We start from the raw sequence: 55,832 nt of genomic DNA, 5'->3' as shown, positions 1-55,832 counted from the left end.
GAAATCCCTGACGGCCGCCGTGCCGATCTCGCTGCGGGAGGAGGGCAACACCGAGGCCAACAACCAGGTGTTCGGCATGATCTGCGCGATCGCGACCAACATCGACGACCCCAAGGCGCGGCTGGAGGCCATCATCGCGCAGTCGACCAAGTCCAAGGAGATGTCGCACCCGCTGCGCGCGCTGATGCCCCAGGTCTCCAACATCTCGATGCTGGGCGCGCCGATCATGGTGCAGATCCTGGCGCTGCTTTACAGCCGCTCGAACCTGTCGGACGTGCTGCCGCCGGCCGCCAACATCACGGTGTCCAACGTGCCCGGGCCGCGGCAGACGCTTTACGCTGCCGGTGCCGAGCTGTTGCACATCTTCCCGGTGTCGATCTCGACGCACGGGCAGGCGCTCAACATCACCGTGCAGAGCTATCGCGACCAGCTCGATTTCGGCTTCATCGTCGGCGCCAACATCATCCCGCATGTGCAGGTGATGTGCGACATGCTGCCCGACGAGTTCGCCGCGTTGGAGGCGGCCTATGCGCCGCCAGCGGCGGACATCAAGGGCGCCGCTGAGTAGGAATGTTGCCAGGAAACTTGCGATGATTGAAATGCCGCCGCTCAAGTTCGCGCAGACGAACGGAATCCGCATGGGCTATTACGAGGCGGGCCCGACCGACGACAAGCCGCCGATCGTGCTGTGCCATGGCTGGCCCGAGCTCGCCTTTTCCTGGCGCCATCAGATCAAGGCGCTGAGCGAGGCGGGCATCCGGGTGATCGCCCCGGACCAGCGCGGCTATGGCGCGACCGACCGGCCGGAGCCGGTCGAGGCCTATGACATGGAGCATCTGACCGGCGATCTCGTCGGGCTGCTGGATCATCTCGGCATCGACAAGGCGATCTTCGTCGGTCATGACTGGGGCGGCTTCGTGGTCTGGCAGATGCCGCTGCGGCATCCCTCGCGCGTCGCCGGTGTTGTCGGCGTCAACACCCCGCATTGGGACCGCGCGCCGGTCGATCCGATCGCACTGTTCCGCCAGCGCTTCGGCGAGCAGATGTACATCGTCCAGTTCCAGGATCCCGCGCGCGAGCCGGACAGGATTTTCGGCAGCCGGGTCGAGCAGACCTTCGACGCCTTTATGCGCAAGCCGCTGGCGCGGCCGGCAGCGAAGCCGGAGGAGCCGCCGATCGCGGGGGTTGGCGCCTCGGCAAAGACCAATCTGGCCTTCCCGCAGATGATCGCGGCCTACGATGCCAAGGTCGATCCGCGCACGCCGATCCTGTCGGCCGACGAGAAGAAGGTGTTCGTCGACACGTTCACGAAGACCGGCTTCACCGGCGGCATCAATTGGTATCGCAATTTCACCCGCAATTGGGAGCGTGCGAAGGGGCTGGACCATAACATCCACGTGCCGTCGCTGATGATCATGGCGGAGAACGACGCCGTGCTGCCGCCCTCGGCGGCCGACGGCATGGAAAAGCTGATCGGCGATCTCGAGAAATACCTGGTGAAGGACAGCGGCCATTGGACGCAGCAGGAGAAGCCGGAAGAGGTCAGCGCCAAGCTGATCGAATGGCGTAGAAGGCGGTTTGGGTAGCACTCGTCATCGCGAGCGCAGCGAAGCAATCCAGCAAAGTATCCGCAGAGGCGGTCTGGATTGCTTCGTCGCTTCGCTCCTCGCAATGACGACGGTGGATATCGAGTCAGGGGGAAGTACTTTTCATGTCATCCAAGAACCGTCTGGACCCGATTCCGCAGCCGCCGGCCAAGCCCGTGGTCGGCAACATGCTGTCGCTGGACTCGGCCGCCCCCGTGCAGCATTTGACGCGGCTCGCCAAGGAGCTCGGTCCGATCTTCTGGCTCGACATGATGGGCTCGCCGATCGTCGTCGTCTCCGGCCACGATCTCGTCGAAGAGCTCTCCGACGAGAAGCGTTTCGACAAGACGGTGCGCGGCGCGCTGCGGCGTGTGCGTGCGGTCGGCGGCGATGGCCTGTTCACGGCCGATACCCGCGAGCCGAACTGGAGCAAGGCGCACAACATCCTGCTGCAGCCGTTCGGCAACCGCGCCATGCAATCCTATCATCCGAGCATGGTCGACATCGCCGAGCAGCTCGTCCAGAAATGGGAGCGGCTCAATGCCGACGACGAGATCGACGTCGTCCACGACATGACCGCGCTGACGCTGGACACGATCGGCCTGTGCGGTTTCGACTACCGCTTCAACTCCTTCTACCGGAGCGACTATCACCCCTACGTCGAGTCACTGGTGCGTTCGCTCGAAACCATCATGATGACGCGGGGCCTGCCGCTCGAGCAGCTCTGGATGCAGAAGCGCCGCAAGACGCTCACTGAAGACGTCGCCTTCATGAACAAGATGGTCGACGAGATCATCGCCGAGCGCCGCAAGAGCGCCGACGCGGTCGACGACAAGAAGGACATGCTCGCCGCGATGATGACCGGCGTTGACCGCTCGACCGGCGAGCAGCTCGACGACGTCAACATCCGTTACCAGATCAACACGTTCCTGATCGCGGGCCACGAGACCACGAGCGGCCTGTTGTCCTACACGCTCTATGCGCTGCTCAAGCATCCGGAGATCCTCAAGAAGGCCTATGACGAGGTCGATCGCGTCTTCGGTCCCGACGTCAATGCCAAGCCGACCTATCAGCAGGTGACGCAGCTCACCTACATCACGCAGATCCTGAAAGAGGCGCTGCGGCTGTGGCCGCCGGCGCCGGCCTACGGCATTTCGCCGCTGAACGACGAGACCATCGGCGGTGGCAAGTACAAGCTCCGGAAAGGTACGTTCGTCACCGTCCTGGTGACGGCGCTGCATCGGGATCCCTCGGTGTGGGGACCGAATCCGGATGCGTTCGACCCCGAGAATTTCAGCCGCGAGGCGGAGGCGAAGCGGCCGATCAATGCCTGGAAGCCGTTCGGCAACGGCCAGCGCGCCTGCATCGGCCGAGGCTTCGCCATGCACGAGGCCGCGCTCGCGCTCGGCATGATCCTGCAGCGCTTCAAGCTGATCGACCATCAGCGCTACCAGATGCATTTGAAGGAGACGCTGACGATGAAGCCGGAAGGCTTCAAGATCAGGGTGCGTCCGCGCGCTGATCGCGAGCGTGGTGCCTATGGCGGGCCGATTGCGGCTGCCGGCTCGGCGCCGAAAGCACCACGTCAACCGACCGCGCGCCCCGGCCACAACACGCCGATGCTGGTGCTGTACGGCTCGAACCTCGGCACCGCGGAAGAGCTGGCGACGCGCATGGCGGATCTTGCCGAGATCAACGGCTTTGCCGTGCATCTCGGCCCGCTCGACGATTACGTCGGCAAGCTGCCGCAGGACGGCGGCGTGCTGATCATCTGCGCCTCCTATAACGGCGCCCCGCCCGACAATGCGACGCAGTTCGTCAAATGGCTCGGCGGCGATTTGCCGAAGGATGCCTTTGCCGGCGTCCGCTATGCCGTGTTCGGTTGTGGCAACAGCGACTGGGCCGCGACCTATCAATCGGTGCCGCGCCTGATCGACGAGCAGTTGTCGGCGCATGGCGCGCGCGCGGTCTATCCGCGCGGCGAGGGCGATGCGCGCAGCGATCTCGACGGCCAGTTCCAGAAATGGTTTCCTGCCGCGGCGCAGGTTGCGACGAAGGAATTCGGCATCGACTGGAACTTCACCCGCACTGCCGAGGACGATCCGCTCTATGCGATCGAGCCTGTCGCGGTCACCGCCGTCAATACCATCGTCGCGCAGGGCGGCGCGGTTGCGATGAAGGTGCTCGCCAACGACGAGCTTCAGAACAAGGCGGGGCCCAATCCGTCGGAGCGCTCGACGCGCCACATCGAGGTGCAACTGCCGGCCAATGTCAGCTACCGCGTCGGCGACCACCTCAGCGTCGTCCCGCGCAACGATCCGACGCTGGTGGATTCGGTCGCCCGCCGCTTCGGCTTCCTGCCGGCCGACCAGATCAGGCTGCGGGTCACCGAGGGCCGCCGCGCGCAACTGCCGGTGGGTGATGCGGTGTCGGTCGGCCGTCTGCTCAGCGAGTTTGTCGAGTTGCAGCAGGTGGCGACACGCAAGCAGATCCAGATCATGGCCGAGCACACCCGCTGCCCCGTCACCAAGCCGAAGCTGCTGGCCTTCGTTGGGGAGGAGGCGGAGCCGCTCGAGAGGTACCGCAGCGAGATCCTGGCCAGGCGTAAATCGGTGTTCGATCTGCTGCTCGAATATCCCGCCTGCGAACTGCCGTTTCATGTCTACCTGGAAATGCTCTCGCTGCTGGCGCCGCGGTATTATTCGATCTCGTCCTCGCCGTCGGTGGATCCGGCGCGCTGCAGCATCACGGTCGGCGTGGTCGAAGGCCCGGCGGCGTCGGGGCGCGGCACCTACAAGGGCATCTGCTCGAACTATCTCGCCAATCGCCGCGCGGGCGATGCGGTCTACGCCACCGTGCGCGAGACCAAGGCCGGCTTTCGGCTTCCCGACGATCCGTCCGTGCCGATCATCATGATCGGCCCGGGTACGGGTCTGGCGCCGTTCCGCGGCTTCCTTCAGGAGCGGGCTGCGCGCAAAGCCGGGGGCGCCAGCCTTGGGCCGGCCATGCTGTTCTTCGGCTGCCGTCATCCCGATCAGGATTTTCTCTATGCGGAGGAGCTGAAGGCGCTCGCGGCAAGCGGCATCACCGAGCTGTTCACGGCGTTCTCGCGTGCCGATGGACCGAAGACCTATGTGCAGCACATGCTCGCCGCGCAAAAGGACAAGGTCTGGCCGCTGATCGAGCAGGGCGCGATCGTCTATGTCTGCGGCGACGGCGGCAAGATGGAGCCCGACGTCAAAGCGGCGCTGGTTGCGATCCACCGCGAGAAGAGCGGCAGCGACGCCGCCGCCAGCGCGCGCTGGATCGAGGAGATGGGCACGAAGAACCGGTATGTGCTCGACGTCTGGGCGGGGGGATAGGCTGAGGTGCGGGCTACGAAGTCGTGCTAAACGTCGCCCATGATTCCCTGGGAAAAGCTCGACACCGCCAAGATCCCCGGCTCGGACGAGGAGCTCCGCCTGATGCGTCGGGGCAAGGAGTTCTCCATCAAGCTCGGCACCAACGAGCTGATGAACAATCGCCTGTCCGGCTCGGAAGCTGCGCTTGCAACACTCGCGGCGAAGCAGATCGAGAGCGTCGCCAAGCCCGTTATCCTCATCGGTGGCCTCGGCATGGGCTTTACGCTGCGTGCCGCGCTCACGGTGCTCGGGCCCAAGGCAAGGATCGTGGTGTCCGAACTCGTGCCCGCGGTGGTCGCCTGGGCGCGCGGGCCGATGGCCGAGGTCTTCGGCGACAGCCTCGATGATGTCAGGGTGAAGATCCGGGAAATCGACGTCGGCGAAGTCATCCGTGCCAAGAGCTCGGCCTTCGATGCCATTCTCCTCGACGTTGACAATGGGCCGGAAGGGCTGACCCGCAAGGGCAATGACGCGCTCTACAGCGCGAGCGGGCTGGCGGCGGCCAAGACTGCGCTGCGGCCGGGTGGCGTGCTCGCCGTCTGGTCCTCAGGACCCAATCCGGCCTTCACCAAGCGCCTTAAGCGCGCTGGCTTCGATGTCAACGAAGTCGCGGTTCGCGCCACCGGACGAGGCGGCGGCGCGCGTCACGTGATCTGGATCGCGCGGAAGGGCTAGGCGACCGTTGGTAGCCCGGATGGAGCGCAGCGCAATCCGGGGCAGGCTTTCCTGACGAGAGCGGGTTCCCGGATTACGCTGCGCTCGATCCGCCGCTGCGCCTTCTAGAACATCGTGTTGCCGTTGGCCGGATTCTCCGGGATGTCCTGAACCACGTCCCAGTGCTCGACGATCTTGCCGTTCTCCAGCTTGAAGATGTCGACGATCGCGCGGCCGCGGGTGCCGGGTTCGCGGACGGAGTGAACGTGCAGGATGACGAAGTCGCCGTCGACGAACGAGCGCTTGATCTCGCTGTGCGAGTTCGGAAATTTTTCCCGGAGGAAGCCGATGAATTTTCGAAAGCCATCCGGGCCATCGGGGGCGTTCGGATTGTGCTGGACATAGCGGTTGCCGACATAGGCGAGGGCCGCGTCCGCGTCCTTCTGGTTGAGACCCTTCTCGTAGAAGGCCAGCACGGCCGTGCGGTTGGCTTCCTCCTGCGCGCTGGCGGCGATCGCCGCGCCGGCTGCAAGCGCGAGCGTGAGAGCCGAGATGGCGGCGACAGCGGCCGACCGGGTGATGGAATGCATGTGAGCTCCGAGATGTCGAAAGCCTGTTGCCAATGAGAGAGGCTTGTATAACTTTCGCACCGGCCTGCTGGAAGACAGTCACCGCAAGCTCACATGGTCACCGTGGAGAGACTGCCAGCGTCGGTCTATGCAGCCTGTGCCGCCGCGCCGTGCGCGTGCTTGTCGATGGCACCGATGATCTCCGGCCAGAAGCGCATCGGTAGTGCGTGGCCCATGCCGTCGATCATCAACAGCTTTGCATTCGGGATCGACGCCGCGGTGTCCTTGCCGCCCTCCGGCCGCACCAGCGGATCGACGGTGCCGTGAATGACCAGCGTCGGTGCCTTCACGGCATGCAGCCGCTCCTTGCGGCTGCCGGAGGCCAGCACGGCGCGGAGCTGGCGGCCGACGCCGGCGGGATTGAGGCCGCGCGCGAACACGCGCTCGGCGCGCTCGGGGTCGAGTGCTTCCTCTTCCGGAAAATGTCCGGCGCGCAGTACTTTCCAGGTCTGGCCGTAACGAACGATGTACTCTTCCTTGCTGCGCGGCGGCGGCGCCATCAGCATCGCGGCGGCCTCGCGCGTCGGCGGCGGCAGGCGCGGATTGCCTGTCGTCGACATGATCGAGGTCAGCGAACGGACGCGGTGCGGAAACGACAGCGTCACCTCCTGCGCGATCATGCCGCCCATGGACGCCCCGACAAGATGTGCCGATTTGATGCCGAGTGCATCCATCAGCCCGACCGTGTCTTTTGCCATGTCGATCAGCTTGTAGGTCGCAGCGACCGGGATCCGGAAGAAGCGCAGCTTCAAGAGCTCGAGCGGCGTCAGTCGCTTGCCGCCGGTGAGATGGCTGGACTTGCCGATGTCGCGGTTGTCGAAGCGGATCACGCGAAAGCCGCGCGCGGCAAGTTGCTCGCAGAACGCATCGTCCCAGTGGATCATCTGCGCGCCGAGCCCCATGATCAGCAGCAGCGGCTCGGCATTGTCGTTGCCGAAGATCTCGTAGCAGATGTCGATGCCGTTGGCGCGGACGGTCTGGGGCGGCTGATGGGTGGTCACGGGCGTTCCCTTCGCTCTTGATCAGTCGTGTATTGCACGGTTTCACGCCGCAAAGAAGCCATCGGCGCCGCGCTGGCCGACCTGCCGGTTGACCGGCACCGCGCAACGGTGTGGTATGGCGGAAAAGAAGGGCATCGCAGCTCTCGATTTCAGGAGGACGCCGATGACCGACAAGACCAATGACCCCGTTGCCATGTGGCAGAAGATGGTGGGCGAGATGGAGAAGGGGTTCAACTCCTTTGCCAACCAGGCCATGTCGTCGCCCGAATTTTCGCAGGCGATGAACCGCGCGGGCGGAGTTGCTGCAGGTGCTCAGAAGCAGCTCGGCGAGCTCATGGAGAAATATCTCGTCACGATGAACCTGCCGAGCCGGGAGCAGGTCACGGGTCTGGCGGAACGGTTGCAGTCGATCGAAGCCCAGATCGGCGAGATGAAGTCGATGCTGAGCCAGATGGCGGCCAATTCGGGCATCTCGCAAGGTTTCGACGGGATGCCGCGGCCGCCACGGACGAAGCGGCCGCCCTCCGAGAACGGAGGGCAATCATGAACGCGCCGGCTGGGCTCGATCTCGCATCCATCCCGGAGCGCATCCAGTCCGAGGTGCAGCGCGCCATCCAGCGCAGCATCAAGGGCGTCGAATATTTCTCGACCTCGGGTCCTTCGCTCGGCTCGACGCCCAAGGACGTGCTGCATTCGCGCGGCACGATGAGCCTCTATCACTACCGGCCGATGTCGGACGAGATCTACCGCATCCCGGTGCTGATCGTGATGGCGACCACCAATCGCGGCTACATCCTCGACCTCGTTCCCGGCCAGAGCTTCATCGAGTTCCTGCTCAAACGCGGCTACGACGTCTACATGCTCGATTGGAGCGCGCCGCGGCCGGAGGAGAAGAGCCTGCGGATGGAGGACTATGTCCTCGACTTCATCCCGGATTGCGTTCGCCGCGTGCAGGCCGATTCCGGCGAGCAGGACGTTTCCGTCATCGGCTATTGCTTCGGCGGCGTGCTGTCGCTGCTCTACGGCGCGATCCACGCGGACGGGCCGATGAAGAACCTGATCTGCTTCACCACGCCGATCGACTTCCGCGAGATGAAGCTGTTCTCGAACTTCTCCGACCGCCGCTATTTCGACGTCGATCGTCTCGTCGACAGCGTCGGCAACGTGCCGCCGGAGATGATCCTGTCCTCGTTCGAGATGCTGCGCCCCGCCTCGCGCACGGTGAGCCAGATCCAGCTCTGGGAAAACATCTGGAACGACGAGTTCGTCAAGTCCTACCGGATGTTCGATCGGTGGGCGACAGATACGCTGCCGCTGGCGGGCGAATATTTCCGCACCATCACCAAGGACCTGATGTGGGACAACAAGCTGTTCAACGACAGCATGTCGGTCGGCGGCCGGGCGGCGAAGCTCGAGAGCATCAAGGTGCCGATCCTGCATGCGGTGGCCGAGCACGACCACATCGTGCCGTATGAGGCCGCAAAACACCTGATCGCGAAGATCGGATCTACCGACAAGGAAGAGGTGATGCTGAAGGGCGGTCACGTCTCGCTTGTCGCGGGCGCCAACGCCGTGAAGCGGCTATGGCCCAAACTGGATTCCTGGCTGGGAAAGAGATCGACATGAGCGAGCAACGTTCCTATCCACGTCACGTCAAGACCGATGCCGGTGATGTCGAGATCCGCCTGATGGCGCCTGCGGACGAAGCCGCGGTGCTCGCCTTCGGCAAGGGGCTGCCGACCCACGATCTACTGTTCCTGCCGCGCAATATCAGCCAGCCGAAAGTGCTGTCGGCCTGGGTCAAGGAGATCGAGCGCGGCGCCATCACGAGCCTGCTCGCGATCAGTGACGGCAAGGTCGTCGGTTGTGGCACGCTGGTGCGCGATCCCCATTCCTGGTCGCCCCATGTCGGCGAGATCCGGATGGTGGTCTCGCTCGATGTCCGCGGGAAGGGAGTGGGGCGGGCGCTGTCGCAGGAAACTTTCGCGCTGGCGCTCGGCGCGGGCCTGGAAAAGCTGTCAGTCCAGATGACGGTCGACCAGCAGTCGGCGATCGCCCTGTTCGAGAGCCTCGGCTTCAAGGCCGAAGCGCTGCTACGGGACCACGTCCGCGACGTCGATGGCAAGACCCACGACATCGTCGTGCTCGGCCACAACATCGCACAGGTCCAGGCCCAGATGGAGGCTTATGGGCTGCCGGGCGCCGTCCAGCACTGAAAGGGTCAGGCCGGGACGCCCTGCCGGGAACCCAATGGCTAGGGAGGCATCGGGATGCCTTTCTTGAAGCCAGTTCACGGTTTCGTGATATCGCAGTGCAATATGAATATTGCATCGCACAATTAACTATGCCATATAAGACGTGCCCCGGGCCATCGAGGACGGGGTGAGCCCATAGCTCAAAACCATTGAGGATGGAGAGAACCCCATGACCACCGAAACCAACACCGCTTTCGAGGGCTTCAAAGACGCTTTCAAGAACATCCAGAATCTGGAAGTTCCCGAGGCCGCCCGCGAATTCGTCAAGAAGACCGCCAACACCGCCAAGGACCGCGCTGCCGAGGCTTTCGCTGGCTCCGAGCGGGTGACCGCCGCCGTCGAGAACGCGGTAACCGAATCCGTCGCCGAGGCCGGCAAGATCAGCCGCAACATCCAGCAGGCGATCTATGACGATGCTCAGGCGTTCTTCGCCGGCATCGACAAGCTCGCTTCCGCCAAGTCGGTCAGCGAAGCCGTCGAGATCCAGTCGAGCTTGCTCCGCGCCCGCGGCGAAGTGTTCGTCTCGCGTGCCAAGGCGACCGCCGACTATTTCGGCAAGCTCGCCGCCAACGGTGCAAAGTCCGCTCAGGACAATTTTGCCAAGGTCTACAACAAGACCGCCTGATCCGGGCCTGAGACCAAACTGAATTTGAGGCCCGCTTCGGCGGGCCTTTTGTTTGGTCCGGGGCCATCGGCTTGCTCTATCCCGGCTCTGCGGCGCACCGCTCCGCGTTGCGCCTTGTCCGGGACACGAGGAGACCGACGCGCTAAGAAACCGTCATGGATTCACCTGCCAGCTTCTCCTTCGAGACACCTGCCGATGCCGAGCGCGCGGCCGAGCTGCGCCGCGTGAAAGCGCTGGCGACGCTGGTGCTGGCCTCGACGCTTCTGCTGTTCATCGTCGCGAAATGGCTGCTGCCGGTGCATCCATTGTTCGGCTTCGTCGCCGCCTTCGCGGAAGCGGCGACCATCGGAGGCCTCGCTGACTGGTATGCGGTGGTGGCGCTATTCAAGCGGCCGCTTGGCCTGCCGATCCCGCATACCGCGATCATCCAGAGCAACCAGGCCCGCATCGCCGACAAGCTCGGCGAGTTCATCCAGGTGCATTTCCTCGAGGCCGGTCCCGTCGAGGCCAAGTTGAAGGAGATCGATTTCGGCTCCTTCGTCGCCGACTGGCTGCGCGACCGCAAGCGCAGCGACGATCTTGCGCGCTTCGCGCTGCGCCTGCTGCCGGAGGCCGTATCCGCGACCGAGAGCTCGGGCTTGATGACCTTCATCATCCGCCGCATGTCCTCGCAGCTCCAGGCGATCGACCTCGCTCCGCTCGCGGCCGGTACGCTGCGCGGCTTCGTGGCGGAGGGGCGTCACCAGATCCTGTTCGACGATCTCCTGCGCGTGATGCACGAGACGCTGAACCAGCAAGAGACGATGGGGATGATCCGTGAGAAGGTGCGCGCGGAATTGCCGACCCTGCTGCGGCTCTACCGTGCCGACAAGTTTCTGGTGAACAAGATCGTGGCGTCCGCGACCGCCTTCTTCAACGAGGTGCGCAGCGATCCCAAGCATCCCTTCCGCGGCGAGTTCGACCGCATGGTGCTGAGCTTCGTCGACCGGCTCGGCACTGACCAGGCCTATATCGACCGCATCGCCGGCTTGAAGCGCGACCTCCTCGCGCGGCCCGAGCTTGCCGATCTCGCCCGCACCGTCTGGGCCAACACGCGCTCCTTCATCGAGCGCAGCGCGAGCGGCGAGACGCAGGTGCTGCAGCATCATCTCGCCGGCATGTTCGTCTCGGCGGGCGATGCGCTCGCCGGCGATGCCGAGCTGCGCGACGAGATCAACAAGGGGTTGGTGACGGTGCTGCGCAGCTTCGTCGCCGACCAGAAGAGCGGCGTTTCGATCTTCATCTCCGACCAGGTCAAGGCGTGGGACATGGCGCAGTTGATTTCGCTGATCGAAATCAACATCGGCCGAGACCTGCAATACATCCGTTTCAACGGCTCGCTGATCGGCGGGCTCGCCGGGCTCGCGCTCTACTCCGTAGAATTCCTGCTCCGATTGCTGTGACTTTTGCGTCACGGCCGTTAGCTTTAACGCGCGGGCCTATTGTGGCCCCGCATCTCTCCCGCTTGAATGTCGGGAACCGGCCGCCTAGCTGATTCATGTTGCGCTGCGGAACGATCAAGAAGCCTGCGTATTGGAATTCATGCCCATTGCCGGCCTCGCAGCCGGCGTCTGCTTCCCAGGGGAAACATTGATGACCGCTACTGCCCAGACGCTGCGTCCGCCGTCCCGTACCCTGATGTTTCTGGAAGGGCGCGCGATCCACGAGTTCGGTGCCTTCCTCGGCGCGCTGCCGCTGCTGAGCCTCGCGCCGCGCGGCGATGGGCATCCGGTGCTGGTGCTGCCGGGCCTCGTGGCCTCCGATGCGTCCACGCGCGCGCTGCGCACGTTTCTGACAAGCAAGGGCTACGCCGTGAGTGGCTGGCGCCAGGGCCGCAACTACGGCCTGCGCGACGGCGTGCAGCACGCGATGGTCGACCTGGTCCAGGAGCTCAGCGACACCCACGGGCGCAAGATCAGCCTGGTGGGCTGGAGCCTGGGTGGCCTCTACGCCCGGCAGCTCGCCAAGATGATGCCCGAGCGCGTGCGACAGGTGATCACGCTCGGGAGCCCCTTTGCCGGCGATCCCCGTTCGACCAACGCCTGGCGTGTCTATGAATGGGCCAGCGGACGGAAGTCGGACGAGGTCGATCCGCGGTTCGGCGGCGATCTCGCCGCTCCGCTCCCGGTGCCGACCACCGCCATCTTCAGCCGCACCGACGGCGTCTGCGCCTGGCAGGGCTGCATGGAAAAGACGGGCGCGCAGACCGAGAGCATCGAGGTCGAGAGCAGCCATTGCGGCATGGGGCATCATCCCGCCGTGGTCTATGCCGTCGCCGACCGTCTTGCGCAGAAGGAAGGCCAGTGGCGGCCGTTCGACCGCAGCGGCTGGCGCAGCCTGGCGTATCCCGATCCGCACAGGTGATTTCTTCGCCTCTTTCAGGGAGGCGATCGCATATGGCAACGATGTCGCTTGCGGCCATCCTTCGAGACGCCCGCCGTCGGCGGGCCCTCAGGATGAGGGACCGTGTGGGCGGCTGCAGATTCAACGAGAACCGGTGCCGCCTAGCCTTATCCTGAGGAGACCGCGAAGCGGTCGTCTCGAAGGACGAGGCGTGCGCTCAACTCTCGCCCGCGGTCATATGCGATCTGGGATACTAACAGCGTCGTTCCCGTCCATTGTCGCGCCCGCACCAAACGCGCTAAGCCTGCCGCATGGCGCATCCGCTCTCCCGCATCATCGACCAGCTCAAGCGCGAGCCCTCGCGCACCGGCTCCATCGTCATCACCGTGTTCGGCGACGCCATCGTGCCGCGCGGCGGTGTGGTGTGGCTCGGCACGCTGCTGGAATTCTTCGAAAGCCTTGATATCGACAGCGGCGTCGTGCGCACCGCGATGTCGCGCCTTGCCGCCGATGGTTGGTTGACGCGCGAGAAGGTGGGACGCAACAGCTTCTATCGGCTGGCCGACAAGGGCCGGCAGACCTTCGAGGCCGCGACGCGTCACATCTACGATCCGCCGCCGTCCGACTGGACCGGGCGCTTCGAGCTGCTCCTGATCGGCAATGGCGAGGACCGCGACGCTTCGCGCGAAGCGCTGCGCAACGCCGGCTTCGGCAGTCCGCTGCCGGGCGTCTGGGTCGCGCCGTCGGGTGTGCCGGTGCCGGATGAAGCCACGGGCGCGATCCGTCTCGAGGTCTCGGCCGAAGACGATAGCGGCCGACGTCTGCTCAGCGCGAGTTGGCCGCTGCAGCGCACCGCGGATGCCTATCTCAAGTTCATGAAGACGTTCGAGCCGTTGCGCGCCGCGATCGGGCGCGGCACGGATTTGTCCTCGGCCGACGCCTTCACCGCACGCATCCTCCTGATCCACCACTACCGCCGGGTCGTGCTGCGCGATCCGCTGCTGCCCGAAAGCCTGTTGCCGGCGGACTGGCCGGGCAGGGCGGCGCGTGAGCTCTGCGGCGAAATCTACCGCGCGCTGCTCGCGCCGTCCGAGCAATGGCTCGACGACCATGCAAGCAACGAAAAGGGGCCGCTGCCGCCCGCGCGAAAGCTGCTGGAACGGAGGTTCGGCGCCTGATCTTTATGTTACAGAAATATCTTGCATGAAGTTATTTTTGTTATATATTGCCTCCCAATAAATCGGGAGGATGCGCATGTATACCCAGGCGCTGAACACGGCCGAGGCCGACGACCGCGGTCTTGAGGATGCGGCCAAGGCTGCGCAGTTCCAGGCCCGCATCGATGCCGAGGAGCGCATCGAGCCGAACGACTGGATGCCGGGGGCCTATCGCAAGACGCTCACCCGCCAGATCTCGCAGCATGCCCATTCCGAAATCGTCGGCATGCTGCCCGAAGGCAACTGGATCACGCGGGCGCCGACGCTGCGCCGCAAGGCCGCGCTGCTCGCCAAGGTGCAGGACGAGTGCGGCCATGGTCTTTATCTCTATGCCGCGGCCGAGACGCTCGGCTCCTCGCGCGAGGAGCTGGTCGATGCCATGCTCGCGGGCAAGGCCAAGTACTCTTCGATCTTCAACTATCCGACGCTGACCTGGGCCGACATCGGCACGATCGGCTGGCTGGTCGACGGTGCGGCGATCATGAACCAGATTCCGCTGTGCCGCTGCTCTTATGGTCCCTATGCGCGCGCGATGATCCGCGTCTGCAAGGAGGAGTCCTTCCACCAGCGTCAGGGCTACGAGATCATGCTGACGCTATGCCGCGGCTCGGACGAGCAGAAGGCGATGGCGCAGGATGCGCTGAACAGATGGTGGTGGCCGGTGCTGATGATGTTCGGCCCGCCGGATGCGACCAGCCAGCACAGCGACACTTCGACGAAGTGGAAGATCAAGCGCTTCTCCAATGACGAGCTGCGCCAGAAGTTCGTCGACGCCACCGTGCCGCAGGCGCAATATCTCGGCCTCACCATCCCCGATCCCGGCATGACACAGGATGCCGACGGGCATTGGCGCTACAGCGAAATTGACTGGACCGAATTCAAGCAGGTGCTCGCCGGCAACGGCCCGTGCAACCGCGACCGCATGGCCGCGCGCCGCAAGGCCCATGCGGAGGGTGCCTGGGTGCGCGAGGCGGCCGCAGCCTATGCGGCGAAGCGCGCGCAGCGCCAGACCGCGCAAGCCGCCGAATAGGGAGATCGACATGTCCACGCCGAATACGCCGCTGTGGGAAGTCTTCATTCGCAGCCGCAACGGGCTCGCGCACAAGCACGTGGGATCGCTGCATGCGAGCGACGCCACCATGGCCCTGCAGGCCGCCCGCGACATCTACACCCGCCGCGGCGAAGGCCTGTCGATCTGGGTAGTGCCGTCCAGCGCGATCACCGCGAGCGATCCTGCCGAGAAGGCCATGATGTTCGAGCCGGCGGAATCGAAGATCTACCGGCATCCGACCTTCTACGAGGTGCCCGAGGAAGTGGGGCACATGTGATGGTGGTCGCCAACATCGAGGTCTCCGAAACGCCGCTGATGCTCTACGCGCTGCGCCGCGCCGACGATGCGCTGATCCTCGGCCACCGGCTGTCGGAATGGTGCGGGCATGCGCCGATGCTGGAAGAGGACATGGCGCTCTCCAACATCGCGCTCGACCTGATCGGCCAGGCGCGCGAGCTCTACAGCTACGCCGCCCGGGCTGAAGGCGGGGATAACGACGAGGACAAGCTCGCTTATCTGCGCGACGTCAGGCAGTACCGCAATCTGCTGCTGGTCGAGCAGCCCAACGGCGATTTCGCCCAGACCCTGGTGCGGCAGTTCTTCTATTCGGCGTTCGCCGACCTCTACTGGCGCGCGATGATGAGCTCGCGCGATGCGACGCTGGCCGCGATTGCCGCCAAGTCGGAGAAGGAGAGCGCCTACCATCTGCGCCACGCATCGGAGTGGCTGATCCGGCTCGGCGACGGCACCGATGAGAGCCATGCGCGCGCGCAAGCCGCGATCGATCACCTCTGGGCCTTCACCGGCGAGATGTTTGCCGTCGACGATGGCGAGCGCGCGTTGATCCATGCCGGTATCGCCGTCGATCCCGGGCCCTTGCGGGGTCGCTGGTTGCAGACGTTGTCCGATGTCGCCCGAGAGGCCACGCTGATCCTTCCGCAGAACGACTGGATGCAGCAGGGCGGTCGCACCGGCCGGCACAGCGAGCATCTCGGCCATCTCCTGTCCGAGCTGCAATCGATGCAGCGCACCTTTCCGGGGCTGACATGGTGACGGTGCTCGACCGCGACAGCGAGTTGCGGCAGCGGGCCTGGGATGCCGCGGCGAGCGTGGTCGATCCCGAGATTCCGGTCCTGACCATCGCCGATCTCGGCGTGCTGCGTGACGTCGCGCTGGCCGGCGACCATGTCGAGGTGACAATCACGCCGACTTATTCCGGCTGCCCGGCAATGAACATGATCGCGCTGGAGATCGAGCTGGCGCTGGAGCGCGCCGGCTTTGCCCGTCCAAAAATCCGCACCGTGCTGTCGCCGGCCTGGACCACCGACTGGATGAGCGAGGAGGGACGCCAGAAGCTGCGCGCCTATGGCATCGCGCCGCCGCGGGCCTCAAGTTCCCGCCGCGTGCTGTTCGGCGAACAGGCCGTGGCGTGCCCGCAATGCGGCTCTGAAAGCACAGAGCTGCTCTCTGAATTCGGCTCGACCTCCTGCAAGGCGCTGTGGCGTTGCAAGTCCTGCCGCGAACCCTTCGATTATTTCAAGTGTCATTGACCATGTCAGCAGCCGCACCCCGCTTCCATCGCCTGGCCGTCAACGATCTCCGCCGCGAGGCGTCTGACGCCGTTTCGATGACCTTCGCCATCCCCGGCGAACTCGCCCGCGATTACGCCTTCACGCCCGGCCAATACCTGACACTCCGCACGACGCTCGACGGAGAAGAGGTGCGTCGCTCCTATTCGATCTGCTCCGGCCCCGAGGACGGCGAGATTCGCATCGCCGTGAAGAAGGTGGATGGCGGCGCGTTTTCGAGTTGGGCCGCCGAAGATCTCAAATGCGGCGACGAGCTCGACGTGATGACGCCGACCGGCCGCTTCGGCGTGGTCCCACCCGCCGATGCAGGCCGTATCCATGTCGGCTTCGCCGCAGGCTCCGGCATCACGCCGATCCTGTCGATCGTGAAGGGCGTGCTCGCGCGCGAGCCGGAGAGCCGCTTCTTCCTGTTCTACGGCAACCGCACCACCGACAACATCATGTTCCTCGAAGCGCTCGAGGAGCTCAAGGACCGCTTCATCGATCGCCTCTCGATCTTCCACGTCATCTCCGGGGAGGATCAGGATATCCCGATCCTGCATGGCCGGCTCGACGGCGACAAGGTGAGGGTGCTGCTGCGCTCGCTGGTCCCGGCGGGAAGCGTCGATCATGTCTACGTCTGCGGTCCCCTCGGCATGAGCGAGGACATCGAGACCACCTGCCGTACGCTGGGCATCGCGGAAGACCGCATTCATGTCGAGCGCTTCGTGTCGGAATTCGGCGGCAAGCCCCGGCCGAAGAAAGTGGTTGCGCCCGATGCGCCGCCGAAGGCGATCGCCTCGCTCATCATCGACGGCAAGCGCCGCGACGTGCCGGTCGCCGAAGACGAGGCCATCCTCGATGCCGCGCTGCGCGCCGGCGTCGATCTGCCGTTCGCCTGCAAGGGCGGCATGTGCTCGACCTGCCGCGCCAAGCTGGTCGAGGGCGAGGCGCCGATGGACATCAACTATTCGCTGGAGCCGTGGGAACTGAAGGCGGGTTTCGTCCTGACCTGCCAGGCCAAGCCGTCGTCGGAGCGCGTCGTGGTCGATTATGACCATGTCTGATCGGGCGTATCAGGGCCCGAAAATGCAAATGCGTCGCATTGTTTGACAGCCTTGGCCAACCAGCAGAACATCATGTGCAAGCATTTGACCGGGAGAGGCGCGTGAACGTCAAAGCCGCTTTGTCGCCTGAGAACGTCGCTCGCGCCTGCGCCGATGCGATGTGGGCGGAGGACGATGCTTCCAAGGGGCTCGGCATGGAGATCGTCGAGATCGGCCCGGGTTTCGCGACGCTGGCCATGACTGTGCGGCCGGACATGGTCAACGGCCAGCGCATCGCCCATGGCGGCTTCATCTTCACGCTCGCCGACTCCGCCTTCGCGTTTGCCTGCAACTCGCACAATGACCGCGTCGTTGCCGCGCAGGGACAGATCACCTTTATCAAGCCGGGCAAGCTCGGCGATCGTCTCGTTGCGAAGGCACGCGAGGTCACGCGTGGCGGACGCTCCGGCATCTATGACGTACGCGTCACCGCCGGCGATGTCGTCATCGCGGAATTCCGCGGACACTCACGCGTCATTCCCGGCACGTGGCTGCCGACGCAGGACGAATAACCAACCAAGAAAAGAACAGATCAATGTTGTGGGGAAACGAGGATGGCTTTGACGAGGCTCAAGGAAAGCGGCTCCTATAGCGCCGAGATGGACGCGCAAGAGCGCGCCTCGCGCGACGAGATCATGACGCTGCAGAAGCAGCGGCTGGCCTGGTCGCTGAAACACGCTTATGACAATGTCGCGCATTACCGCAAGGCTTTCGATGCGGCCGGCGTGCATCCGTCCGATTTTCGCGACTTGTCTGATCTCGCGAAGTTTCCGTTCACTGTGAAGACGGATTTGCGAGACAATTATCCCTTCAACATGTTCGCCGTGCCGCGCGAAAAGCTGGTGCGCGTGCATGCCTCCTCCGGCACGACCGGCAAGCCGATCGTGGTGGGATATACGCAAAGAGACATCGACACCTGGTCGGAGGTGATGGCGCGCTCGATCCGCGCCGCTGGTGGCCGCACCGGCATGATCATCCACAATGCCTACGGCTATGGTCTCTTCACCGGCGGCCTAGGGGTTCATTACGGCGCCGAGAAGCTCGGCTGCACGGTGGTGCCGATCTCCGGCGGCATGACCGAGCGGCAGGTCCAGCTCATCAACGATTTCCGGCCCGACATCATCACGGTGACGCCGAGCTACATGCTGGCGATCCTCGACGAGTTCAGGCGCCAGAAGCTCGACCCTCGTGAATGCTCGCTCAAGGTCGGCATCTTCGGCGCCGAGCCCTGGACCAATGCCATGCGCGGCGAGATCGAGGACGCCTTCGACATGGACGCGACCGACATCTACGGCCTGTCCGAGGTGATCGGCCCCGGCGTGGCGCAGGAATGCATCGAAACCAAGGATGGCCTGCACATCTGGGAGGACCATTTCTACCCCGAGGTGATCGACCCCCAGACCGGCGCGGTGCTGCCCGATGGCGAGAAGGGCGAGCTGGTCTTCACCTCGCTGACCAAGGAAGCTTTTCCGGTGATCCGCTATCGCACCCGCGACCTGACGCGGCTGCTGCCGGGCACGGCACGGCCGGGCATGCGGCGCATGGAGAAGGTGACCGGGCGCTCGGACGACATGATCATCCTGCGCGGCGTCAACCTGTTCCCGACCCAGATCGAGGAAGTATTGCTCGCGACCGACTGGTGCGGCGGCCACTTCATCCTGGAGCTGACCCGCGAAGGCCGCATGGACGAGCTGACCATCATCGCCGAGGCGCGGTCGCAAAGCTGGGACGGGAGAGGCCTCATCGACCACGCCGACCGGATCTCGACCCATATCAAGAACACCATCGGGATCAGCTCCAAGGTTCAGATTGTGCCCCCTGACACGCTGGAGCGCTCGCTCGGCAAAGCCAGGCGGCTCTACGACAAGCGGCCTAAGGACTGAGTTGACGGATTGACTTGACCGGCCCCAGAGGCGACAAGGCCCGCGAGAAATCGCGGGTCTTTTCATGTCGCCAGCTGATGCCAAATCCGTCGACGCGCGCTGCGTACGCCTCAACGCCAAGGCCGAGAACGCCGCCGCGCTTGCACCAGTGGTCGAGCGCCACACGCTGACGCGCGGCCCGAACGATCTCCTGATCGAGGTGAAGGCCGCGGCCGTCAATCCCTCGGATGTGAAGGCGGCGACCGGGCTGATGCCCTATGCCGTGTTCCCGCGGACGCCCGGCCGCGATTATGCCGGCATCGTCATCGACGGGCCGGCCGGCGCGGTTGGCCGCGAGGTGTTCGGCTCCTCCGGGGATCTCGGCATCCGCCGCGACGGTACCCATGCCAGCCATCTCGTGGTCGAGGCGGATGCAGTGGTGGAGAAGCCGACGACGGTGTCGTGGGAGGAGGCCGCCGGCATCGGCGTGCCCTTCGTCACCGCGATGGAAGGCTTTCGCCGCGCAGGCTTGCCGAAGGCCGGCGACACCGTGCTGGTGTTCGGCGTCAACGGCAAGGTCGGCCAGGCCGCGGTGCAGATCGCGACATGGCAGGGCGCGAGCGTCATCGGGGTGGTGCGCAAGGCGGAGGCCTATGAAGGTCACAGCAACGCGCCGATCGAGGTGATCGACGCCTCCGCGACGGACGTGGCCGCACGCGTGCGCGAATTGACCGGCGGCAAGGGCGCCGACATCGTTTTCAACACCGTCGGCGATCCCTATTTCCAGGCCGCGCACAAGTCGCTCGCCTTGCGTGGCCGCCAGATCCTGATCGCCGCGATCGACCGCATCGTGCAGTTCAACATCCTCGAATTTTACCGGGGGCAGCACACCTATGTCGGGATCGATACGCTCGGCTTGTCTTCGACCGCAACAGGCGCGGTGTTGCGCGACCTCGGCCCGGGCTTTGCGAGCAGTCACCTGAAGCCGTTTCCGATCAAGGCCAATGCCGTCTATCCGCTCGAGAGTGCCAAGGCGGCCTATGTCGCCGTCGCCGGCTCTTCGCGGGATCGCGTGATCCTCAAGCCGTAATCATGGAATCGTCCGCACAATTCGTCATCCTGGCAGGTCTCGTCATTGGCTTGATCTATGGCGCGGTCGGCCTTCTCAGCGGCTTCTGCCTGATGAGCAGCATGCGCGGCTGGCTGGCCGAGGGAGACGGGCGGCTGGCGCGGACTTATGCCCTGGCGATCGCAGTCGCGATCGCCGCAAGCCAGTTCCTCGCCGGCAATGGCATGGTCGACCTCGGCAAGACGATCTATCTGCAGCAATCATTCTCGGCGCCGGTGCTGTTCCTCGGCGGCCTGCTGTTCGGTTACGGCATGGTGCTGTCGAACGGCTGCGGCTCGCGCGCGCTGGTGCTGCTCGGGCGGGGCAATCTCCGTTCCTTTGTGGTCGTGATCGTGCTTGCCATCGCCGCGCAGATGACGCTCAAGGGCCTGATCGCGCCGGCGCGCATCGCATTGGTCCAGGCGTCGCAAACCACGGTCAACGCGAACTCGCTGCCGTCATTGCTGGCGACGCTCGGTCTCGCCGAACCTCTCTCGCGCGCGCTGGCGGCGGCCATCATCGTCGTCGCGCTGATCCTGTTTGCGTTTGCCCACCCGGTGTTCCGTCGCTCGCCGGGCCAAATCGCGGCGGGCATCATCGTCGGCCTCCTCGTTGCTGCCGGCTGGTACGTCACCGGTTATCTGGGCGCCGACGATTTCAATCCCGTCCCCGTGACCTCGCTCACCTTCATCGCGCCGATCGCCGACAGCCTGCAATACGCCATGCTCTCCACCGGCCTGTCGCCGAACTTCGGTATCGCGACGGTTGCCGGCGTGTTCGCCGGCAGCCTGATCACCGCATTCGCGACGGGCCGCTTCAAGCTCGAAGGTTATTCCTCGCCGCGCCACATGCTGCGCTCGGGCGGCGGCGCCGCGCTGATGGGCATTGGCGGCGTGATGGCGTTCGGCTGCTCGATCGGGCAGGGGCTGACCGGCATATCGACGCTGGCATTCGGCTCCTTCGTCGCGCTCGCCGGCATTCTGCTCGGCACCACGGCGGGCCTGCGCGGCGCGCTGCGCGTTCAGCCGCTGGCGGCGGCCTGACGGCGCAGCAGCCGGTCTCCCAATGTTGCAAGGCCGATGCCGCTGACGATCAGCGCCGCCGCGATGGCAAGGCTCATGTCGATGGGCTCCCCGAGCAGGATCGCTGCGCTCGCAATGCCGACGAGCGGCGTTCCCGTGGTGCCGAGCGACGTCGTCAGCGCCGAGATGCTCTTGTTGACCATCGACATCGCCCAATAGGCCAACGCCGTTCCGATCAGGCCGGAATAGAGGAGCAGCAGCACGAGCCGCGGCGACCACTCCGTATGCGGCGGGCCCTCAACGAGGAGCGCGCTGACAGTCAGCACAGCCGTTGCCACGAGCACCTGCCACAGCAGAAGCTGGAGCGGTGAGGCGATCCAGCGATGCGCGCGGATATAGATGATGTTCGCCGCCCAGGAGATCGCGGCCAGGATGACCATGCCGGCGCCAAGCACGACGTTGCTGTCGGTCCAATCGATCGAGGTGGGGTTCAGGATCACCGCAAGCCCGACCAGTCCGAGCAGGGCGCCGGCAAGCTTCGGTGCCGTTAGTGTCTCCTTGCCGAGCAGCGGCGCCGCGATCGCGACCCAGAGCGGCGTGGTGTAGCCGAGCACGATGGCCTTGCTCGCGGGCAGGAAGCGCACGCCGGCCGCAACCAGGACCGAGAAAATCGTCATGTGGAGCAGCGCCACGCTGAGGACCACCGGAATGTCACGCCGCTCGGGGATCACCAGATTGTTGCTCAGTCCGAGGATCACGAACAGTCCGGCCAGCGCGATCCAGCTCCGGATTGCCGACGTCCACAGCGGCGGGAGAAACTGAACGAGCTGCTTCGTCACCGACCAGTTCACGCCCCAGGCCAGCACGACGATCAGGAACAGGCCGATGGCCGCGCGGGGGGAGAGAGCGTTCATCGCGGAATCCTTGAAGCATTGCGGCCTGCGAGATAGCATCCTCGCTGGAACCTGAAAAAGTGCCAGATTGGAAAGGAATAAGGTGCCAGTTTCGGACGACATGATCTCCGCGCTGATCGATCTGAAGCGGGGCGACCACGAGGGACTGGTGGTTCAACTGACGAGCCGGCTCCGGAGCCTGATCGCGACCGGCCGTCTCGGCAAAGGCCGCGTGCTGCCGTCGAGCCGCCGGCTTGCAAACGATCTGGGCGTCTCACGCAATACGGTCACTTATGCCTTTGAGCAGCTTGCCGCGGAGGGATACCTCGCGGCATCGCATGGTCGTCGCCCGGTGGTGACGGTCGACGGCGGCGGACACGGTGATGGCGTGGAGGCGGCCAGATCCGCTGCGCGCTCCGCAAGGCCGACCCTCTCCCCATGGGCTATGAGGCTCAAGCAGGCGGATTGGCCGCTGTCCTATCAGGCGCCGTTCAAGCCGTTGCGTCCGGGACATGGCGACGCACGAGAGTTTCCGAACGACGTCTGGGCGCGCTGCTTGCGTCGCAGTGCCGTGCATGCGGCCCGGCGTGAGGTTGGTCCGGTCAACCGCCCGCGTCTTTGCGAAGCGCTGGCGCACTACCTCGCCACCAGCCGAGGGGTTCGCGCCTCGGCCGGCCAGATCCTGATCCTGCCCAGCGCGCAGGCGGCGCTGACATTGATCGCGGCCGTGCTGATCGCGCCCGGCGACGAGGTCCGGGTCGAGGACCCCGGCTATCCCGGTGCGGCAGCCGCGTTCCATGCCTCCGGGGCGTGCGTGACGGGCATGCGGCTGGACGAGCAGGGCATGCAGTGGACATCGGGAATGACCGCGCCAAAGCTCATCTTCATGACGCCGTCGCATCAGCATCCGACGGGACGATTGATGTCGCTGGCCCGCCGCACCGAGTTTCTCCGGGCAAGCCGGCCCGGCAAGACCTGGATCGTCGAGGACGACTACGACGGCGAATTCCACTATGACAGCAGGCCCGTGCCGGCGTTGCAGGGCTTGGACACTCATGGCCGCGTGTTCTACGTCGGGACATTTTCGAAGGCGATGACCTCGGATCTCCGGCTCGGCTATCTCGTCGTACCGCCGGCGCTGGTCGGCACGTTTGAGATCGCACAGCGCCACGTCGGATTGATCGCTTCGAGCCACATCCAGGAAGCGCTGGCCGAGTTTATCGCCGACGGGCATTTTCTCGCGCATCTGCGCCGGGTGCGCCGGCTCTATCACGCGCGTCGAGATCACCTCGCGGAGGGACTGGAGCGTCACCTCGGTGAGGTGCTCACGGCCGAAGTGCCCTCGGGCGGCATTCAGCTCGTGGCGCGCCTCAAGCGCGGCCGCGCCGACCGGGCGGCGGTCAAGCGGCTCGTCGAGGCGGGAGTCGTGACGCGCGCCCTGTCCAGCCTGGCGTTGAACAAGCCGAGGGATCACGGCCTGCTGCTCGGCTTTGCGGCCTGGCGCGAGAGCGAGATCAGCGCGGCGCTGCGGACCATGACCTCGTGCTTCTAAAGCATGATCCGGAAACGTGCGAAGCGGTTTTCCGGAAAGATCATGTGCAAACAACAACCCAAAGCGCGATGACGATTCGTCCAAGTCTCATCGCGCTTTAGCCTGCTAGTCCGCTGCCTTCGTCACGATGCGGATCTCGGACGTGAGTGTCCGGTGCACCGGGCACTTGTCCGCGATCTCCATCAGCTTCTTGCGCTGCTCGGCATCGAGTGCGCCGTCGATCGTGATGTCGCGTTCGATCTGGTCGAGCATGCCCTCGCGCGTCTCGCACTCCGCGCAGTCCTTGGCGTAGATCTTGGAGTGCTTCAGCCTGACGGTGACGCGGTCGAGCGGCAACGATTTGCGGTCGGCATAGAGGCGCATGGTCATGGAGGTGCAGGCCCCTAGTCCGGCAAGCAGGAAGTCATAGGGCCCCGGGCCGGCATCCTCGCCACCGGCCGCAACGGGCTCATCCGCGACAAGCCGATGCGAGCCGACGGTGATGACCTGGTTGAACTTGCTCTTGCGGGTCTCCTGCACCACCACCTGACGCGGCGCCTCGGGAAGGTCCATCGCCTTCGCGGGCCTTGCGGCGTCGATGTAGCGGCCTGCCCAGGCCGCGATCACGTCGGCCGTGTAGAGCGCATCGGTCGGCTTGGTCAGCAGGTGATCGGCATGGTCGAGCGAGACGAAGCTCTTGGGGTGCTTTGCCGCAACGAAGATCTTCGTCGCGTTGTCGATGCCGACGGTGTCGTCGACAGGCGAGTGCATCACCAGCAGCGCCTTGTGCAGGCCGGTGACGTCGGTCATCAGCTCGTGCTCGGCGATGTCTTTCAGGAACTCGCGCTTGATCCGGAATGGCCGTCCCGCAAGCGAGACCTCGACCTCGCCCTGCGTGCGGATGCTGTCGAGATGTTCCCTGAACAGCCCGGTGACATGCGCGGGATCGGACGGCGCGGCGATGGTGACGACGGCCCCGGCTTCCGGGATCTTTCCGGCGGCCGCCAGGATCGCGGCGCCGCCAAGGCTGTGCCCGATCAGGATCGACGGCGCCCTGCGGACGCTGCGGAGATGATCGGCGGCGCGCACGAGATCGGCGACGTTGGAGGAGAACGTCGAATTGGCAAAGTCGCCTTCGCTGGAGCCGAGCCCGGTGAAGTCGAAGCGCAGCACCGCAATGCCCTTGGCGGCGAGCGCAACTGCAATGCGCTTGGCCGCCAGCGTATCCTTGCCACAGGTGAAGCAGTGCGCGAACAGCGCGTAGGCCGCGGGTTCGCCGTCCGGCAATTCCAGCGCGGCCGCAAGCTGATGGCCGGCTTCGCCGGTGAATTGAAAGCGCTCCGTCGGCATGGGCTTCCCCCGTTTCCTGCTTGAACTCTAATCGCTCGAATAGCGCTGCTCGGCCCAGGGATCGCCGCGGTTGTGATAACCGCGGACCTCCCAGAAGCCCGGCGCGTCCTCGGTGAGGAATTCGATGGCCTGGAGCCATTTGGCGCTCTTCCAGAAATAGAGATGCGGCACGACCAGCCGCACCGGGCCGCCATGCTCTTCGGTCAGCGGCTGGCCGGACCAGCTATGGGCGAGCAGGGCATCCTCTGCGGCGAAGTCTTCCAGCGCGAGGTTGGTGGTGTAGCCGTCATAGGAATGCAACGTCACGAAGCGCGCATCCTCGCGCGGCTGGCACGCCGCCAGCAGCTCGCGGGTAGCAAGGCCCTCCCATTCGTTGTCGTAACGCGACCAGGTCGTCACGCAGTGGATGTCGGAGGTGAACTGGGCCTGCTTCTGCGCGGAGAACTCGGCGAAGGTCCAGAACACCGGCGTTTCGACCGAGCCGTAGACGTCGAGCCGCCAGCGCTCGCGCGAGATCGGCGGCACGACCCCGAGATCGAGCACGGGCCAGTCCTTGGTGAGGTGCTGGCCGGGCGGAAGCCGTTGGTCCTCCGGCCGCGCGATCTTGCCGGTCAGGAAGCGGCCCTCGCGCGCCCATTTCTCCTTGGTGCGTGTCAGCTTGCTGTCGGGCGGCTCGTTGTCGTCGGACATTGGCTACTCGTGGCGGTGCATCGCGGAGGCGTGCTTGGTGTCGCGCATCGTGGAATAGATGATCAGCGACAGACAGATGATGCCGCTGAGATAGAAGTAGAACCAGTCTTCGTGCCCGATGCTCTTGAAGTAGAGCGCGATCGCCGGCGCAGTGCCGCCGAAGATCGAGACCGTGATCGCGTAGGGCAGGCCGACGCCGAGCGCGCGGACATTGGTCGGGAACAGCTCGGCCTTCACCACTGCGTTGATCGACGTATAGCCGGCGACGAACAGCCAGGCGGCACAGATGAGGATGAAGGCGATGAAGGGCGACTTGGTCTCTTTCAGCGTCATCAGCAGCGGCACGGTCGCGAGCGTGCCGGCGACGCCGAAGAAGATCAGCAGCGGCTTGCGTCCGATCTTGTCGGAGATGGCGCCATAGATCGGCTGCAGGATGGTGGCGAAGATCAAGGTGCCGAAGATCACCAGGGTGGTCTGGTCCTCCGTCAGGCCGACCGAAAGCTTGACGAAGGTCTGCATGTAGGTGGTGAAGGTGTAGAACGCCGCGGTGCCGCCCGCGGTGAGGCCGACCACCAGCAGCAGCTCGCGTGGATAGCGCAGCAGATTGGTGATCGAGCCGGTCGGCTTCACGACTTTCCTGGCTTCCTCGAACGCCTCGGTCTCGTGCAAGCCGCGCCGCATCACTGCGGCCACGATCGCGAGCATCGCGCCGATTGCAAAGGGGATGCGCCAGCCCCACGCTTTCAGCTCTTCCGGGGTGAGGAAGACCTTTTGCAGAAGCAGCAGCACGATGATCGCGGTGAGCTGGCCGCCGATCAGGGTGACGTACTGAAAGCTCGAATAGAAGCCGCGGTGCTTGGGGTCGGCGACCTCGCTGAGATAGGTGGCGCTGGCGCCATATTCGCCGCCGAGGCTGAGGCCCTCGATGATGCGCGCGAGGGCGAGGATGACCGGCGCGGCGAACCCGATCGTGGCATAAGTCGGCGTCAGCGCGATGATCAGCGAACCAAAGCACATGAAGACGACCGACAGGGTCAGCGAGATACGTCGGCCGAAATGGTCGGCGAGATAGCCGAAGAACCAGCCGCCCAAGGGTCGCATCAGGAAAGTCGCCGCGAAAACGACGGCGACGTTCAATTGCTGGACGACAGGGTCGGTACCAGGGAAGAAGGCGGGGGCGAAATAGAGCGCGAAGGCCGTGTATGCGTAGAAGTCGTACCACTCGACGAGATTGCCGACCGAGCCGATGAAGATCGCCTTGATCCGGCGCTTGGCGTCCGCGAGGTCTATGTGGTCAGAGGCCGGATGGGTTGCATGCTCTGTCACGTCCGGCCTCCCGCTGTCTGGAGACGCCTACATCGCCTTTCCGAGCAGAAATGGCAACTGGCGGGGGCCCCGCACCGTGCCCTGCGACCAGGTCACCGTGCCTGCAGGATCGAGGCGGAAATCAGGGATCCGCTTCAGCCATTCCTCCAGCGCGACCTGCATCTCCATGCGCGCGAGATTGGAACCGACGCAGCGGTGGATGCCGAGGCCAAAGGCGGCGTGGCGATTTTCGCGGCGGTCGATCACGACTTTGTCAGCTTCCGGAAACACCTTGGGATCGCGATTGGCGGCCGGGAAGGACAACAGCACCATGTTGCCCGCCTTGACCGGGCAGCCCGAGATCGCGGTGTCCTTGACCACCTCCCGGGCCATCGTCACCGGCGAATAGGCACGCAGCAGTTCCTCCACCGCGGTCGGGATCAACGCGGGCTCGGCGATCAGCCGTTCGCGGTCGGCCGGCACTTTTGCGAGATGCCAGAGCGAGGACCCGATTGCGCTCCAGGTGGTGTCGATGCCGGCGATCAGAAGCAGGCGCAGCGAGCCCAGCACGTGGGACTCTTCCAGCGGCTGGCCTTCCTTGTCCTTGGCGTTCATCAGATAGGAGATGAGGTCGTCGGTCGGCCTCGATCTGCGCTCCTCGATATGCGTCCTGAAATAGGCGCTCATCTCCTGCACGGCCTGGAGCAGCTTGGTCTCGTCCTTGATGCCGAGCTCGAGGATCATGTGGATCCAGTCGATGAAGAGATCGCTGTCGCTCTCGGGAATGCCGAGCATGTGCGCGATCGCCCGAACCGGGATATACTTGCTGTAGCGTGAGGCGGCGTCGACCTTGCCATCGGAGACGAAGCCGTCGATCAGCTCGTTGCAGATCGCGCGCATCCGCGGTTCCAGCTTCTTCATCGCGTCCGGCGTGAACGGCGGCAACAGGAGCTGCTTGGCCGGCTTGTGTACGGGCGGGTCGGAGGTGATCGGCGGGGCGGCGTTCCTCGCGATCTCCGGCCGCACATCGCGCACGATGATGCGGCGCGAGGAGAAATGCTCGGTATCGTTGGCGATCTCACGCACGGCCTCGTAGGTCGTCGGCATGTAGCAGCCGAGGAAGCGCTCGGTGTGCACGACCGGGCTTGCAGCGCGCAGCTCGTCCCAGATCGGGAATGGGTCTTCCGTCCACTGTGGATCGGTGTGGTCGAAATCGTTGACCCAGTCAATGACGGGCGGATGGGCGACAGGCTGGCTGACGTCGGACATGTCAGGGAATCCCTTGGCTCGTGTTCGCTGATAGGATGCGGGGCGGCGAAGGCCGCGCTACTCCTCGATCACGTCGATTGCGATTTCCGGGCAGTTGGATTTGGCAAGCCAGGCCTTGTTTTCGAGCCCGGGCGGGACCGTGCCGTCGCCGGCCTCGTGCGCGTTGCCGAATTCGTCGAGCTCGAAAAGTTCCGGCGCGAGCGCTTTGCAGCGCGCGTGGCCCTGGCATTTGTCGGGATCGACGTGAACCCTCAGTCGCTCGGTCATGGCGGCATCCTCGGTCGTGTGCGCGCGGAGCCCACGGGGCGGCGCGTTCCTCATGTCAATTTTTATCCGCGGCATTCGCCGCAGGTCCTAAGTTATACGTTATTACATTCGCGCCGGCCTTCCCCTGTCAAGGGCAAACTTGTAGGCTCGACCGCAACATGCGCTCACAACTCGCCCGCAAGCCCGCGAACACCTACCATCATGGCGATCTTCGCGATGCTCTGATCAAGGCCGCGTTGCGGGAAGCGGAGCAGGGCGGCGCCGAGGCGATCAGCATCAAGGCGCTGGCGAAGCAGCTGGGGGTGTCGCAGCCGGCGCCGTACCGGCATTTCGCCGACCGTGAGGCGTTGCTCGCGGCGGTGACGGCCGAGGCATTCCGGCAGCTCAGCGCGATCTTTCGGGAGGCGATGGCGAAACCGTCAAAGCAATCGAAACTGTCGCTTCTGGCGCAGGCCATGCTCGAATTCGGACTGCGCCGGAACGGCATCTACCGCCTGATGTTCGCCTCCCGCACCGTGTCATGCGCCACCAAGGGCAGCGAGCTGCATGAGGCTACGCGCGAGACATTTGCGCTCGTGATCGAGGCGCTGGAAGTGCCTGCGGTCGGTTATCTGCGCGAACGGCAAGCGCTCAAGATCTGGGCGGCGCTGCATGGCGTCGTGATGCTGGCCGAGCAAGGCCTGTTCACCGGCGAGGCCGCGCATGCCACGCGCGAGGATCTGGTCGAGGATTTCGTCAACGAAACGAAAGCCGCGCTTGCGGACGCGATCAAGGACGCGCGGCGCCCCAAAAAGGCCGGCGCCTAGGCTTTCGCCTTCAGCAGCTTCATCAGCTTGTCGACCGCGCTGTCCGGCGTGGTGACGACGGGACGGCCGGTGGCCTCCGCGACCAGCGGTGCCGTCGCCGCGATGCTGAACTGGGCCAGCGCGATCACATCGCAATCGCGCAGGTCCTTGGACGCTTCGACGATCAGCCGGTCATGCGTGGCGCGGTCGCCGCGGTCGAGCGCCGCCAGCGCCCCTTCGGCAAGCTTCGGCACGATCTGGACCGAGGCCGGGAACTCCGGCGGCATCGAGGCCAGGGTCGGGGGGAAGGTCGAGAGCAGGCCGATGCGCCGGCCCATCGTCACCGCACGCTCGATCATGGCTTCGTTCGGCTTCAGCACCGGCACCGGCGCATGTGCGCGCGCGACGGCCTCGATGCAGGGGCCGAAAGCCGAGCAGGTGAACAGGATTCCGTTCGCGCCTGTCGCCGCAGCATAATCGCCGAGGGCCAGGAAGCGCTCAGTCATGGCATCGTTGAGCGCGCCGTCGCGGGCCAGATCCGCCGACAGGCTGTCATCGAGCAGGTTCATCAGCCGCGCCTCCGGCCAGGCCTTCGCAAACGCCGCCTCGATCGGGGCGACGGAGTGCTTGAGGGCGTGGATCAGGGCGATGCGGGGAGGCGTCGTCATTCAGCGTGGCTACCTGAGAGGTCTCGTGCCCCGGACGCAGCGCGTCCGGGACACGAGAGGCATTTACTTGAACGGCACGGCGTACATCAAGCCGCCCTTGCTCCAGAGGCCGTTGAGGCCGCGATCGAGCTTGAGCGGGCTCGCCTTGCCGACATTGCGCTCGTAGATCTCGCCGTAATTTCCGGTGGCCTTGATCGCGGTCACCAGCCATTTGTTGTCGAGCCCAAGCCGCGAGCCGAGGTCGCCGGAGGCGCCGAGCAGCCGCTGGATCGCGGGTACTTGCGACTTCGTCATCTCCTCGACATTGCCTTGCGTGACGCCGAGCTCCTCGGCCTCGATCAGGCCGTAATGCAGCCAGGTGATGATGTCGCTCCAGACCTCGTCGCCGTTGCGGGTGAAGGGCCCGAGCGGCTCCTTGCTGATGGTCTGCGGCAGCACGACGTAGTCGGCCGGGTTCGGCGCCGCCGTGGTCACGGCGCCGGCGAGCGCGGAGGCGTCCTGGGTCATGGCATCGCAGCGGCCGCCGAAGAAAGTCTGGTACATGGTGTCGATGCGGTCGAACACCAGCGGCTTCCAGTCGATGCCGTTGGCGCGGCCGTAATCGCCGAGCGTGACCTCGTGCGTGGTGCCCTGCGCCACGCAGACGGTGGCGCCCTTCAGGTCCTTGATCTCCTTCACGCCGAGGTCCTTCTTCACGACAAAACCCTGGCCGTCGTAGAAGTTGATCGGACCCTGACGCAGGCCGAGCGTCACACCGCGCAGGTAAGTCTGGGTCGAATTGCGATAGAGCACGTCGATCTCGCCCGATTGCAGCGCGGTGAAGCGGTTCTGCGCCGTCAGCGAGACGTAGCGCACCTTGTTGGCATCACCCAGCACGCCGGCCGCCAGCGCGCGGCAATAATCGACGTCGAGGCCCTTGTAATTGCCTTGCGAGTCCGGCGCGGAGAAGCCGGCAAAGCCGGCGCTGACGCCGCACACCAGTGTGCCGCGGCTCTTCACCGTGTCGAGCGTCGCGGCGGATGCGACGACCGTCGATGCGGCGAGCATGCTCGCTGCGATAACCACTTTCCTCATCATGCTACTCTCCCCTCAGTGATTGACACTACGCAACACGTTGTCGACGGCCGTGCCGAGCTTGTCGACGATCAGGTCGATCTCATCAGCGGAAACGATATAGGGCGGCGCCAGCAGGACGTGGTCGCCGCGCACGCCATCGACGGTGCCGCCGCCGGGATAGCAGCCGAGCCCGTTGGCGAAGGCCTCCGCCTTGATCTTCTGATTGAGCTTGAGCGCGGGGTCGAACGAGGTGCGGCTGGCGCGATCGGCGACCAGCTCGATCGCCCAGAACAGGCCACGCCCCCTGATGTCTCCGACATGGCGATGGTTGCCGAAGCGCTCGGTCAGCCGCTGTTCCAGCTGCCGGCCGCGCTCCTTCACGCGGTCGAGCAGGCGATCCTCGCGGATCACATCCTGCACTGCAAGCGCGGCCGCGCAGGCGAGGGGATGGGCCAGGTAAGTATGACCGTGCTGGAAGGCGCCCGAGCCGGCGCGAATGGTGTCGATGATCTTGCCGCTGGCGAGCATTGCGCCGATCGGCTGGTAGCCGCCGCCGAGCCCCTTTGCGATCGCCTGGATGTCGGGCGCGATGCCTTCCTGCTCCCAGGCGTGCGTGCTGCCGGTGCGTCCCATGCCACACATGACTTCGTCGAGGATCAACAGCGCGCCGTGGCGGTCGCAGATCTCGCGCACCGCCTTGAAGTAGCCGTCCGGGGCCGTCACGGCACCGGCGGTGGCGCCGACGACGGGCTCGGCGAGGAATGCCGCCACGGTGTCGGGGCCAAGCCGCTGAAATTCGGCTTCGAGCTCGGCGGCCAGCCGTGCCACGAATTGCGCATCGGATTCACCGTCGTGCTTCTCGTGATAGGCGAAGGCCGGTGTCACGTGACTGAAGGCGCCGGAGAGCAGAGGAGCGTAAGGCGCGCGTCGCCAGGCGTTGCCGCCGGCGGCGAGGGCGCCAAGCGTGTTGCCGTGATAGCTCTGCCGCCGCGCGATGAAATGCTGTCGCTGGGGTTCGCCGCGCTCGATGAAATATTGCCGCGCGAGCTTGATGCTGGCTTCGATCGCCTCGGACCCGCCGCTGACGAAATAGGCGTAAGCGAGACCGCCGGGCTCGTGGCCGACCAGCGTCTCGGCGAGGGCCTCGGCGGGCTCGGACGAGAAGAAGGCGGTGTGCGCATAAGCCAGCGTCGAAGCCTGTCTCGCCATCGCGGCGATCACGCGGGGGTGCTGGTGGCCGAGGCAGGAGACGGCCGCGCCGCCGGACGCGTCGATCACGCGTCGTCCGTCCTCGGCGAAGAGATAGACGCCTTCGCCGCCGATCGCCTTGGGCGGCGTCTCGCGCAACGAGCGGTGCAGCACGCGGCTGGTGCGGGCGGCCATGGGTCAACCTTTCTCTGAGACGTAGGTAGAGGCCGCGGCGAGGCGCGCCTCGGTATTCTCCAGGCGCTTCTTCGCCGCAGCGCCGCCGAGCGAGAACGTCACGGCCGCCAGCGACTGCGCGATCGCGACCGCACCGGTGAGGCTCGGGAAGAAGCCGGGCGAGGACGCCGCCTCGAACAGCAGCACGTGGTCGGCGCCCTCGGCCATCGGCGCCGACGAATTATCCGCGATCGCGATCAGCGTCGCGCCGCTGCGATGAGCGGCCTGCGCGACGCGGACGCTCGCATGGGTGTAGGGCAGGAAGCCGATGACGATAACGGCCTCGCCGGGCCTGATAGCGCCGAGGTCGAGATCGTCGGGGCCTGACGTTCCGACGAGCTGAACCTGCTCGGGACGGAACAGCCGCAGCTCGTAGTTCAGGAGCTCCGCAACGCTGCGGCAACTCCGATAGCCCGCGATCCAGATCCGCTTGGCCTGATGCAACGCACGGGCCGCCTCCACAATCGGCTGGGCGGGGATTCGCGGAAGGCCCGCGGCCTCAGCCTCCAGCTTGTCGGTGACGAGCGCGACATCGGAATTCGGTCCGGGCCGACGGCCTCTGGCGCGACCGGAGAAGGGGGAGATCTGCGATGGCCGCCGCGCTTCGGTCAGCGCCGCGCGCAATTCGTCCCAGCCCGAATAGCCGATCGCCTTGGCAAGGCGCGTGAATGCGGCGGGATCGGCGCCGGCTTCCGCCGCGAGGTCGCGCATCGAGCGCGTGGTGGCGTCGTAGTCGTTGGCGGCGACGAAGCGACCGACCTCCTGCAGCCGCATCGGGAGCGATGGCAATGCAATGCGCAGTTCGCTCAGCGGCGAGGATTTTGCGGGCTCGACCATGAAACATTTGTTGCATGAATTTTAGATCGGTGCAACAGTTGACGTGCCTTGCCGGAAGTCGTCGCTCCCTTGAGAAGGATTCCTGCGCTGTGACCACGGACGCTCGGAGACCGCCGCCGCGCCGCATGTTCGGCACATGGGGGCGCCGCGAGTTGCAAGGCCTGTTCTGGCAGGTGCTGGTGGTCGGGATCGCGCTCGCGGTGGTCGGCTTTCTCTGGTCCAACACCGTCACCAACCTCTCGGCCCGCCGTATCACGACCGGCTTTGCCTTTCTCGGCCGCGAGGCCGGCATGCCCATCGCCGACAGCCTGCTCGCCTATAATCCGAGGGACAGCTACCTCTGGGCTTTCGTCGTCGGCGTCGCCAACACCCTGCGCGTCGCCGTGATCGGGATCGTGCTCGCGACGGTCCTGGGCACGCTGATCGGCATCTCGCGCCTGTCCGCCAACTGGCTGCTGTCGCGGCTCGCCGCGGTCTATGTCGAGACGCTCCGCGACATCCCGCTGCTGCTTCAACTCCTGTTCTGGTACGTGCTGATGCAGGCGCTGCCGGCCGCGCGCGCGGCGTGGCGGCCGGTCGAGGGCGTGTTCCTGTCCAATCGCGGCCTGATCCTGCCGGCCATTCCGATCGGCCCGTTGCAGCTTTGGGTGCTCGCTACCGCGGTGCTCGGATGCGCCGTGTTCTATGTCGTCAGGAGACGGCTCGTCGCCCGGCAGATGCGCGACGGCAAGCCGCGACCGGCGTGGCCGTTTGCGCTCGGCCTCATCGTCGTGGTGCCGGCAGCTCTTTCGTTGCTGCTTCGCGTGCCCTGGACGATCGAATGGCCGGAGTTGCGCGGCTTCAATTTCGTCGGCGGGCTGACGCTTGCCCCGGAATATTTCGCGCTGCTGATCGCACTCGTGACCTACACGTCGGCCTTCATCGCCGAGATCGTGCGCAGCGGCATCCAGTCGGTGCCGCGCGGTCAGTGGGACGCCGCCAATGCGCTTGGTCTCCGCCGCAGCTTCATGCTGCGGCAGATCATCCTGCCGCAGGCGCTGCGCGTGATCGTGCCGCCGATGACGAGCCAGTATCTCAACCTGACCAAGAACTCCTCGCTCGCGGTCGCGATCGGCTACCAGGACGTGGTCTCGATCGCCAACACCACGCTGAACCAGACCGGGCAGGCGATCGAGGCGATCGCCTTGATCATGGCGGTGTTCCTGACCATCAGCCTGTCCATCAGCTTCTTCATGAACTGGTACAACGCACGCATCGCGTTGGTGGAGCGCTGAGCATGACTGTGATCGCCGACATCCCCGATGCGCCCCGCGCCGCTCGCCGCCCGCAAACGGGCAATCCGGTGTCGCGCTGGCTGCGCACCAACTTGTTCTCGTCGATCCCGAACGGCATTCTTTCGATCGTGCTGCTCGCGATTCTCGCGAAGGCCGCATTCAGCTTCGCGCAGTGGGGCATTGCCAACGCCGTCTGGCTGACACCGGTAAACGACTCCAGCGCCTGCCGCGCGGTCCGCGGCGTCGGCGCCTGCTGGGCGATCATCCCCGAGAAGTACCGCTTCATCCTGTTCGGCACCTATCCGTTCGACGAACAGTGGCGGCCGGCGCTTTCGGTGCTGCTGTTCATCGCATTGTTCTATCTCTCGACCCGCCGCGCCTTCTGGCGGCGCGAATTGATCTATCTCTGGATCGGCGCGCTCGCGCTGATCAGCGTCTTGATGTGGGGCGGAGTGCTTGGGCTCTCCTACGTGTCGCAGGATCGCTGGGGCGGCCTGCCGGTGACGCTGATCCTGGCGACGTTCGGCCTCGCATTCGGCTTTCCGCTCGGGATCCTCGTCGCGCTCGGCCGGCGCTCGAAGCTGCCGGCGATCCGCTCGCTGAGCGTGCTCTATGTCGAGCTGATCCGCGGCGTGCCGCTGGTGAGCCTGCTGTTCATGGCGAGCGTGATGTTCCCGCTGTTCATGCCCAGCGGCTTCAACATCGACAAGCTGCTGCGGGCGCAGATCGCGATCATCCTGTTCGCGGGTGCCTACCTTGCCGAAGTCGTCCGCGGCGGCCTGCAGGCCGTGCCGCGCGGCCAGTATGAAGCCGCCGAGGCGCTCGGGCTGTCCTATTGGCGCAAGCACCGCCTGATCGTCCTGCCGCAGGCGATCCGCCACGTGATCCCGCCGCTGGTCAACACCTTCATCGCCTTCTTCAAGGACACCAGCTTGGTCCTCATCATCGGCATCTTCGATCTGTTGACGACGGCAAAGACCGCGATCATCGATCCTGCCTGGCAGCAGTTCTCGGTCGAAGTCTACATCTTCGTCGCAGCGATCTACTTCGTGTTCTGCTTCGCGATGTCGCGCTACAGCCGCAGCCTGGAGGCGACGAGGGGGAGGTAGGTCTCGTGTTCCGGACAAGGTGCAGCGCATCAGTGCCGCGCCGCAGAGCCGGGACCCAGAAGATGCACGGGAAGTCGTGGAAGGATGGGCCCCGGCTCAGCAGCGCACCGCCGAAGAGGCGCTGCGCTGCGTCTGGGGCATGAGAGTGAGATTACTTCTTCACCTTCGGATCGATCGGCGTCGTTCCGCGCAGGCCCAGAATATCCTCTAGCACCTTCGCACCCGCGAGCACCTGCGCGTCCGCGCGAGGGGCACCGACGACCTGCACGCCGATCGGCAGGCCGGACGCCGTGAACCCGCACGGCAGCGACAGCGATGGGCAGCAGGCGAGCGTGATGGCGTAGACGATGCCGAGCCACTCGACGTAATTGTCGAACCTCTTGCCGGCGCATTCGGCGACGTAGCGGTGCTCGATCGGGAAGGGCGGCACGATCGTGGTCGGCGTCAGCAGCAGATCGTAGGTCTTGAAGAACTCGACCGCCCGCGCGGTCATGCCGACGCGCTGCGCCTGGGCGCGCTCGAGCTGCTCGACCGTGAGCTTGAGGCCTTCCTCGATGTTCCAGATCACCTCGGGCTTGAGCAGGTCGCGCTTGGTCCTCAGCAGATTGGCCTTGCTGATCGCAAAATCGAAGGCGCGCAGCACGTGGAAGCATTCATGCGCCTCGCGCCAGTCCGGATGCGCCTCCTCGACGATGGCGCCGGCTTCGGCGAAGCGCTCCGCCGCCTTGCGCGTGATCGCTTTCACTTCGGGATCGACGGGGGTGATGCCGAGATCGGGCGAGTAGGCGATGCGCTTCGGCTTCCTGCCCGCCTGCGCCGCCGACAGGAACGAGGTCGCGGGCGCCGGCAGCGACAGCGGATCGTCGGCATAGTCGCCGCTCATGGCATCGAGCAGCAGCGCGAGATCCTCCACGTTGCGGGCCATCGGGCCCTGCACGCCGAGATTGCGATCGATGCCCGCTTTCGGCGTATGGGCGACGCGGCCGATGCTCGGCCGCATGCCCACGATGCCGCAGAAGGCCGCCGGGCTGCGCAACGAACCGCCCATGTCGGAGCCCTGCGCGAGCCAGGCCATGCCGGTCGCCAGCGCCACCGCTGCGCCGCCGGAAGAGCCCGCCGCGGACCGCGTCGTATCCCAGGGATTGAGCGTCGCGCCGAACACCTCGTTGAAGGTGTTGGCGCCGGCGCCGAACTCCGGCGTGTTGGATTTGGCGTAGACCACCGCGCCATTGGCCTCGAGGTTCTCGACCATGAGGTCCGACTTTGCGGGGATATTGTCCTTGAAGATCGGCGAGCCCTGCGTGTTGAGGACGCCCGCGACGTCGGTCAGATCCTTGATCGGCAGCGGTAGGCCCGCGAGCAGCCCCCGCGCGCCGGCGGGCTTGCGCATCAAGGCCTTGGCGCTATCGCGCGCGCGGTCGAAACAGAGTGTCGGCAGCGCATTGACCTTGCCGTCGACCTCACTGATGCGCTTCTCCAGCACATCGAGCAGCTCGAGCGGCGAGACGTCGCCGGAGCGCAGCTTGTCGACGACGGCGCAAGCGGTTTGGCGGATCAGGTCTTGAGACAATTACTTTACTCCTATGTCTATGCCAGGCTCGTCATTGCGAGGAGCGAAGCGACGAAGCAATCCAGGCTGGTTGCTCCGGAGGCATTTCTGGATTGCTTCGCTGCGCTCGCAATGGCGGCAATACTCAACCCCAGCCGGCGCTGATGCCGCCGTCCACCGTGTAGATCACGCCCGACGTATACCCCGCGCGATCCGAGGCCAGGAATGCCATGAGGTCGCCGATCTCGCGCGCATGCGCAGGCCGCCCGAGCGGCAGGCTCTTCTGGAATTCCTTGTAGCGGCTTTCGTCGCCGAGCTGGTGCTTGGCCCGCGTCTTCAGCAGCGTGACGTGGCGATCGGTGCCGACAGGGCCGGGATTGATGCCGACCACGCGGATATTGTCGGCAAGGCTTTTGCCGCCGAGCGCGCGGGTGAAGGCCATCAGGGCGGCATTGCCGGTGCTGCCGCAGACGTAGTTGGCGTCGAACTTTTCGCCGGCAGCACCGATGTCGTTGACGATCACGCCGCCGCCCTTCGCTTTCATCTGTGCGTAGATCTGCCGCGTCAGGTTGATATAGCCGAACACCTTCAATTCCCAGGCGTGCCGCCAGGTGGCTTCGTCGATCTTGTCGATCGAGCCGCCGGGGATGTCGCCGGCATTGTTGACGAGCACGTCGATGTCGGCGGCCTCCCTGGCGAGCCGCGCCAAATCCTCTGGCCTGCGCAGATCGACGACGCTGGTTGCGGCGTCGATCTGGTGCGCGGAGCGCAGGCGCTCGGCCAGCACCGTGAGCTGGTCGCCGCTGCGGGCAGCGAGCAGGAGGTTTGCGCCTTCCTCGGCAAACGCCTCGGCCGCGGCGGCGCCAATGCCCTTGGACGCGCCAGTGATCAGGACGCGCTTGCCACGCAGATGCAGATCCATGAGGGGTTACTCGCGGGATGGGAACAGGATCAAATCAGTAGGCGCTCGGCCGCGCCACGGTCAACATTGCAGTGCAGCGTTGCACTGCCGCTGCGTTTGGTCCATTGCAGTGCGGTCAAAAAGACGGCGGCTGCCGGACCAATCAAGGACGTTCTCGATGAGCAAGAAACAATACCGGATCGCGGTTATTCCCGGCGATGGCATCGGCAAGGAAGTGATGCCCGAGGGCCTGCGCGTCCTGGAGGCTGCGGCGAAGAAGCACGGGGTCTCCCTTCATTTCGACCATTTCGACTTCTCGTCCTGGGACTATTACGAGAAGCACGGTCAGATGATGCCCGACGACTGGAAGGAGAAGATCGGCAAGCACGACGCGATCTATTTCGGTGCGGTCGGTTGGCCGGCGAAGATTCCGGATCACGTCTCGCTGTGGGGCTCGCTGATCAAGTTTCGCCGGGAGTTCGACCAGTATGTGAATCTGCGCCCGGTGCGGCTGATGCCCGGCGTGCCGTCGCCGCTGGCAGGCCGCAAGCCCGGCGACATCGATTTCTGGGTGGTGCGCGAGAACACCGAAGGCGAGTATTCCTCCGTCGGCGGCCGCATGTTCCCGGACACCGACCGCGAGTTCGTGACGCAGCAGACGGTGATGACCCGCACCGGCGTCGACCGCATCCTGAAGTTTGCCTTCGAGCTTGCCCAGTCGCGGCCGAAGAAGCACCTGACCTCCGCGACCAAGTCCAACGGCATCTCCATCACCATGCCCTATTGGGACGAACGCGTGGAGGCGATGGCCAAGAAGTTTCCGGGCGTGAAGTGGGACAAGTACCACATCGACATCCTGACCGCGAACTTCGTGCTGCATCCGGACTGGTTCGACGTCGTGGTCGGCTCCAACCTGTTTGGCGACATCCTCTCCGACCTCGGCCCGGCCTGCACCGGCACCATCGGCATCGCGCCGTCGGGCAACATCAATCCCGAGGGTGATTTTCCGTCGGTGTTCGAGCCGGTGCACGGCTCGGCGCCCGACATCGCAGGGCAGGGCATCGCCAACCCGATCGGCGCGATCTGGTCGGGCGCGATGATGCTGGAGCATCTCGGCGAGAAGGTCGCCGGCAAGTCGATCGTCGATGCGATCGAGCGCACGCTCGCCGAACGCACGCTGCGCACCAAGGATCTCGGCGGCAATGCCGACACCACGGCGTGCGGCAAGGCGGTCGCGGATATGGTGGATTGAGGTGAAAGGCTAGCTAGCGCCGGCGCCGCGACAAAACTCTGCTGTCGTCCCTGCGAAAGCAGGGACCCATAACCCCAGGCAGAGGTTGTTGCGTGAACTGGTAACCGTGAGTCTTCGTCAAACCACTCCCTGTGGTTATAGGTCCCGGATCAGCGCTCCGCTTCGCTGCGCTTGTCCGGGACGACGGCGGTGTTTGCTACACATACGACTTCCGCGCCGGATCGAAGATCGGCGGATAGTCGTTCTCGTCGAGCAGGTCGAGGAACGGATCGAGCCCCCTGGACTTGATGAGCCCGAGCTCCCGATCCGAGATCAGGTTCACTGTCAGGATCTCCACGGGATCGCCCGCGATCTCCAGCGTCTCGGCGATGCTCTTGTCGGGGCCGATGATCGGAGTGAGAAACAAGAACGTCTGGAACTCCGTTCCGGCAACCGGCGGCCTCGGCAACGCGACGCGGTGACCGAAGCCGAACCAGGTCGTGTCGATGAACGGCAAATTGGCGAGCCAGCGCAAATTGTCGCAAACATCCGGCGTCGGCTCGCGGACGTACCACATCAGCTCGGCACGAAGCTTCGAATCCCCACGCACCCCCGGCATCCGTTGCTCGCTCATGCCGTTGGTGAGCAGGACGTAGCCTTCGTCGGAGCCCTCCTGGCACGCCGGCACGAAGTCGCGGCCAAAGGCGTGGATGTCGATGCGGCGATCGGCGCTGTCAGTGATGGTATGCTCGGGCTCGCCCAGCTCGCTTTCATAGATCGCGAGCCGTTGCCGGTGGAAGTCGGCCGCGAGTGACGGCTCGGTCGAGCCGGACACGAGCTTTGCGAGACGTGAGAACATGTAAACCTCGGGGGCGGATGGGGACCGGGATATCCGCGTTGTCGCAAGACGACGCAGACCGGTTCAAATCCGCTCCGGGAGCTTCGCATCAGTCCATATCGCCCTGCGCGACTGTGCAGGAGGCCGGGATGATGCCGAGCGATTTGTATCGTTCTTGCTAGCTGACGATCTTCTCGATCGCCGCCTGGTCCAGCCCGAACTTCTTTGCGGCCTCGATGATCTCCTGCCAGGTGGTCGGATCGACTGGAATGCCTTCGGCGAGGCGCTTCCTCTTGGTCTCGCGTTCGGGCTCGCCGGCGATCTTGACCTTCTCGACGCCAGGCGCCGGCGGTGAGCCGGTATGCCAGGCGACAAAACTTTCGACCTCGCGCGCGAGGTTTTCGCCGGTGCCGAGCTTGCCGGGATCGATCACGATCGAGAGCATGCCGTTGAGGACGTTGTACTTGCCGTCGGACGGGCCCTTGACCACCTGCCCGCCGGAGAGCGCGCCGCCGAGGATCTCGCAAACCAGCGCGAGCCCCGAACCCTTGTGCTCGCCGAAAGGCAGGATGGCGCCGTAGGGCGGGATCACGGTGTAGCGCGGGTTGGTCGTGGGCTTGCCTTCATTGTCGATGATGGTGCCGGGCTCGAGCGCGACGCCCTTGTTGTGGGCAACGCGGGTCTTGCCTTGCGCGATCCGGCTGGTGGCGAAGTCGAGCACGATCGGCTCTTTGCCCCTGCGCGGGATGCCGACGCAGAACGGGTTGGTGCCGTGGCGCGGATCGCTGCCGCCCCAGGGCGCCACGATCGGGCGCGAGATCACGTTGACGAAGTGGATCGAGACCAGCCCGTGGTCGATGCACTGCTCGGCCCAATGGCCGATGCGGCCGATATGGTGTGAGTTGGAGAGGCCGACGAGGCACACGCCGTTCTTCTTGGCGCGTTCGGCCGCCAGCTCCATCGCTTCATGGCCGATCACCTGGCCGTAGCCGGTGAGGCCGTCGAGGGTGAGAAGCGGGCCGGTGTCGAGCACGACCTTGACGTGCGCATTCACGGCGAGACCGCCATTGGTGACGCTCTGGACGTAGCGCGGGATCATGCCGACGCCGTGGGAGTCGTGGCCCTTGAGATTGGCCTCGACGAGATTGGTGGACACCAGCTCGGCCTCGCGGTCCGAGGAACCGCCGGCTTTGACAATGGCGCGGATGGCGTTGGTGAGTGGCTCTGCCTTGATGGTGCGGTAGTCGGCCATTGTCGTAGCTCTTGTCCCTTCACGATATGGCGGGAAGCGTAGGGTGGGTTAGCGAAGCGTAATCCACCTCTTCTGTCTCCGCGAAAATAGACGGCGGCGGGTTACGCCCCGCTGATGCGCTTCGCGCATCTGCAGGGCTAACCCACCTACGAATTCACGATCCGGCGGCAATGGATCCATGCCGCTTCAATCAGGTTCTCGCTCGCCTCCGGCGTGCGGAAGGCCGAATGCGCCGACAGCGTCACGTTCGGAATCCTGGTCAGCGGATGATCCGCAGGCAGCGGCTCGATGTTGAAGACGTCGAGGCCGGCATGGCGGATATGGCCCGACTTCAGCGCATCGATCATCGCCTGCTCGTCGACGATGGCGGCGCGGGCGGTGTTGACGAGAATGACGCCCGGCTTCATCTTCGCGATCTTGTCGCGCGTGATCATGCCGCGCGTCTCGTCGTTGAGCAGCAGATGCAGCGACACGACGTCGCTTCTGGCCAGCACCGTATCGAGATCGGTGAACTCGACGCCCGGATGGCTCTTCGGCGAGCGGTTCCATGCGATCACCTTCATGCCGCTGCCGGACGCGATGCGCGCGACCTCGGCTGCGATGCCGCCGAAGCCGATCAAGCCGAGCGTCTTGCCGGTGAGCTGCATGCCGTCCTCGCGCAGCCAGCTGCCCGCGCGCATCTCGCGGTCCATCATCGCGATGACGCGCGCCGAGGCCCACATCAGCGCGATCGCGGATTCCGCGACCGCCGTGTCGCCGTAGCCCTTGATCAGATGCACGGAGATGCCGAGCTGGCTAAGCTCCTCCGGGTTCATATAGCTGCGCGCGCCGGTGCCGAGGAATACGACGTGCTTCAACCCTGGGCACTTCTTCGCGACCTCGGTCGGCAGCGCGGTGTGGTCGACGATCGCGATCTCGGCGCCGCCGAGAACTTCCGGATATTGCTCCGGCTTGATGTCGGGATCCCGGTTGATCCGCACCTTGGGATCACCGGGCTTCTCCAGCCGCTCCATGATCGCGGCGAGGGCCTCGTTGGCGTCGACGAAAACTCCGCGCATGGCTCTCTCCGGTCAGGACGCGACGCCGGCGATCGCCAGCACGGTATGCATGAGAACGTTGGTGCCGGCGGCGCAGTCGGGTTGCGTCGCGTCCTCCAGCTCGTTGTGGCTGATGCCGTCCTTGCAGGGCACGAACACCATCGCGGCCGGGATGATGGTATTGAGGTTGCAGGCGTCGTGGCCGGCGCCGGAGGTGATGCGGCGCGAGGAATAGCCGAGCGTCTTCGCCGCGCTCTCGACCGCCGCAATGAGCTTGGGATCGAAATGGGTCGGCGGCTTGCGCCAGACCAGGTCGATCTTCACCTCGACCCTGCGGCGCGCGGAGATCTCGGCAATCGCTGTGCGCAGATCGCGGTCGAGCGCGTCCATGATGGCGGCATCGGCGCTGCGGCAATCCATGGTGAAGGCGATCTCGCCGGGAATGACGTTGCGCGAGGGGTTTGCGATCACGGCCTCGCCGATGGTGCCCACCGCGTTCGGCCCGTGCTTCTTCGCGACGGCTTCCATCGCAAGCACGATCTCGGAGAGCGTCGCCAGCGCATCGCGGCGCAGCGGCATCGGCGTCGAGCCCGCATGGCTCTCGAAGCCGGAAATCTTGCCGTCGTACCAGAGCACGCCCTGGCCGGAATCGACGACGCCGATGGTCTTGCCCTCGGCCTCCAGGATCGGACCCTGCTCGATGTGCAGCTCGACAAAGCAGCCGAGCTTCTGGAAGCCGACCGGCTTGTCGCCGCGATAGCCGATGCTGTCGAGCGCCTGGCTGACGGTGGTGCCGTCGATGTCCTTGCGCGACAAAATGTCATCGGTGGTAAAATCGCCGACATAGGCCGCGGAGGCCATCATCGCAGGCGCGAAGCGCGAGCCTTCCTCGTTGGTCCAGTTGACGACGCAGATCGGCGCGTCGGTCTCGATGCCGGCATCGTTCAGCGTGCGGATCACTTCCAGCGCGCCCAGCGTGCCCAGGATGCCGTCATACTTGCCGCCGGTCGGCTGGGTGTCGAGATGCGAGCCGATGCCGACCGGCAGCTTCGACATGTCGCGCCCCTTGCGCAGGCCGAACTGCGATCCCAGCGCGTCGGTGTGCACCTCGAGGCCGGCGTCCTCGCAGGCCTTGCGGAACCAGTCGCGCACCTGCTTGTCCTCGGCGCTCAGCGTCAGCCGCCGCACGCCGCCCTTGGCGGTCGCGCCGAATTGCGCGGTCTCGTGGATGGAGCCCCACAGGCGGGCAGAATCGATTTGCAGGTTCGTGACGGCTCGGCTCATGCGGTGGGTCTCTCGATTGTCCGGCGCCTTTTTCAATGACCCGCCAGCGCGGGCGCGTCAACCGCGAGGCTGCTCTGCGCAATCTGCCGTGCAAGCTCGGCGACGCGCTCCACCGCGACGACGTCGGGCGAGGCGAGCCAGCTTGCGGTGAAGGTCAGCGGCGCAATGGCAAGATCGGTGTCGAGCAATTGCAGCCGCCCGTCGGCGAGCTCGTTCTCGACGATGGCATCGGGGATCACGGCGACGCCGAGCCCCTCGACCGCCATGTGGATGACGGTGGCCAGCGAAGCGGAGGCATGCAGGCGGATCGGCGGCAGTTCGGGCCGGTCGAACACCTCGCGCACGACCTCGTAGGGCTTGGTCTTGCGGGGAAAGGTGATGATCGGAAACCGCGCGAGCTCCGCCGGCGTCACCGGGCCCTTGCCGAGGCCGAGCGAGGGACTTGCGAGAAACCCGATCGGATAATCGGCGAGCACGCGGTTGTGCACGCCGGAGGCGGATAGCGGCCCGACGACGAACGCAAGCTCGATCTCCTGCGCGAGCAGGCGCGCGGTCAGGTTCGGCGTGATGTCGACTTCGATCTCCAGCGACAGGTTCGGATAGACCTGGTTGACGCTCTTCACGAGGCGCGGCAGCCAGGTGTGCACGATGGTCTCGGCAACGCCGAGCCGCATCACGCCGCGCATTGCCGAGCGGTCGCCGATCTCCGCCATCATCTGCGCGCGCAGGCCGATCAGTTTCTCCGCATAGACCATCATCTGCCGGCCGCTCGGGGTCGGCGAAGCCACGCGATGATCGCGATTGAGGAGCTTCACGCCCATCTCGCGCTCGAGCTGGGCGATGCGCTGGGAGATCGCCGGCTGCGTCGTGTTGAGGCGCTGGGCGGCGCCTCGAAAGCTGCCGAGCTTCACAACCCAGAGGAACGTCTCGATCGACCTGAAGTCCAGCATTGGAAGGATTTTCCCAGTCGATAAATTATATTTATCGAGATTGATTAGAAACGACGATTAGACTTTATAGCACGCTTGGTGTTGGCTGTCTTTGTCGAGTTTATAGGCAGGTCGCTCTCATGACTGTTTTGGTGGCAACGCAGCAAACTGAAACGCCCGACACCCTCCCGAGCCGCAAGGCCCGGCTCGCCTATCGCGAAGGGCTGGTCGCTTCCACCGCCGGCGCCGCCCCTGGTTTCGTTCAGGGCAATCTGGCGATCCTGCCGGCCGAATATGCCGGCGCCTTTCACCGCTTCTGCCAGCTCAATCCGAAGCCGTGCCCGATCATCGGCATGTCCGACGTCGGCAGTCCTTTCATCCCTTCGCTCGGCGCCGATCTCGACATCCGTACCGATGTGCCCCGCTACCGTGTCTGGCGCGACGGCGAGGTGGTGGACGAGCCGACCGATGTGACGAAGCATTGGCGCGACGATCTCGTGACTTTCGTGCTCGGCTGCTCGTTCTCGTTCGAAGAGGCGCTGCTCGACGAGGGCATGCCGATCCGCCACATCGAGCACAATGTGCGCGTGCCGATGTACCGCACCAACATCGCCTGCGGCGAGGCCGGTCCGTTCGCCGGCCCCATGGTGGTGTCGATGCGCCCGTTCAAGCCCGCGGACGCGATCCGCGCGGTGCAGATCACCTCGCGCTACCCCGCCGTGCACGGGGCGCCCGTGCATCTCGGTCATCCGCACCTGATCGGCATCAAGGACATTGCCAAGCCCGACTATGGCGATCCGGTGCCGGTGGCCGACGACGAGATTCCGGTGTTCTGGGCCTGCGGTGTGACGCCGCAATCGGTGATCAACGCGGCCAAGCTTCCGTTCGCGATCACGCATTCGCCCGGCCTGATGCTGGTGACGGATCTCAAGAACAGGACCATGGCCGTGATATAGTAGGCAGCATCTGCTGCTTGTTCGAGCTTTACCGCATCCGTTAATCGCTTCATTCGATCAGCCGCAATTCAGTAACAGAGGATTCTGCCATGACGATCACTCGCCGCGACGTGTTGTTAGGTGCCACCGCCACCGCAGCGCTGATGCCGCTCGCCGCCCGCGCACAGACCTCGGAAGTCGTCATCGGCGTGATCTATCCGTTCTCCGGCGGCAGCGCGCAGCAGGGCGTCGACGCGCAGAAGGCCTATGAGACCGCGCTCGAAGTCATCAACAAGGATACCGATTTCGACCTGCCGCTGGCCAAGGGCGAAGGCCTTCCCGGCCTTGGCGGTGCAAAGGTCCGCCTCGTGTTCGCCGACCACCAGGCCGATCCGCAGAAGGGTCGTGCCGAGGCCGAGCGCCTGATCACGCAGGAGAAGGTCTCCGCCATCATCGGCACCTACCAGAGCGCAGTCGCCGTCACCGTCAGCCAGATCTGCGAGCGCTATCAGGTCCCGTTCGTCTCCGCCGACAATTCCTCGCCCAGCCTGCATCGCCGCGGCCTGAAATATTATTTCCGCGCCGCGCCGCACGACGAGATGTACTCGGCCGCCATGTTCGACTTCTTCGACGCCATGAAGAAGAAGGGCACCAAGATCGAGACGCTGTCGCTGTTCCACGAGGACACCATCTTCGGCACCGATTCCGGCAATGCCCAGGCCAAGATCGCCGGCGAGCGCGCCTACAAGATCGTCACCGACATCAAGTATCGCGCCAATTCGCCCTCGCTCTCGGCCGAGGTGCAGCAGCTCAAATCCGCGAACGCCGACGTGCTGATGCCCTCGAGCTACACCACCGACGGCATCCTCCTGGTCAAGACCATGGCCGAGCTCGGCTACAAGCCGAATGCGATCGTGGCGCAGGACGCCGGCTTCTCCGAGAAGGCGCTCTATGATGCCGTCGGCGACAAGCTCGAAGGCGTGATCTCGCGCGGCACCTTCTCGCTCGACCTCGCGCAGAAGCGCCCGATGGTCGGCAAGATCAATGACATGTTCAAGGCGCGATCGGGCAAGGACTTCAACGACCTCACCTCGCGCCAGTTCATGGGCCTGATCATCCTGGCGGACGCCATCAGCCGCGCCAAGTCGACCGACGGCGAGAAGATCCGCGATGCGCTGGCGGCGACCGACATTCCGGGCGAGCAGACCATCATGCCCTGGAAGCGCGTCAAGTTCGACGAGATGGGCCAGAACAACGATGCCGATCCGGTGCTGCTGCAATATATCGGCGGCAAGTTCGTCACCATCTTCCCGCCGCAGGCCGCAATCGCGGAAGCGGTCTGGCCGATGAAGTAGGACTGGGAAGCAAGACTTGGACGCGGGAGCTCAGACGTAGCTCCCGCCCTCATCCTGAGGAGCGGGCACAGCCCGCGTCTCGAAGGACGAGGGCTGGGCCATCCTTCGAGACGCGCGCTGGTGCGCGCTTCTCGGGATGAGGATTGATTTCGGGGGACAGACTTTTGACAGCCCAAGCCATTATCCAGAGTCTCGCGAGCGGCCTGCTCATGGGCCTGCTCTACGGACTGATCGCCGTCGGCCTTGCGCTGATCTTCGGCCTGATGGACGTCACGAATTTCGCCCATGGCGAGTTCCTGATGATCGCGATGTACCTGTCGTTCTTCCTGTTCGCGTTCTTCGCGATCGACCCCTTGCTGTCGGCGCCGTTGGTCGCCGCGGCGCTCTTCATCTTCGGAGCGGTGGTCTACCTGCTGATTGTTCGCTTCGCGATGCGGGCCAAGGCCAATGCCGGCATGGTGCAGATCTTCACCACCTTCGGCCTCGCCATCGTCATGCGCGGCCTCGCGCAATACTTCTTCACGCCGGACTATCGCAGCATTCCGCAGTCCTGGCTCGGCGGCAAAACCATCTCGATCGCCGGCATCTTCCTGCCGGAGCCGCAACTGGTCGGCGCGCTGGTGTCGATCGCGGCTTTCGCCGGTCTCTATTTCTTCATCCACCGCACCGATTTCGGCCGTGCGCTGGAAGCGACCCGCGAAGATCCCGGTGCGGTCGCGCTGGTCGGCATCGACAAGAATCGCGTGTTCGCGTTCGGCTGGGGCCTCGGCGCCGCGCTGGTCGGTCTCGCCGGTGCGATCATGGCGGTGTTCTTCTACATCTATCCCGATGTCGGCGCGTCCTTTGCGCTGATCGCCTACGTCACCGTGGCGCTCGGCGGCTTCGGCAGCGTGTTCGGCGCGTTCGCGGGCGGCATCATCGTCGGCCTCGTCGAAGCGGTCACCGCGCTGGTGCTGCCGCCGTCGCTGAAATCGGTCGGCATCTACGCGGTCTATCTGCTGGTCGTCTTCATCCGCCCGCGCGGCCTGTTCGGATCGATCTGATGGACAAGGATTTTGCAGCGCGGCGCCGCCGCGACCTCATCATCGCCGCGGTGCTGGCCGCCATCGCCGCGCTGACGCCGTTGTTCGTGAAGGACGTCGTCGTCCAGAACATCCTGATCCTGACGCTGATGTATGCGGGACTGTCGCAGAGCTGGAACATCCTGTCCGGCTATTGCGGGCAGATCTCGCTCGGCCACGCGCTCTATTTCGGCCTGGGAGCCTACACCACCGAGCTGCTGTTCATGAAGTTCGGCGTGCTGCCCTGGTTCGGCATGCTGGCGGGCGGCGTGGTGTCGGCGCTGATCGCGATGGGGCTCGGCTATCCCTTCTTCCGCCTGCGTGGCCATTACTTCGTCATCGCCACCATCGTCATCGCCGAGATCGGCCTGCTCCTGTTCCACAACTGGGAATGGGCCGGTGCCGCGATGGGCATCACCATCCCGATCCGCGGCGACAGCTGGCTGAAATTCCAGTTCCTGCGCACCAAGCTGCCGTACTTCTATTTCGCACTGGCGCTGTGCTGTCTCGCCTGGTTCGTCACCTGGTGGCTGGAAGATTCCAAGTGGGGCTTCTGGTGGCGCGCGGTGAAGGACAATCCGGACGCGGCCGAGAGTCTCGGCGTCGACGTGTTCAACTCCAAGATGGGCGCGGCCGCGGTCTCCGCCTTTCTGGTCGCGGTCGGCGGTAGCTTCTACGCCCAGTTCGTATCCTACATCGACCCTGAAAGCGTGATGGGCTTCCAGTTTTCGCTGTTGATGGCGCTGCCCGCCGTGCTCGGTGGGATCGGCACCCTGTGGGGGCCGGTGTTGGGGGCCGCCATCCTGATCCCATTGACCGAGCTGACGCGCTTCAAGTTCGGCGGTTCCGGGCGCGGTGTCGACCTCATCGTCTACGGCACGCTGATCGTCCTGATCTCGCTGGCGTTGCCGCGGGGGCTGCTCAGCCTGTTCGCGCGCCCGAAGAAGACGGGAGTTTCCCGATGACCGCGCTTCTCGAAACCCGCGGCGTCTGGCAGCGATTCGGCGGCCTCGTTGCCAACAGCGACGTCTCGATCTCGGTCGGCCGCGGCGAGATCGTCGGCCTGATCGGCCCCAACGGCGCCGGCAAGTCGACGCTGTTCAATCTCATCGCCGGCGTCTTGCCGCCGACGCAAGGCTCGATTCTATTCGACGGCGAGGACGTCACCCGCCTGCCGGCGGCCGCGCGTTGCCAGCGCGGCGTCGGGCGCACTTTCCAGGTGGTCAAGAGCTTCGAGACCATGACCGTCATCGACAACGTCATCGTCGGTGCTCTCGTGCGCAACACCGTGATGCGCGAGGCCCGTCGCAAGGCGCATGAGGTGCTCGAGTTCACCGGCCTTGCCGCGCGCGCGGACGTGCTCGCCAGCGACCTCGTGCCGGCCGAGAAGCGCCGCCTCGAAGTCGCCCGAGCGCTCGCGACCGAGCCGAAGCTGCTGCTGCTCGACGAAGTCCTCACCGGCCTCACGCCGACCGAGGCGCAGACCGGCGTTGCACTGGTTCGCAAGGTGCGCGATGCCGGGATCACCGTGCTGATGGTCGAGCACGTCATGGAGATCGTGATGCCGCTGGTCGACCGCGCCATCGTGCTCGACCTCGGCAAGGTCCTGGTCGAGGGCAAGCCCGCCGACGTGGTCCGCGATCCCAAGGTGATCAAGGCATATCTGGGAGATCGTCATGCTGTCGGTGCGTGAAGTCACGACCGCCTATCAGGGTCTGGTCGCGATCTCCGCGGTCAGTATCGAGGTCACCAAGGGTGAGATCGTTTGCGTCGCCGGTGCCAACGGTGCCGGCAAGTCGACTTTGCTGAAGTCGATCGCCGGTGCCGAGCGTCCGCGCTCGGGCAGCGTGACCTTCGACGGCAAGCAGATCAACGGCATGGCGCAGCATCACATCACGGCGGCCGGCATCGCCTATGTGCCGGAGAATCGCCGCCTGTTCCCGCGTCTGTCGGTACGCGACAATCTTCGCCTCGGCAGCTACCTGTATCGCGGCGAGGCCGACCGCGAGGCGCCGCTCGATCTCGTCTTCAAGCTGTTTCCGCGCCTCGCCGAACGCCTCGACCAGCGCGCCGAGACGCTCTCCGGCGGCGAGCAGCAGATGCTCGCGATCGGCCGCGCGCTGATGACGCGCCCGCGGCTGCTGATGCTGGACGAGCCGTCGCAGGGCATCATGCCGAAGCTGGTCGACGAGATCTTTCAGGCGGTGAAGCTGATCCGCGACAGCGGCATGACCGTCCTGATCGTCGAGCAGCGCATGGCCGAGTGTCTGGAGATCGCCGACCGTGCCTACATCCTGCAAACCGGCCGCGTGCTGATGCAGGGCCCGGCCGCGGAGATCAAAGGCAATCCGGATGTGAGGAAGGCGTATCTGGGGCTGTAGCGGCGAAGTGTGTTGGGCACAGTCGTCCCACACTGTCGGTGTCATCGTCCGCGCAGGCGGACGATCCAGTATTCCAGAGGCCGTTGTAATTGAGTCGAGAAGCCGCGGCGTACTGGATTCCCCGCCTTCGCGGCGCATGACAGCGGGGGCGTCTAATGCCCGTGCCCATGCTCCGGCAGCGTCACCCCGAACACCTTCGCCAGATCCGTCACCTGCTCCGGCGACAGATACCGCGGGTTCATCCCGCGCAGCAGCAGGTACAGCTTCGCCGTCTCCTCCAGCTCCTCCGTCGCGAACACCGCGGCTTCCAGCGTGTCGCCGGCGACGACCGGGCCGTGATTGGCGAGCAGCACGGATGAATATTTCCCCGCCAGGCCCTTGATCGCATCGGCGACCGCGGGGTCGCCGGGGCGATAATAAGGCACGAGCGCGGTGGCGCCACATTTCATCAGATAATAGGCCGTCATCGGCGGCAGCGCCGCCCGCGGGTCGACCTCGGGCAGCATCGAGAGCGCGACCGAATGGGTGGAGTGCAGATGCACGATCGCGCGTGCACTGCCGCGCGTGTCGTAGAGCGCGGTGTGCAGCGGAACTTCCTTCGTGGGCGCATCTCCCGACACCAGCCGGGCCTGATCGTCCAGCCGCGACAGCTTTGCGGGATCGAGGAAGCCGAGCGAAGCATTGGTCGGCGTCACCAGCCAGCCGCCGCCGTCCAGGCGGACGCTGATGTTGCCGGACGAGCCCGGCGTCAGCCCGCGCTCGAACAGGGATCGTCCGAAGCGGCAGATATCCTCGCGCAGCCTTGTCTCGTTGCTCGTGTCGGTTCTCATGGCCGTCATGTCCGCTTGTCTCACGCTTTGGCAGCGCGGCCAAGCCGTGTTATCGGTTCGCCGAGCCGCCGCAAAGGCGGGCCATCCAGGAAACGTTCGCAGGGGTCAGTTGCATATGTCCGCCTCCACGCTACAAAATCAGCGTATCGCCGTCATCGGGCTCGGCTCGATGGGGTTTGGCATGGCGACCTCGCTGAAGCGCGCCGGCCGCGCGGTTACCGGCTGTGATGTTTCGGCTGACGCAGTGGCGCGCTTCGTGAAGGACGGCGGGGCAGGCGCCAACACCCCGGCCGAGGCGGCCAGGGACGCCGACATCGTCGTCAGCGTGGTGGTCAACGCCGCCCAGACCGAGGCGATCCTGTTCGGCAAGGACGGGGCCGCCGAGACCATGCCGAAGGGCAGTGTGTTCGTTTCCTCCGCCACCATGGATCCCGAAGTGGCGCGGCGCCTCGCCAAGCAGCTGGAGGCGACCGGCCGGCATTATCTCGATGCGCCCATCTCCGGCGGCGCGCAGCGCGCCGCACAAGGCGAGCTGACGATTTTGGCCTCCGGCAGCGCCGCCGCGTTCGCAAAGGCCCGGCCGGCGCTCGATGCCATGGCCGCGAAACTCTACGAGCTCGGCGATGCCGCCGGCCAAGGCGCCGCCTTCAAGATGATCAACCAGTTGCTTGCCGGTGTGCACATCGCCGCCGCATCGGAAGCGATGGCATTCGCGGCCAAGCAGGGCCTCGACATCCGCAAGGTCTATGAAGTGATCACCGCGTCCGCCGGCAATTCCTGGATGTTCGAGAACCGCATGCCGCACGTGCTGGACGGCGATTACACGCCGCGCAGTGCCGTCGAGATCTTCGTCAAGGATCTCGGCATCATCCAGGACATGGCGCGCAGCGCCCGATTTCCCGTGCCGGTCTCGGCCGCCGCCCTGCAGATGTTCTTGATGACCGCTGCCGCCGGCATGGGCCGCGATGACGACGCCTCGGTCGCGCGCATGTATGCGCAGGTCACCGGCGTGAAGCTTCCTGGCGACAAGTAACGAAGAGGACCCCCATGCCCCGCTTTGCCGCCAATCTCTCGATGATGTTCACCGAGGTGCCGTTCCTCGATCGTTTCGATGCCGCCGCGCAAGCCGGCTTCACCGCGGTCGAGTTTCTCTTTCCGTACGAGCACCCGGCCGAGGCGGTCGGCGAGCGTCTCAAGCGCAACGGCCTGACGCAGGCGCTGTTCAACCTGCCGCCGGGCGACTGGAATGCCGGCGAGAAAGGCTTTGCGGCGTTGCCGGCGCGGTTCTCCGATCTTAAGGCGAGCCTGGAGACGGCGCTGCCTTACGCCAAGGCGACGGGCGTGAAGCGCCTGCATCTGATGGCAGGCATCGCCAACCGCGGCGAGCGCGTCGCGATCGAGGCCTTCTACAAATCCGTGGCATGGACCGCGGAGTTCTTCGCGCCCCACGGCATCGACGTCGTGATCGAGCCGATCAACGCGCGCAACGTGCCCGGCTACTTCCTCAACGATTTCGGCTTCGCCCGCGATCTGATCCAGGAGCTGAGGCTTGCGAACCTCAAGCTCCAGTTCGACATCTATCACTGCCAGATCATCCACGGCGACGTCACCATGCGGCTGCGCGAGATGATGCCGATCGTCGGCCATGTCCAGATCGCCAGCATTCCCTCGCGCAACGAGCCCGACGGCGAGGAGCTGAACTATCCGTTCCTGTTCGCGGAGCTCGACCGGCTCGGCTATGCCGGCTTCGTCGGCTGCGAGTACAATCCGCGCAGCAAGACCACCGACGGCCTCGCCTGGTTCAAGCCCTACGCTGGAGTGAAGCCGTGACCCTTGCAGCTGACATTTCTCTTGGCTGCATCGCCGACGATTACACCGGCGCCTCCGATCTCGCCAACACGCTGATGCGCGCGGGCCTGCGCACGGTGCAGACCATCGGTGTGCCCTCGGATGATCTCGCGCTGCCCGAGGTCGACGCCGTCGTGGTGTCGCTGAAGAGCCGCTCGATCGAGGCCGGCCTTGCGGTGTCGCGCTCGCGCGCGGCGGACAAATGGCTGCGCAGCCGCGGCGCGCGCCATGTGCTGTTCAAGATCTGCTCGACCTTCGATTCCACCGACGCCGGCAATATCGGCCCCGTCATGGACGCGCTGCGCGCCGATTGCGGCGAGGGAGCCGTGCTGGTGACGCCGGCGTTTCCGGAGACCGGCCGCACCGTCTACCAGGGCAATCTCTTCGTCGGCGCCGTGCCGCTGAACGAGAGCCCGTTGAAGGACCATCCGCTCAACCCGATGCATGATTCCAACCTAGTGCGCGTGCTCGCGCGTCAGAGCAAGACGCAGATAGGACTCGTCGATCTCGCGACCGTCGCGCGCGGCGCGGATGCCGTGCGGGCGCGGCTAGCCGAGCTTGCGGCCCAGGGCATCGGCGCCGCCGTCATCGACGCCGTCTTCGACCGCGACCTCGAGACCATCGGCCTTGTCGCCGGTGAGCACCGCCTGTCGGTCGGTGCCTCCGGCATCGGCCTTGGACTGGCGCGCGCTCTGGTCTCGACCGGCAAGGTCAAGCCCGCTGCGGCGAGTGCTGAAGCCGGCGCGGCGGTCGGCGGGACGGCGGCATGCCTTGCCGGAAGCTGCTCGCAGGCGACGCTGAAGCAGATCGCCAGCGCCGAAAAGGTCATGCCGGTGCTCCATCTCGATCCGGACCGTATTCTTACGGGACCAAGCGAGACGCAGCGTGCGCTGGACTGGGCAAGGCCCCGTCTGGCCGAAGGCCCGCTGCTGATCGCGTCGAGCTCGACACCGGATCAGGTCGCCGCGCTGCAGGCTCGCCACGGCCGCGACGCCGCCGGTCACGCGATCGAGCAGGCGATGGCCGACATCGCGGAAAACCTAGTCAAATCAGGCGTTCGGCGCTTGATCGTCGCCGGCGGCGAGACCTCCGGCGCGGTCGTCGATCGCCTTCAGATACCAGGCTTCCTGGTTGGCGCGGAGATCGCCGCAGGCGTTCCGGTGCTGCGTGCCGTCGGTGCCGAAGCGGGCGACATGCTGCTCGCTTTGAAGTCCGGAAACTTCGGCGGGCCCGAGTTTTTCTCCAATGCGCTTAGGCTCATGCGCTGAGCGCAGGACATTCTTAGTCCCCCGTTCACTTCTTTCGGTTTCCGTACTCGCGCGGGGCCGTAGTCAACAATCGTTCAGTCGCTTTGTCGTTGAGCGTCGGCGCCGCTTGTTTTGGTTGATCCACGATTTTCCGACGCGCCGCCGCGCCAACGCAAAGAGACCTGCTATGTTCGCCACCATCTCCATCCGCGCCAAAATCATCAGTGTCGTGGCGTTCCTGCTGATCGCGATGACCGGCATGGGTCTGCTTGCCGTCATGAAGATGCGGACGATCAACGCCAACACGATCGACATCACCACGAATTGGATGCCGAGCGTCCGCGCGATCGGTGATCTGCGCGCGAGCGTCATCACCTACCGCAACGTGGTGCGCCAGCACATGCTGGCCGAGACCCTCGAGGACAAGCTCGCGACGGAGAAGACCGCCGCGACGGTGCTCGAGGCGCTCGCCAAGATGCGCAAGAATTACGAGGGGATGATCAGCTCGCCGGAGGAGAGGAAACTCTACAGCGACTGGTCCAAGCTCTGGGACGACTACAAGAAGGGCACCGAGGAAGTCTTCGCGATCTCCCGCAAGGAGGCCGGCAAGGTCCCGCACGACGCCCAGGAGCTGAACTCCAAGACGGTCAACAAGATCGGTCTGGCGGCGGACGAGGTTCTGACCAAGGACATCGAACTCAACACCAAGGGCGGCGAACAGGCCGCCGCGGAGGCTGCCGATACCTTCTACTACGCCTTCATGCTGGTCGCGATCATCCTGGGCGCCGCCGTCATCGCCGGCATTGCCGTGAGCTTCTACCTGGTTCAGGACGTCTCGAAGGGCATCAACTCGATCATCGACCCCATGCAGGCCCTGGGCAAGGGCGATCTCTCCGCCGACGTCCCGCATCGCGGCGAGAAGACCGAAATCGGGGCCATGGCCGACGTGCTCCAGATCTTCAAGGAAGCGCTGATCGCCAAGAAGGCCGCGGACGAGGCCGCCGCCGCTGACGCCGAAGCCAAGATCGAGCGCGGCCGTCGCGTCGACAACATCACCCGCGAATTCGAAACCATGATCGGCGAGATCGTCCAGACCGTGTCGTCGGCTTCGACCCAGCTCGAGGCCTCCGCCTCGACGCTGACGTCGACGGCCGACCGTTCGCAGCGTCTGGCGACCACGGTTGCCGGAGCGTCGGAAGAAGCTTCGACCAACGTCCAGTCGGTGGCCTCG

General features: G+C 65.2%; 55 protein-coding genes (1 of these 55 running past the window's edge). 35 read left to right on the top strand and 20 right to left on the bottom strand.

Annotated elements, in window-relative coordinates:
• The 4 genes from CO669_RS09035 to CO669_RS09020 form a co-directional block, all read left to right on the top strand.
• Positions 1-568: the 3' portion of a WS/DGAT/MGAT family O-acyltransferase gene (locus CO669_RS09035; protein WP_097659463.1), read on the top strand. Its footprint begins 983 nt before the window's first position; 568 of the gene's 1,551 nt are visible here — the last part of the coding sequence; its start codon lies beyond the left edge, outside the window; it ends in the stop codon at positions 566-568.
• A 22-nt stretch (positions 569-590) separates the two neighbouring features.
• Positions 591-1,586, top strand: a complete 996-nt coding sequence (locus CO669_RS09030; protein WP_198963918.1) for an alpha/beta fold hydrolase — start codon at positions 591-593, stop codon at positions 1,584-1,586.
• A 125-nt stretch (positions 1,587-1,711) separates the two neighbouring features.
• The gene (locus tag CO669_RS09025; protein ID WP_097659461.1) at positions 1,712-4,948 is read left to right on the top strand and encodes a bifunctional cytochrome P450/NADPH--P450 reductase; all 3,237 of its coding nucleotides are present in this window, start codon (positions 1,712-1,714) and stop codon (positions 4,946-4,948) included.
• Between the two features lie 39 nt (positions 4,949-4,987).
• Positions 4,988-5,662 carry a spermidine synthase gene (locus CO669_RS09020; protein WP_097659460.1) on the top strand — a complete coding sequence of 225 codons (675 nt, stop codon included), beginning with the start codon at positions 4,988-4,990 and terminating at the stop codon, positions 5,660-5,662.
• A gap of 104 nt (positions 5,663-5,766) precedes the next feature.
• On the opposite strand, the gene CO669_RS09015 is transcribed toward CO669_RS09020, so the two are convergent.
• Both CO669_RS09015 and CO669_RS09010 read right to left on the bottom strand, forming a co-directional pair.
• On the bottom strand, positions 5,767-6,231 hold the full coding sequence (locus tag CO669_RS09015; protein ID WP_097659459.1) for a nuclear transport factor 2 family protein: 465 nt from the start codon (positions 6,229-6,231) through the stop codon (positions 5,767-5,769).
• A gap of 125 nt (positions 6,232-6,356) precedes the next feature.
• Positions 6,357-7,271 (bottom strand): alpha/beta fold hydrolase, encoded by a 915-nt coding sequence (locus CO669_RS09010; protein WP_097659458.1) that lies wholly within the window; start codon positions 7,269-7,271, stop codon positions 6,357-6,359.
• Positions 7,272-7,434: 163 nt separating this feature from the next.
• Here CO669_RS09010 and CO669_RS09005 point away from each other — a divergent pair, with 163 nt between their 5' ends.
• The 16 genes from CO669_RS09005 to CO669_RS08930 all read left to right on the top strand — a co-directional run bounded on the left by CO669_RS09005 (position 7,435) and on the right by CO669_RS08930 (position 21,488).
• Complete coding sequence (locus CO669_RS09005; protein ID WP_097659457.1) at positions 7,435-7,818, top strand: hypothetical protein; 384 nt, start codon at positions 7,435-7,437, stop codon at positions 7,816-7,818.
• The gene (locus tag CO669_RS09000) at positions 7,815-8,897 is read left to right on the top strand and encodes a PHA/PHB synthase family protein (RefSeq protein WP_097659456.1); all 1,083 of its coding nucleotides are present in this window, start codon (positions 7,815-7,817) and stop codon (positions 8,895-8,897) included. The genes CO669_RS09005 and CO669_RS09000 overlap by 4 nt, the downstream gene beginning before the upstream one ends.
• The gene (locus CO669_RS08995) at positions 8,894-9,487 is read left to right on the top strand and encodes a GNAT family N-acetyltransferase (protein ID WP_198963917.1); all 594 of its coding nucleotides are present in this window, start codon (positions 8,894-8,896) and stop codon (positions 9,485-9,487) included. Before CO669_RS09000 ends, CO669_RS08995 begins: the two co-directional genes overlap by 4 nt.
• A gap of 208 nt (positions 9,488-9,695) precedes the next feature.
• Positions 9,696-10,151 carry a phasin gene (locus CO669_RS08990; protein ID WP_097659454.1) on the top strand — a complete coding sequence of 152 codons (456 nt, stop codon included), beginning with the start codon at positions 9,696-9,698 and terminating at the stop codon, positions 10,149-10,151.
• A 155-nt stretch (positions 10,152-10,306) separates the two neighbouring features.
• Positions 10,307-11,593, top strand: coding sequence for a DUF445 domain-containing protein (locus CO669_RS08985; RefSeq protein ID WP_097659453.1), 1,287 nt, complete (start codon positions 10,307-10,309; stop codon positions 11,591-11,593).
• A gap of 190 nt (positions 11,594-11,783) precedes the next feature.
• The gene (locus tag CO669_RS08980) at positions 11,784-12,554 is read left to right on the top strand and encodes an esterase/lipase family protein (protein WP_097659766.1); all 771 of its coding nucleotides are present in this window, start codon (positions 11,784-11,786) and stop codon (positions 12,552-12,554) included.
• A 290-nt stretch (positions 12,555-12,844) separates the two neighbouring features.
• Positions 12,845-13,711 carry a phenylacetic acid degradation operon negative regulatory protein PaaX gene (gene paaX, locus CO669_RS08975; RefSeq protein ID WP_097659452.1) on the top strand — a complete coding sequence of 289 codons (867 nt, stop codon included), beginning with the start codon at positions 12,845-12,847 and terminating at the stop codon, positions 13,709-13,711.
• Positions 13,712-13,787: 76 nt separating this feature from the next.
• Positions 13,788-14,780, top strand: a complete 993-nt coding sequence (gene paaA, locus CO669_RS08970) for a 1,2-phenylacetyl-CoA epoxidase subunit PaaA (RefSeq protein WP_198963916.1) — start codon at positions 13,788-13,790, stop codon at positions 14,778-14,780.
• Between the two features lie 10 nt (positions 14,781-14,790).
• Positions 14,791-15,078: a 1,2-phenylacetyl-CoA epoxidase subunit PaaB gene (gene paaB, locus CO669_RS08965; protein ID WP_097659450.1), complete on the top strand. Its 288-nt coding sequence runs from the start codon at positions 14,791-14,793 to the stop codon at positions 15,076-15,078.
• The gene (gene paaC / locus CO669_RS08960) at positions 15,078-15,854 is read left to right on the top strand and encodes a 1,2-phenylacetyl-CoA epoxidase subunit PaaC (protein ID WP_198963915.1); all 777 of its coding nucleotides are present in this window, start codon (positions 15,078-15,080) and stop codon (positions 15,852-15,854) included. The genes paaB and paaC overlap by 1 nt, the downstream gene beginning before the upstream one ends.
• Entirely contained in the window at positions 15,848-16,351 is a 504-nt protein-coding gene (gene paaD, locus CO669_RS08955; protein ID WP_097659448.1) for a 1,2-phenylacetyl-CoA epoxidase subunit PaaD, read from the top strand. Before paaC ends, paaD begins: the two co-directional genes overlap by 7 nt.
• 2 nt (positions 16,352-16,353) lie before the next feature.
• Entirely contained in the window at positions 16,354-17,436 is a 1,083-nt protein-coding gene (gene paaE / locus CO669_RS08950; RefSeq protein WP_198963914.1) for a 1,2-phenylacetyl-CoA epoxidase subunit PaaE, read from the top strand.
• A gap of 101 nt (positions 17,437-17,537) precedes the next feature.
• The gene (gene paaI / locus CO669_RS08945) at positions 17,538-17,987 is read left to right on the top strand and encodes a hydroxyphenylacetyl-CoA thioesterase PaaI (protein ID WP_198963913.1); all 450 of its coding nucleotides are present in this window, start codon (positions 17,538-17,540) and stop codon (positions 17,985-17,987) included.
• Between the two features lie 42 nt (positions 17,988-18,029).
• On the top strand, positions 18,030-19,358 hold the full coding sequence (gene paaK / locus CO669_RS08940; RefSeq protein WP_097659445.1) for a phenylacetate--CoA ligase PaaK: 1,329 nt from the start codon (positions 18,030-18,032) through the stop codon (positions 19,356-19,358).
• Between the two features lie 64 nt (positions 19,359-19,422).
• On the top strand, positions 19,423-20,427 hold the full coding sequence (locus CO669_RS08935) for a quinone oxidoreductase family protein (RefSeq protein ID WP_097659444.1): 1,005 nt from the start codon (positions 19,423-19,425) through the stop codon (positions 20,425-20,427).
• A gap of 2 nt (positions 20,428-20,429) precedes the next feature.
• Positions 20,430-21,488, top strand: coding sequence for a YeeE/YedE family protein (locus CO669_RS08930; RefSeq protein WP_097659443.1), 1,059 nt, complete (start codon positions 20,430-20,432; stop codon positions 21,486-21,488).
• On the opposite strand, the gene CO669_RS08925 is transcribed toward CO669_RS08930, so the two are convergent.
• The gene (locus CO669_RS08925) at positions 21,467-22,381 is read right to left on the bottom strand and encodes a DMT family transporter (protein WP_097659442.1); all 915 of its coding nucleotides are present in this window, start codon (positions 22,379-22,381) and stop codon (positions 21,467-21,469) included. The two genes, CO669_RS08930 and CO669_RS08925, sit on opposite strands and share 22 nt — an antisense overlap.
• A gap of 100 nt (positions 22,382-22,481) precedes the next feature.
• Between CO669_RS08925 and pdxR the strand changes: the two genes are divergently transcribed.
• Positions 22,482-23,912, top strand: coding sequence for a MocR-like pyridoxine biosynthesis transcription factor PdxR (pdxR, locus tag CO669_RS08920; protein WP_198963944.1), 1,431 nt, complete (start codon positions 22,482-22,484; stop codon positions 23,910-23,912).
• A gap of 105 nt (positions 23,913-24,017) precedes the next feature.
• On the opposite strand, the gene CO669_RS08915 is transcribed toward pdxR, so the two are convergent.
• The 5 genes from CO669_RS08915 to CO669_RS08895 are packed head-to-tail and all read right to left on the bottom strand — an operon-like array spanning position 24,018 to position 28,772.
• Positions 24,018-25,241 (bottom strand): bifunctional alpha/beta hydrolase/OsmC family protein, encoded by a 1,224-nt coding sequence (locus tag CO669_RS08915; RefSeq protein WP_097659440.1) that lies wholly within the window; start codon positions 25,239-25,241, stop codon positions 24,018-24,020.
• Between the two features lie 27 nt (positions 25,242-25,268).
• Positions 25,269-25,931, bottom strand: coding sequence for a sulfite oxidase-like oxidoreductase (locus tag CO669_RS08910; RefSeq protein ID WP_097659439.1), 663 nt, complete (start codon positions 25,929-25,931; stop codon positions 25,269-25,271).
• A 3-nt stretch (positions 25,932-25,934) separates the two neighbouring features.
• Positions 25,935-27,257, bottom strand: coding sequence for an MFS transporter (locus CO669_RS08905; protein WP_097659438.1), 1,323 nt, complete (start codon positions 27,255-27,257; stop codon positions 25,935-25,937).
• A 27-nt stretch (positions 27,258-27,284) separates the two neighbouring features.
• A complete protein-coding gene (locus CO669_RS08900; protein WP_097659437.1) occupies positions 27,285-28,505 on the bottom strand; it encodes a cytochrome P450 in 1,221 nt (406 codons plus the stop codon).
• 57 nt (positions 28,506-28,562) lie between these two features.
• On the bottom strand, positions 28,563-28,772 hold the full coding sequence (locus tag CO669_RS08895; RefSeq protein WP_097659765.1) for a ferredoxin: 210 nt from the start codon (positions 28,770-28,772) through the stop codon (positions 28,563-28,565).
• Between the two features lie 158 nt (positions 28,773-28,930).
• Here CO669_RS08895 and CO669_RS08890 point away from each other — a divergent pair, with 158 nt between their 5' ends.
• Entirely contained in the window at positions 28,931-29,578 is a 648-nt protein-coding gene (locus CO669_RS08890; protein ID WP_097659436.1) for a TetR/AcrR family transcriptional regulator, read from the top strand.
• Here the strand turns inward: CO669_RS08890 and CO669_RS08885 are convergent.
• From CO669_RS08885 to CO669_RS08870, 4 genes are all read right to left on the bottom strand, one after another.
• The gene (locus CO669_RS08885; RefSeq protein WP_097659435.1) at positions 29,575-30,225 is read right to left on the bottom strand and encodes an aspartate/glutamate racemase family protein; all 651 of its coding nucleotides are present in this window, start codon (positions 30,223-30,225) and stop codon (positions 29,575-29,577) included. The genes CO669_RS08890 and CO669_RS08885 overlap by 4 nt on opposite strands.
• A gap of 63 nt (positions 30,226-30,288) precedes the next feature.
• Entirely contained in the window at positions 30,289-31,302 is a 1,014-nt protein-coding gene (locus CO669_RS08880; protein ID WP_097659434.1) for an amino acid ABC transporter substrate-binding protein, read from the bottom strand.
• 12 nt (positions 31,303-31,314) lie between these two features.
• On the bottom strand, positions 31,315-32,664 hold the full coding sequence (locus CO669_RS08875; RefSeq protein WP_097659433.1) for an aspartate aminotransferase family protein: 1,350 nt from the start codon (positions 32,662-32,664) through the stop codon (positions 31,315-31,317).
• 3 nt (positions 32,665-32,667) lie between these two features.
• Positions 32,668-33,540: a MurR/RpiR family transcriptional regulator gene (locus CO669_RS08870; RefSeq protein WP_097659432.1), complete on the bottom strand. Its 873-nt coding sequence runs from the start codon at positions 33,538-33,540 to the stop codon at positions 32,668-32,670.
• A gap of 89 nt (positions 33,541-33,629) precedes the next feature.
• Here CO669_RS08870 and CO669_RS08865 point away from each other — a divergent pair, with 89 nt between their 5' ends.
• Positions 33,630-34,814: an amino acid ABC transporter permease gene (locus CO669_RS08865; RefSeq protein ID WP_097659431.1), complete on the top strand. Its 1,185-nt coding sequence runs from the start codon at positions 33,630-33,632 to the stop codon at positions 34,812-34,814.
• A gap of 2 nt (positions 34,815-34,816) precedes the next feature.
• Positions 34,817-35,923, top strand: coding sequence for an amino acid ABC transporter permease (locus CO669_RS08860; RefSeq protein WP_097659430.1), 1,107 nt, complete (start codon positions 34,817-34,819; stop codon positions 35,921-35,923).
• Positions 35,924-36,074: 151 nt separating this feature from the next.
• Here CO669_RS08860 and CO669_RS08855 read toward each other — a convergent pair whose 3' ends face one another.
• Together CO669_RS08855 and CO669_RS08850 are read right to left on the bottom strand one after the other, a co-directional pair.
• On the bottom strand, positions 36,075-37,493 hold the full coding sequence (locus CO669_RS08855) for an amidase (protein WP_097659429.1): 1,419 nt from the start codon (positions 37,491-37,493) through the stop codon (positions 36,075-36,077).
• Between the two features lie 124 nt (positions 37,494-37,617).
• Positions 37,618-38,394 carry an SDR family oxidoreductase gene (locus tag CO669_RS08850; protein ID WP_097659428.1) on the bottom strand — a complete coding sequence of 259 codons (777 nt, stop codon included), beginning with the start codon at positions 38,392-38,394 and terminating at the stop codon, positions 37,618-37,620.
• Between the two features lie 157 nt (positions 38,395-38,551).
• Here CO669_RS08850 and CO669_RS08845 point away from each other — a divergent pair, with 157 nt between their 5' ends.
• Positions 38,552-39,625 (top strand): tartrate dehydrogenase, encoded by a 1,074-nt coding sequence (locus tag CO669_RS08845; RefSeq protein ID WP_097659427.1) that lies wholly within the window; start codon positions 38,552-38,554, stop codon positions 39,623-39,625.
• 196 nt (positions 39,626-39,821) lie between these two features.
• Here CO669_RS08845 and CO669_RS08840 read toward each other — a convergent pair whose 3' ends face one another.
• The 5 genes from CO669_RS08840 to CO669_RS08820 form a co-directional block, all read right to left on the bottom strand.
• Entirely contained in the window at positions 39,822-40,463 is a 642-nt protein-coding gene (locus CO669_RS08840) for a suppressor of fused domain protein (RefSeq protein WP_097659426.1), read from the bottom strand.
• A gap of 157 nt (positions 40,464-40,620) precedes the next feature.
• The gene (locus CO669_RS08835) at positions 40,621-41,694 is read right to left on the bottom strand and encodes a malate/lactate/ureidoglycolate dehydrogenase (protein ID WP_097659425.1); all 1,074 of its coding nucleotides are present in this window, start codon (positions 41,692-41,694) and stop codon (positions 40,621-40,623) included.
• A gap of 146 nt (positions 41,695-41,840) precedes the next feature.
• Positions 41,841-42,752, bottom strand: a complete 912-nt coding sequence (locus tag CO669_RS08830; RefSeq protein ID WP_097659424.1) for an NAD(P)-dependent oxidoreductase — start codon at positions 42,750-42,752, stop codon at positions 41,841-41,843.
• 12 nt (positions 42,753-42,764) lie between these two features.
• Entirely contained in the window at positions 42,765-44,015 is a 1,251-nt protein-coding gene (locus CO669_RS08825) for a Zn-dependent hydrolase (RefSeq protein WP_097659423.1), read from the bottom strand.
• A 32-nt stretch (positions 44,016-44,047) separates the two neighbouring features.
• Complete coding sequence (locus tag CO669_RS08820) at positions 44,048-44,965, bottom strand: LysR family transcriptional regulator (protein ID WP_097659422.1); 918 nt, start codon at positions 44,963-44,965, stop codon at positions 44,048-44,050.
• A gap of 119 nt (positions 44,966-45,084) precedes the next feature.
• On the opposite strand from CO669_RS08820, the gene CO669_RS08815 reads away from it, so the two are divergent.
• From CO669_RS08815 to CO669_RS08790, 6 genes are all read left to right on the top strand, one after another.
• Positions 45,085-45,900 (top strand): putative hydro-lyase, encoded by an 816-nt coding sequence (locus CO669_RS08815; protein ID WP_097659421.1) that lies wholly within the window; start codon positions 45,085-45,087, stop codon positions 45,898-45,900.
• Between the two features lie 89 nt (positions 45,901-45,989).
• Complete coding sequence (locus tag CO669_RS08810; RefSeq protein ID WP_097659420.1) at positions 45,990-47,234, top strand: ABC transporter substrate-binding protein; 1,245 nt, start codon at positions 45,990-45,992, stop codon at positions 47,232-47,234.
• A gap of 164 nt (positions 47,235-47,398) precedes the next feature.
• Positions 47,399-48,277 (top strand): branched-chain amino acid ABC transporter permease, encoded by an 879-nt coding sequence (locus tag CO669_RS08805; RefSeq protein ID WP_097659419.1) that lies wholly within the window; start codon positions 47,399-47,401, stop codon positions 48,275-48,277.
• Positions 48,277-49,260 carry a branched-chain amino acid ABC transporter permease gene (locus CO669_RS08800; protein WP_097659418.1) on the top strand — a complete coding sequence of 328 codons (984 nt, stop codon included), beginning with the start codon at positions 48,277-48,279 and terminating at the stop codon, positions 49,258-49,260. The genes CO669_RS08805 and CO669_RS08800 overlap by 1 nt, the downstream gene beginning before the upstream one ends.
• Entirely contained in the window at positions 49,257-49,988 is a 732-nt protein-coding gene (locus CO669_RS08795; protein WP_097659417.1) for an ABC transporter ATP-binding protein, read from the top strand. The genes CO669_RS08800 and CO669_RS08795 overlap by 4 nt, the downstream gene beginning before the upstream one ends.
• Positions 49,972-50,676 carry an ABC transporter ATP-binding protein gene (locus tag CO669_RS08790; protein WP_097659416.1) on the top strand — a complete coding sequence of 235 codons (705 nt, stop codon included), beginning with the start codon at positions 49,972-49,974 and terminating at the stop codon, positions 50,674-50,676. The genes CO669_RS08795 and CO669_RS08790 overlap by 17 nt, the downstream gene beginning before the upstream one ends.
• Before the next feature lie 152 nt (positions 50,677-50,828).
• On the opposite strand, the gene otnC is transcribed toward CO669_RS08790, so the two are convergent.
• Positions 50,829-51,515, bottom strand: coding sequence for a 3-oxo-tetronate 4-phosphate decarboxylase (gene otnC, locus CO669_RS08785; RefSeq protein WP_198963912.1), 687 nt, complete (start codon positions 51,513-51,515; stop codon positions 50,829-50,831).
• Between otnC and ltnD the strand changes: the two genes are divergently transcribed.
• The 4 genes from ltnD to CO669_RS08765 form a co-directional block, all read left to right on the top strand.
• Positions 51,403-52,539 (top strand): L-threonate dehydrogenase, encoded by a 1,137-nt coding sequence (gene ltnD / locus CO669_RS08780; protein ID WP_349627005.1) that lies wholly within the window; start codon positions 51,403-51,405, stop codon positions 52,537-52,539. The two genes, otnC and ltnD, sit on opposite strands and share 113 nt — an antisense overlap.
• A 14-nt stretch (positions 52,540-52,553) precedes the next feature.
• Positions 52,554-53,336, top strand: a complete 783-nt coding sequence (otnI, locus tag CO669_RS08775; protein WP_097659413.1) for a 2-oxo-tetronate isomerase — start codon at positions 52,554-52,556, stop codon at positions 53,334-53,336.
• Positions 53,333-54,622, top strand: coding sequence for a 3-oxo-tetronate kinase (gene otnK / locus CO669_RS08770; RefSeq protein WP_097659412.1), 1,290 nt, complete (start codon positions 53,333-53,335; stop codon positions 54,620-54,622). The genes otnI and otnK overlap by 4 nt, the downstream gene beginning before the upstream one ends.
• A gap of 166 nt (positions 54,623-54,788) precedes the next feature.
• A partial coding sequence (locus CO669_RS08765) for an MCP four helix bundle domain-containing protein (protein WP_143278648.1) occupies positions 54,789-55,832 on the top strand: 1,044 nt, incomplete at its 3' end.

The organism is Bradyrhizobium sp. Y36, assembly GCF_002531575.1.
In the GTDB taxonomy this organism is placed as follows: Bacteria; Pseudomonadota; Alphaproteobacteria; order Rhizobiales; family Xanthobacteraceae; genus Bradyrhizobium.
The sequence above is the reverse complement of the archived record's forward strand: the minus strand, read 5'-3'. Positions and strand labels throughout refer to the sequence as shown.

What these genes read in the sequence shown, in the direction of transcription:
- CO669_RS09030 (WP_198963918.1), top strand. Translation starts at nt 591, where the DNA reads ATGATTGAAATGCCGCCGCTCAAGTTCGCGCAGACGAACGGAATCCGC.
- CO669_RS09025 (WP_097659461.1), top strand. Translation starts at nt 1,712, where the DNA reads ATGTCATCCAAGAACCGTCTGGACCCGATTCCGCAGCCGCCGGCCAAG.
- CO669_RS09020 (WP_097659460.1), top strand. Translation starts at nt 4,988, where the DNA reads ATGATTCCCTGGGAAAAGCTCGACACCGCCAAGATCCCCGGCTCGGAC.
- CO669_RS09015 (WP_097659459.1), bottom strand. Translation starts at nt 6,231, where the DNA reads ATGCATTCCATCACCCGGTCGGCCGCTGTCGCCGCCATCTCGGCTCTC.
- CO669_RS09005 (WP_097659457.1), top strand. Translation starts at nt 7,435, where the DNA reads ATGACCGACAAGACCAATGACCCCGTTGCCATGTGGCAGAAGATGGTG.
- CO669_RS09000 (WP_097659456.1), top strand. Translation starts at nt 7,815, where the DNA reads ATGAACGCGCCGGCTGGGCTCGATCTCGCATCCATCCCGGAGCGCATC.
- CO669_RS08995 (WP_198963917.1), top strand. Translation starts at nt 8,894, where the DNA reads ATGAGCGAGCAACGTTCCTATCCACGTCACGTCAAGACCGATGCCGGT.
- CO669_RS08990 (WP_097659454.1), top strand. Translation starts at nt 9,696, where the DNA reads ATGACCACCGAAACCAACACCGCTTTCGAGGGCTTCAAAGACGCTTTC.
- CO669_RS08985 (WP_097659453.1), top strand. Translation starts at nt 10,307, where the DNA reads ATGGATTCACCTGCCAGCTTCTCCTTCGAGACACCTGCCGATGCCGAG.
- CO669_RS08980 (WP_097659766.1), top strand. Translation starts at nt 11,784, where the DNA reads ATGACCGCTACTGCCCAGACGCTGCGTCCGCCGTCCCGTACCCTGATG.
- paaX (WP_097659452.1), top strand. Translation starts at nt 12,845, where the DNA reads ATGGCGCATCCGCTCTCCCGCATCATCGACCAGCTCAAGCGCGAGCCC.
- paaA (WP_198963916.1), top strand. Translation starts at nt 13,788, where the DNA reads ATGTATACCCAGGCGCTGAACACGGCCGAGGCCGACGACCGCGGTCTT.
- paaB (WP_097659450.1), top strand. Translation starts at nt 14,791, where the DNA reads ATGTCCACGCCGAATACGCCGCTGTGGGAAGTCTTCATTCGCAGCCGC.
- paaC (WP_198963915.1), top strand. Translation starts at nt 15,078, where the DNA reads ATGGTGGTCGCCAACATCGAGGTCTCCGAAACGCCGCTGATGCTCTAC.
- paaD (WP_097659448.1), top strand. Translation starts at nt 15,848, where the DNA reads ATGGTGACGGTGCTCGACCGCGACAGCGAGTTGCGGCAGCGGGCCTGG.
- paaE (WP_198963914.1), top strand. Translation starts at nt 16,354, where the DNA reads ATGTCAGCAGCCGCACCCCGCTTCCATCGCCTGGCCGTCAACGATCTC.
- paaK (WP_097659445.1), top strand. Translation starts at nt 18,030, where the DNA reads ATGGCTTTGACGAGGCTCAAGGAAAGCGGCTCCTATAGCGCCGAGATG.
- CO669_RS08935 (WP_097659444.1), top strand. Translation starts at nt 19,423, where the DNA reads ATGTCGCCAGCTGATGCCAAATCCGTCGACGCGCGCTGCGTACGCCTC.
- CO669_RS08930 (WP_097659443.1), top strand. Translation starts at nt 20,430, where the DNA reads ATGGAATCGTCCGCACAATTCGTCATCCTGGCAGGTCTCGTCATTGGC.
- CO669_RS08925 (WP_097659442.1), bottom strand. Translation starts at nt 22,381, where the DNA reads ATGAACGCTCTCTCCCCCCGCGCGGCCATCGGCCTGTTCCTGATCGTC.
- pdxR (WP_198963944.1), top strand. Translation starts at nt 22,482, where the DNA reads ATGATCTCCGCGCTGATCGATCTGAAGCGGGGCGACCACGAGGGACTG.
- CO669_RS08915 (WP_097659440.1), bottom strand. Translation starts at nt 25,241, where the DNA reads ATGCCGACGGAGCGCTTTCAATTCACCGGCGAAGCCGGCCATCAGCTT.
- CO669_RS08910 (WP_097659439.1), bottom strand. Translation starts at nt 25,931, where the DNA reads ATGTCCGACGACAACGAGCCGCCCGACAGCAAGCTGACACGCACCAAG.
- CO669_RS08900 (WP_097659437.1), bottom strand. Translation starts at nt 28,505, where the DNA reads ATGTCCGACGTCAGCCAGCCTGTCGCCCATCCGCCCGTCATTGACTGG.
- CO669_RS08895 (WP_097659765.1), bottom strand. Translation starts at nt 28,772, where the DNA reads ATGACCGAGCGACTGAGGGTTCACGTCGATCCCGACAAATGCCAGGGC.
- CO669_RS08890 (WP_097659436.1), top strand. Translation starts at nt 28,931, where the DNA reads ATGCGCTCACAACTCGCCCGCAAGCCCGCGAACACCTACCATCATGGC.
- CO669_RS08885 (WP_097659435.1), bottom strand. Translation starts at nt 30,225, where the DNA reads ATGACGACGCCTCCCCGCATCGCCCTGATCCACGCCCTCAAGCACTCC.
- CO669_RS08880 (WP_097659434.1), bottom strand. Translation starts at nt 31,302, where the DNA reads ATGATGAGGAAAGTGGTTATCGCAGCGAGCATGCTCGCCGCATCGACG.
- CO669_RS08875 (WP_097659433.1), bottom strand. Translation starts at nt 32,664, where the DNA reads ATGGCCGCCCGCACCAGCCGCGTGCTGCACCGCTCGTTGCGCGAGACG.
- CO669_RS08870 (WP_097659432.1), bottom strand. Translation starts at nt 33,540, where the DNA reads ATGGTCGAGCCCGCAAAATCCTCGCCGCTGAGCGAACTGCGCATTGCA.
- CO669_RS08860 (WP_097659430.1), top strand. Translation starts at nt 34,817, where the DNA reads ATGACTGTGATCGCCGACATCCCCGATGCGCCCCGCGCCGCTCGCCGC.
- CO669_RS08850 (WP_097659428.1), bottom strand. Translation starts at nt 38,394, where the DNA reads ATGGATCTGCATCTGCGTGGCAAGCGCGTCCTGATCACTGGCGCGTCC.
- CO669_RS08845 (WP_097659427.1), top strand. Translation starts at nt 38,552, where the DNA reads ATGAGCAAGAAACAATACCGGATCGCGGTTATTCCCGGCGATGGCATC.
- CO669_RS08840 (WP_097659426.1), bottom strand. Translation starts at nt 40,463, where the DNA reads ATGTTCTCACGTCTCGCAAAGCTCGTGTCCGGCTCGACCGAGCCGTCA.
- CO669_RS08835 (WP_097659425.1), bottom strand. Translation starts at nt 41,694, where the DNA reads ATGGCCGACTACCGCACCATCAAGGCAGAGCCACTCACCAACGCCATC.
- CO669_RS08830 (WP_097659424.1), bottom strand. Translation starts at nt 42,752, where the DNA reads ATGCGCGGAGTTTTCGTCGACGCCAACGAGGCCCTCGCCGCGATCATG.
- CO669_RS08825 (WP_097659423.1), bottom strand. Translation starts at nt 44,015, where the DNA reads ATGAGCCGAGCCGTCACGAACCTGCAAATCGATTCTGCCCGCCTGTGG.
- CO669_RS08820 (WP_097659422.1), bottom strand. Translation starts at nt 44,965, where the DNA reads ATGCTGGACTTCAGGTCGATCGAGACGTTCCTCTGGGTTGTGAAGCTC.
- CO669_RS08815 (WP_097659421.1), top strand. Translation starts at nt 45,085, where the DNA reads ATGACTGTTTTGGTGGCAACGCAGCAAACTGAAACGCCCGACACCCTC.
- CO669_RS08810 (WP_097659420.1), top strand. Translation starts at nt 45,990, where the DNA reads ATGACGATCACTCGCCGCGACGTGTTGTTAGGTGCCACCGCCACCGCA.
- CO669_RS08800 (WP_097659418.1), top strand. Translation starts at nt 48,277, where the DNA reads ATGGACAAGGATTTTGCAGCGCGGCGCCGCCGCGACCTCATCATCGCC.
- CO669_RS08795 (WP_097659417.1), top strand. Translation starts at nt 49,257, where the DNA reads ATGACCGCGCTTCTCGAAACCCGCGGCGTCTGGCAGCGATTCGGCGGC.
- CO669_RS08790 (WP_097659416.1), top strand. Translation starts at nt 49,972, where the DNA reads ATGCTGTCGGTGCGTGAAGTCACGACCGCCTATCAGGGTCTGGTCGCG.
- ltnD (WP_349627005.1), top strand. Translation starts at nt 51,403, where the DNA reads ATGTTGCCGGACGAGCCCGGCGTCAGCCCGCGCTCGAACAGGGATCGT.
- otnC (WP_198963912.1), bottom strand. Translation starts at nt 51,515, where the DNA reads ATGACGGCCATGAGAACCGACACGAGCAACGAGACAAGGCTGCGCGAG.
- otnI (WP_097659413.1), top strand. Translation starts at nt 52,554, where the DNA reads ATGCCCCGCTTTGCCGCCAATCTCTCGATGATGTTCACCGAGGTGCCG.